This window comes from Betaproteobacteria bacterium, assembly GCA_016709965.1.
Classification (GTDB): Bacteria; Pseudomonadota; Gammaproteobacteria; order Burkholderiales; family Rhodocyclaceae; genus Azonexus; species Azonexus amarohabitans.
Map to the genome: position 1 here is coordinate 799,062 of JADJLT010000001.1, position 57,671 is coordinate 856,732.

Here is a 57,671-nt window from a genome sequence, read left to right on the forward strand (position 1 = left end):
GGCGGCGCAGATCATTCTGGATCTTGGCAATCTTGCTGCGTTGATCCGCGCTCAGGTTCAGATCAGATCTCAACCCGGAGCCGCCCATCATGCCGGGCCCCATGCCGCAGTCTGAGCGCTGGCCGCCCATTCTTTCACCATGGCCGTAGCCACCCATGCCGTGACCGGATCCGTAGCCATCCATCATGCCGCCCATGCCAGAGCCGCCCATCATGCTACCCATGCCATAGCCCGGGCCATAGGTGTCTGGCGAACGGTCGGCCAGTGCGTTGGTTGATAACAAGGCCGCGCATAGCAATGCGCTGGCGCCCAGGGTCTTGCGAAGAAAAATATTTGTCATGTAAACGTCCTTTCGGGGTTAATCAAGATCGCGTTTCCGCAACCGACGACGAGCTGAAGCGGAGCCTCCGGGTGAGTTCCAGGCGACTCCGTCCATAGCATTCAGGCGTGACTGAAACGAAAAGCTTTCACTTCTTCCTTTGCTTGACGATCCAGACGACGAGGCCAGCAACCACGATGACGAGCAGGACCGGCACCCATCCACCGTATCCATCCATTGCTCCGCCATAGCCACCCATCCAGTTGGTGCCATTGCCGTGCATCATTCCGTAGCCTTGGCCGTTTCCACCCTGCATTTGGGCGAGCGCATTTGCTGCCATGATCGCCCCGCCTAGCAATGTGGCGGCGCTAACTGTCTTGCGAAGGCTCATGCGGTTCATGGCGTGACTCCATGCGGCTATGTATCAATTCATGGTTGCGTCGGCGCTGACTTTCGACCGCCGAGGCATACCCAATCCCTTTGTTAACACCACTTGTAGACGCAATTTCGGTTGCCGACCGTGTGCCACAGCACATAACGCTTTCATGGGCTGCTGTGGCGATGGGTTCAGAAATTGGGGTAACGGAGATGCACCGTCACTGAAGGTGGGGGGTACCCCTAGGGATGGGTGAAGTTTTCGAGCATTGGCGCCGACGAGACCATTGCTGCGGTCAACCGGAAAAAACGGCCAAAATTGAAACTTTCGTGATCCGCCCTTTTCAATCAAAAAAGACAGACGAATGGATCAGTTGTGCCCATTCCAGTAGGTCAGGCTTTGGGGAAGGTCAGACTCAAAAAGGAACCCGTGTTGTGTCCCTGATGTTTCCAAGCGCTGGGTACTAGTGCTTATCGTTTCAAAACGAAATAAAAGTCTCGGATAACTAACCCGCTTGCGAGAGTGCTGTCATCGAAGTTACCCCCGAAAACTTTTCGTGCCACTTCATTCTTACCCTGCTGAAATAGCTGCGGATAAATCCGTCGCTGGGCCTGATACACAAGTTTGCAAAGATGGCCGTCACCAAGTCATCCGGGAAAGCAATTATCTGCTTGCCTATTCGGCAGATGTTTCAGCCGCCAGTGCCGCGATGGCGGCGGGGTAATGCTGCTCGGCCGAATGCTTGAGCCAGATCAGACTCTGCTCTTTATCTTTCACCTGACCTTTGCCCGTGCGGTACATCACGGCAATGGCGTATTGCGCCTCGGCGCCACCGGCCTGGGCCGCTTGCATGAACAGGCGTGCTGCTTCGTCAAGGCTACGCTCGACGCCGCGGCCAGCCTCATACATCCAGGCCAGCCGGGTAACTGCCGTGATATCGCCGGCATCAGCCAGCTTTTTGTACAACACTGCTGCCTCAGCATGCTTGCCGGCGTTGGACAGCAATTCGGCGCGCTCGAATTCCGTCGGCGGCCGGTTGGGCTGATCAAGCGAAGCAAGCCGGGCCGCCGCGTCGCGGTCACCATGCTCAGTAGCCAGACTTAGAAAATGACGGGCCTTGTCGAGATTGCGGGTTGCAGGGTCAGTACCGCTGTAGAGCATGCCGAGGCGGTATTGCGCCTTGAAACCGCCAGCATTGGCCGCTGCCACATAGAGCGATTCCGCCTTCTTCAAATCGCGACTCTCGCCCAGCCCATCCTCGGCCAGAATCCCGAGATTGAACAGCGCATCCGGATTACCCAGCCCGGCCAATGTTTCCCAGATGTGCCGGGCTGTGTCGTAATTGGCCATCTTGAACTCGGCATAAGCCTTGTAATTGCCCATTGCCGGGTTCTTGATCCAATCCTCGGACGTACTATCCTGAGCGCCGGCCTGAGCGGAAAACCCGGCGATTGCCCAAATGATCGCCCAGCAGCCAAACATTTTTCGATTCATTGTTGCCTCCTGCCGGATTGGTTGAAGTTCTATTGGGTTCTTGCCCGGCTGTTAAGCCAGACCCGGCCTGTTGGCGAAAGTTCGAAACAAAGTGGGGTTGATTGCGAATCGTAGCGCCCAAAGCTTAAACGGCCATCCGCATTGCTGACTGAAAGCGGCGGGAGACAGGTGGCCAAATCCGTGCCTGCTTTCGAATCCGGCGGTAAAAAATTTCGACCTGTTCCGTGACCTCGATTTATTGAGGCAGGGAGACCTTGTGTCATCGATCAACTCACCATAATTAAGCCATGAGCTCTGTTCCGCCGCAGGCTTGGCGGATTTTGGACGGGACGTGCTAATTGCTGATGAAGAAAGTTGATCGGTACTTTTTAATCATCACTGAATAGCACTTCTAACCAAATGGAATATATCGCTGACTGTAACGCTCCCGATTCACCGCGCAGGCGGGTGTAGAAGCAACTTTTTGGAGGGGCCGCTTTTTGCCGGCCGCCGCACTATGACATGAATCGCTCAGGATTCCTCTACCAGCTGCTGACGAATTCCCTGCAATTCCTCGCGTCGCGCTTCATCGGTCTCCGGGTAACTCATCTTGAGCGCCTTGAATGTCTTCAGGATGATTTGCGAGACGATTAGCCGGGCATTTTTCTTGTCGTCAGCAGGGACGATGTACCAGGGGGCGATTTCGCTGGTTGTAGCGCTCAGGCAGTCTTCGTAGGCGAGCATGTATTTATCCCAGTATTGCCTCTCCTCGATGTCTGCCTCACTGAATTTCCAGTTCTTGTCGGGATCATCAATACGTTTGAGGAAGCGCTTGCGCTGTTCGTCCTTCGACAAATGCAAGAAGAACTTGATGATTCGCGTGCCGTTTCGATGCAGGTGGGCTTCCAGGTCGACAATTGAGCGATAGCGTTCCTGCCAGATCGTTTCTTCGTCAAACACACCATCCGGTAGTCGCTGACCGATCAATATCTCCGGATGCACGCGAACGATCAGCACTTCCTCGTAGTAAGAGCGATTGAAGATGCCAATGCGACCACGTTCCGGTAGCGATTGCGTGCTGCGCCAGAGAAAGTCGTGCTCCAGTTCAGTGGCGCTTGGATGCTTGAAACTGAATACCTGGCAACCCTGCGGATTGATGCCGGACATGACGTGCCGGATGGCGCCATCTTTTCCGGCCGCATCCATGGCCTGAAAGATCAGCAGCACCGCATAGCGATTGGATGCATAGTGCAGCTTTTGCAATTCACTCAATTTATCGACATGTTTTTGAAGTAATTTCCGATACTTCGATTTCGATTTGTAGAAAGGCTTGACCTCAGTGGGCCATTTTTTCAAATCGACCGTTTTGCCTTCCGGCACCCGAAAGTCCTTGAGATGAATTTTCATTTGAATCCTTTCTGAATTGCATTCAACTTTGCTGCGTCCGGAACCGCCTCAATACCTGCCATCGAGCCGTTGGTGATCCGACAACTCGACCAATCGTCAAACCTTGGGCAAGGATCGAGAAAACGACCACGAAAAAGCTAAGCGTCAGGATCAGGCTGTGCGATTCGCCAGCCGGAAGCGATAGCGCCATGGCGACCAGTTTGCTGACACGGTAAAAGAAGTTCATTCAGCTTTTTCACAAGACAAGGATCAGGCCGATCAACGCCGCCAACAGTACTCCCCACAGCATGATGGAGATACGCGTGGCCTTCGCAGCTCGATCCTTCTCCAACCAGCTTGCCGGACGAATCCCCTGAACCAGAAATGTCGTCACGCCAGCCAGGTTGATGCAGATCAGGTTCATCAAAAACAGCGATAGCGCTCCGCTGGCCATCACCAGATGCCCGCTGCCCAAAAGCAGGCCGAACGTCACTAGTGGCGGCAACAAGGCTACCGCCACCATGACACCGATCAGCGTTGCCGACACCCCGGTGGTAAATGCCAGCGCCCCCGCCGCGCCAGACGCCAGGGCAACGACAACATCGCCCAGCGCCACGCCATTTCGTGACGCCACCTCCGGCAATGCCGGGTCCACCTGCAGCACCACGCCGAGGATTACCGACAGCGCCATCACTGTCCCTGTTCCGGCCACACTTGTCTTCAGCGCGCGCCACAGCAAGGGTAAGTCGCCCAAGGTCGTGGCCAAGGCCATGGCCATGTTCGGTCCCAGCAAGGGGGCGATCACCATGGCACCAATGATGATGGCTACGCTGTTGTAATACAGGCCGATGGCCGCCACGATCGTGGACAGTGCCACCATGGCCAGATAGACCCGCGAGCAGTGCGCGGCATCTTTAATATCTTCATACAATTCCTCCCGGGCGATCCGCTCGGGCGATTTTTCTTCAGGCTCGGCTTGTTCGGGCTCGGCAGTCGGCTCTGGTTCGGCACGAGGCAAGGTTGCCTCGACAGGAAGAATCACCACCCGTTTGCCATCCTTATTGGTATAGCGACTCTCCAACAAGTCCAGCACTGCCTCGAGCTGTTCCGCGTCAAGCAGTATCCGCACCAACACTTCTTCATCTATCAGCCGAATCTGTCGGTGTTCGAGCAGTTCGTGGGCCTTGAGAAGCTCGCGAAGCTCCGCGCCATCCTTTTCCGGCAAGACGATCTCTATTAATCGCAAGGCCATAGTATTGCCATTCTTTCTTTATTCGATTCCGAATCTCCGGCATGCCGCCCCTGCTGCCAAGTAGCAGCAAGGTGGATCAAAGTGCATTTACAAGGTTTTGTAGGGCAGCTCAATCACTTCGCAGGCTTCGCTGTGCTGAAGCACTTCCAGCCAAGGTAAAACTTCATCCTTTTCATCTCGCAGCAACAACAGGAAATGGCCGTCCACGATGGCCTGATGCAGGTGATCGAGCTGCTCTTGCGGGATACCCATGCGGTGCATGACCGAGGCCAGATGGGTCAGGGAAGCAGCACCAGCCATTGCGGCACCGCCAGTGGTGGCGCCAGCAATGCCACCGCCCAATGTGACAACAATCGCTTCGACAACCGGGCCGGCAGCAAATATCGGCCCCACTACCGGCAGCACGAACATGGCTGCTGCGCCGGCCAGCATTCCCCAGAGCCCGCCCCAGAGTGCGCCTTGCCTGGCCCAAGCCTGGACTCGTGAGCCAACGCCCGAATAATAGATGCCGAGCACGTCGTCACCCGATGCATGTACACGGCCGAGTACGGAAAGCATATCCAGGGCAACACCCTTGTCGCGGAGTTGCTCGATGGCATGTTGCGCCTTGGCTTCGTCATCATATATCCCGACCAGAATCACTTGACCGGAAATGCCCTTGGCGATTTGTTGATTCATTTTATTCTCCTGCTCAGGCCAAGCGCCTTGCCCAGCCTTGGTTGGCCATATTTTTGGTGAAAGCGGGCAACTAGTCGGACTCCGCTCATTGGTGCGATGCCCATTTTTTGTCGCGCCAATCCGGACACGACTTGTTGCGGCGGGGGCTTGGAGTCCGGCAGCCCCTTGCCTACCAAGGCTGGCGCCAGAGCTTCTGCGGGTTTGAAGCTATCGACCATCGAACCGGTAATCAGGATCATGGCATCGTCTCCTTGGTCAGCGCCTGTTCTGCGTTGAAGCCCATGGTCTGAATCAGCACGCCGATCACTGCCACGGCATTGTAGAAGATCGCTGGCGTCAAACAAATGTTGATCCATTGGCCCGTCGCAAGGCTTGCCAAAACAACCGGGAGCACGAGAAATGCGATGGCCGGATTCCTCTATTTATTTCGCATTCCCTCCGGAGTTTCTCCCGATTACTGGGGAACTTCACTGATGTCGTAATTCTCCGCTTTGGCACCGGCAAGTCTGTGCGATACCCCACATAACTGGAATATCCTTCTGGCCTGAATGTTGACCGAATCCTGGTGAGAGCCACTCCTGCCGCTCGAGCGTTATGCTTTGAAATTCGGGAGAGTGCCCCCTGAAATAGAGGTCGTGACGGCCATGGCGCAGAACCTGTTGAGCATGAAGCGGCGTACACCTGGCTTCAATACAGGGAAATAGACTAATGATCTCAACGACACCGATCGCGTGTTATCTCAAAGCCGGACAACAGGTGATTGCTATTCACTACACAACATTGATAAAAACAAGAAATGCCACCGCCAGATACCCCTCACGACTTGTGCACCCCACGAATACTGTATAAACTACTGTATATCGTATCACCGGGGAGACCGCCATGTGCGAATGCTACGAACTCAATGCAAAAGCCAGCGCGCTGAACAGGCGCTTCCCGCTGCTTCGGCTTGCTCAGGCAGACATGCCCCGTTCGTTTGAAATGCACCCGACTGATCCGGTATTGATGATTACTTCGACTGGTAGCGGCCATATGGGCAGCACGGCTCGCTGGGGGCTGGTTGGCAGTTTTCTCGACCATGAGCCGCGCAACCCGCTTATCACCTTGCCCGGTGTAGCTCTCTCCTGCCGGCCGTTCTACAGCAAAATTCTCAAAAGAAACCGCTGCCTGATCCCCGCCACGGCCTTTCATGCATGGCAACACTTGGCAAATGGCGCGCAGAAAATGCGGATCAGCGGACCCTGTGGTGAATTGATGATGTTCGCCGGCATTTTCGACCACCACCCACTGGCGGGAACCACTTGCGCCATTTTGACCAGCGGCGCCAATGCCGCCGTTGGTGCAATTCAAGAGCGCATGCCGATCATTCTTGAGCAGGAAGTGTGTAATTTCTGGCTGGGCGAACACGCGGATTTTCCGGACGCTGAATTCGAGGCGGTGCTGAATGCCCCTTCTCAATACAGACTGAAGATTGAGCCGGTGATCGAGGAGGCGCCCTCACCTCAGTTGGCACTGGCGTTCACCTAGCCGCTTCTTGCTGCAGTGCAAGATTCGGAGCGCCAAGGCTGAAAAAATTCAGTATGCTAAGTGTGATTTCGCTGCGCTAAGGCAGCACTCATTTCACCAAGCAACCAAGGTCACGACATGTTCGACAATCTTGCAGGGTTTTTCATCCAATGGGGCATCACCTCCTTATGCCTGTGGGTGGCGAGCCTGGTATTTACGGGTATACGTTTTTCCAGCACCTCGTCACTGATCGTCTCGGCGCTGCTCCTCGGTTTTGCCAATGCCGTGCTGCGGCCACTGCTGGTCTTTCTGACTCTGCCTTTAACACTGGTGACACTGGGCTTTTTCCTGCTTGTCATCAACGCGCTGATGCTGTTGCTGGTGGCCAAGGTGGTCAGCGGTTTTCAGATTTCCGGCTTCTGGACGGCCTTTTTTGCCAGCATGTTCATCTCGATTTTGAGCATGGCACTGGGAACACTGGCGCCGAATTCGGAGATGACGATCTACCGCCTGCCGGAGCAGCCGGGACAGAGAATCTCCATTTAGCCCCTCGCCATGAATCAACCCGCTTATTGGATTCTGCGCGCCGAGCATCGGCTGCTGACCGTCGCCGGGAGCGATACCGATGCCGTCTTCCCGTCTGGCCTGGCTGCGGAATTCGGCCACCCGGAAAGAGCCTTGAGCGTTGGCGAGCTGAATGGCCTGCCCTGCTATGCGGCCGATGTCGAGTATTTCCCCGAACTTGCCGCGGGCGTCGCCATGCCACTGCGCGCCATTTTCCAGCTGGCTGGCGCCGATATTTTTGCGCTGGCCGGGCGCGCCACGCAGTTGCTGGACTGGCAGAACAACCATCGCTTTTGCGGCCGGTGCGGCACACCGACGGCCATGAAAGCCGGTGAACTGGCGATGCAGTGCCCCGCTTGCGGCCTGCTCGCTTACCCGCGCATTTCTCCAGCCGTCATGGTTCTGGTGCGCGACGGTGACAAGCTGTTGCTCGGCCGCAGCCCGCATTTCAAGCCGGGCGTATTCAGCGCCCTGGCCGGCTTTGTCGAGCCGGGCGAAACGCTGGAGGAATGCGCCGCCCGCGAAGTCCGCGAAGAAGTCGGTGTTGAAATCTGCAACCTCCGTTATTTCAACAGCCAGCCCTGGCCTTTCCCCAATTCGCTGATGATTGCCTTCTTTGCCGACTATGCCGGCGGAGAGGTCACGCCGGATACCAGGGAGATTGAGGCCGCCGGGTGGTTCGCCATCGACGCCCTGCCCATCCTGCCGGAGCCGATCAGCATTTCGCGCCGATTGATCGAGGCTGCCTTGCAAGCGCAGGAGAAATTTTGATATTCTGCCGTTTTTTCCGGTTGACCGCAGCACAGTCTTTTTCCCTGTCGAACGTCGACATATCACTGTTTCAGCGCGTCAAAAAGACAACCGGCAACCGACTCATTCAATGATTCCGGCCCCAGCATCCCTGCAGCCTTCCTTCATGCCTCACCGCACCAACCTCTGTGCGACGGCACATGCAACCGACTCGAAAATACCAAAATGAAACAACGAAAAATCAAGCTCCACCGCCATCCCACGGCTCATCCTGAAGCGCGAGCCAACCTGCTTTTCGTGCATGGCGGCTACGTCGATTCAAGCTGTTGGCAACATTATTTCATCCCGTTTTTCCAGGAGCAGGGTTACGACTGCTATGCCGTCGACCTCGCCGGCCATGGCGCCAGCGAAGGCCGGGAGCACATCGATGATTTCGGGATAGCCGACTATGCGGCAGATGTGGCGCACGCGATGGCCCAGATCGACGGGCCGACCATCGTGATCGGGCACTCGATGGGCACCATGGTTCTGGAGCGCTATCTCGAAACCGGCGACGCCGTTGCGGCCGCATTTCTCGCGCCTGTTCCACCCACCGGCACGCTACCCAGCGCCATCAGCCTGACGACGCGTTTTCCCGGCTTTCTGCAAGCCATTGAACGCGTCCTTGACGGGCAGCGCTCCGACGAAATTGAAGAAGTGCTGACGCGTGTCTATTTCGCCAAGGACATGTCCGTACGTGAAGCCAGACGCTTCATGAATTTCGTCGTTCCTGAATCACAGAAAGCCATCGCAGAAATGGCCACGGCCTTGATGGTGCGCCCGAAATCGCGCCGCAAATTGCCGGTGGTCGTCATGGGCGGCGAGGAAGACGCCGTGTTTTCGAGTTCAATGCTGTATTTCTCCGCCGTGCCGTGGCGGGGTGAAGTGCGACGCCTGCCGAATCTGGGGCACGTGCTTATGCTGGATACCCAATGGCAGTCTGCAGCAGACAGTCTGCTCGAATGGATGGAAAAACTGGAAATCGTCAGCAGCTGCAGTGCCTGACATCGTCATCTACGGCCGGCGCAGGCCCGGCATGGCCAAAAATAGTTCGCCATGCCGGGCAGAGTCCGACCGATTCCAATTGCTAACGCGTCGCAATTGCAAAAACTTGTCCTGGATCATCTGGCCGAGGGAAAATCCGGCGTAAAGTAGCGTTTGGCTCGGCATATGCCGAGTATTGAGTAACACCTGAAGCCCTTAGAACGTGACCACTCCTTCCCCTGCCGCCAATGCCATCCTGCTCGTCGGGCACCCTAACGTCGGCAAATCAGTCCTCTTTCATCGCCTGACCGGCGCCTACGTTAATGTTTCGAATTACCCCGGGACCACTGTCGAAGTAACCCGGGCCAGCGCCCGTTTCGACCGAGAGGCGATGCTGCTCGACACACCCGGCGTGCTCGCCCTGCCTTCGCGCAGCGACGACGAACGGGCGACCATGCAAGCCCTGCTCAACGAGTCGTCGCGCTGCCTTGTGCAAGTCGGCGACGCCAAGAATCTGCGCCGCACCTTGACGCTGACGGCGCTGCTGGCTGAACTCGGCGTGCCCATGGTGCTGGCGCTCAACATGCACGACGAAGCAGCGGCCCGCGGCGTCATGGTCGACATTCCCGCACTCGCCGAAGAACTGGGTATCCCGGTCCTCGCCACCGTTGCCACCGGTGGCGAAGGCATTGGCGAACTGACTAGCGGCATGACCCACGCCCGCCGCGCCGAAGCGCTGCTGCGCTACGACCCGGAGATCGAGGCCGACATCAAGCGCGTCGCCGACGCCATTACCCGCCTGGCGCCGCATCCGTTACTGGCCGCCCGTGGACTGGCCATTCTGTACATGGGCGGCGATTCGGTCGTCGCCGACTGGCTGGCCGAGCACGCCGGCGACAATCTGGCCCAGATCGAAGCCCTGCGCCAGGCCGCGTCAGACCGCGCCGACGGTGATCTCCCCGCCCTGCTGGCACGCGAACGCACTGAAGCGGCCGATGCGTTGGCGACCAGCGTCATCCAGCGCGCGCTCAAGAGCAGCCCCTTGTTGTCACAGCGCATGGGGCAGTATGTCGTGCATCCGGTCTGGGGCATCCCCATCCTGCTCGCCGTACTGTATGCGGTCTATCAGTTCGTCGGCGTCTTTGGCGCCACGACGCTGGTCGGCCTGATGGAGAAAGACCTTTTCGAAGGGATTCTGAACCCGGCTTTTAGCGATTTCGTCACCGCCACGATCAGCCCGGTCTGGCTGCAGGAATTGCTGGTCGGCCAATACGGCTTGTGGACCATGGGCATGACCTACGCGCTGGCGCTCATCCTGCCCATTGTCAGCACGTTCTTCTTTGCCTTCGGCATCCTTGAGGATTCCGGCTATCTGCCGCGACTCACCGTGATCGCCAACCGGCTGTTTGCCATGATCGGACTGAACGGCCGTGCCGTGCTGCCAATGGTTCTCGGGCTCGGCTGCGTGACCATGGCGACGCTCACCACGCGCATTCTGCACAGCCGTCGCGAACGGCTGATCACCATTTTCCTGCTCGCACTGGCCATTCCCTGCTCGGCGCAATTGGGCGTGGTCCTTGGCATGCTCGGCGGGGTATCGTTCTCTGCCGTGCTCATCTGGGTGCTGGCCATGGTCGGCGTTCTGCTCCTGGCCGGCTTTCTTGCGGCCAAACTGATCCCCGGCCGCCGCATCCCGCTGGTCACCGAACTGCCGCCGATGCGCCTGCCGATCATCGCCAACGTGATGAAAAAGACCGGTGGCCGGCTCAAATGGTATCTAGTCGAAGTCATCCCCCTCTTCCTGCTCGGTACCTTCATCATGTACGCGATGGACAAGAGCGGCGTACTGCCGGCCATCATCGAAGCCGGTGAGCCGCTGGTATCGGGCTGGCTCGGATTGCCGAAGGAAGCCTCCGCGGCTTTCGTCATGGGCTTCCTGCGTCGTGATTTCGGCGCCACCGGCCTGTTTGCGATGGCCCATACGCTGAGCCCGATCCAGGCGGTGGTCGGCATGATCACCATCACCCTGTTCGTTCCCTGCTTTGCCAGCCTGATGATGATGGTCAAGGAACAGGGCAGCAAGGTTGCACTCGCCATGGTGGCCGTGATTGTGCCCTTCGCCTTCCTTATCGGCGGGCTGTTCAATATCGCGCTGCGCGCCCTCTGGTCATGAGCCCCGCCCACGAAGTCCGCCTGCCTCTCGCCTTCATTCCGCCCGGTACCGAGGTTCGCCTGGCCGCGCTGGGCGATGAAATCGACCCGCTCCAGCGCGAGCAGCTGACCGCCTACGGACTGGCGACCAATCGTCCGCTCCGGGTGCTGCAACAACGACCAATGACCGTGATTCTCGCCGACGAGGTTGAACTGGCCCTCGAGCATGCGGTCGCACGCTATATCTGGGTGGAAAAGCTGGCCCCGGGCGCCTAAAATAGGCGCTCAGGCAAGCCAGCCAATTTCGCCAGCCAGCCGTAACTTTCAACCATCCAGGGAGTACGCAATGAAGGGCGACAAGAAAATAATCGACATCCTCAACGAGCTGTTGGCCGGTGAGCTGACCGCTGTCGATCAATACCTGATCCACGGCGAAATGTACGCCGACATGGGTTTCCAGAGCCTTGCCGACAAGGCGATTCACGAATCCGAGCACGAGCTGACCCACGCCCGCGCGCTGATCCAGCGCATTCTGTTCCTCGAAGGCACGCCAAATCTGGCCAAGCGCGAAGCCCTCAAAGTCGGCAAGAACGTCCCGGACATGCTTAAATCCGACCTTTCCGTTGAATACAAGGTGGTCGGCGACCTCAAGAAAGCCATGGCCGCCTGCGAAAAGGCACAGGACTACGTCAGCCGCGACATGCTCGGCATCCAGCTTGAAGATACCGAGATGGACCACGCCTATTACCTCGAAAAGCAGCTCAAACTGATCGAACTGGTCGGCCTGCATAACTACCAGCAGAGCCAGATGGGCTCCGGCACCCCGGTTTAAGGAAGAGCGACCATGAAAGGCGACAAGAAAGTCATCGAAGCCCTGAACAAGGTGCTCAAGAACGAACTGACCTCGATCAACCAGTATTTCCTGCATGCCCGCATGTTCCGCAACTGGGGCCTCGAAAAGCTCAACGACTACCAGTACAAGCAGTCCATTCGCGTCATGAAGGAGGCCGACGAAATCATCGAGCGCGTACTCTTTCTGGAAGCCCTGCCCAACCTGCAAAATCTGGGCAAGCTGATGATCGGTGAAGACGTCGTCGAGTGCCTGCAGTGCGATCTGAAATACGAACGTGAAATCCAGCGCCCCCTGCTGGTCGAATCCATCGCCTTGTGCGAAACATTGCAGGATTACGTCAGCCGCGATCTGCTGGAAGAATTGCTCGAACACTGCGAAGAAGCCATCGACTGGCTGGAAACGCAGCACAGCCTGATCAAGAGCGTCACTCTGCCGAATTACCTGCAGGCCTACATGGAGCCGGGCGGAGACTGAAACCGTTCGCACTCGCAGCAGCCGCAGCACCTTGCTGCGGCTTTTTTTCGCCGTGGAGTCTCTCCCTTCACGGCAGGGCTCGTGGCCAATCGCTCAGTCATGGCCTTGTGCACCTGCAGTGCAAACTTGGTGCCCGTTCTGGCCCATTGCGGTTGGGCGCCCTGTCAATCCCGCGGTCAACACCAAAAATCGCCTGAAATCAAAATCGGGTCGCGGACACTATTGATCATTCATCGACAAGCGCGGCGCATTCTTGCATTATTGCCAAAGGAAATCGGCCGACACCGGCGATCCCGGGCGCAACACCGTATGCTCGAAAAATGACGTTGATCGGGAAATTCAATCCTTGGCATCAAACACATTGCGGCCCACTGGAAGCATTGACGCTCAGTCCCCGCTGCTTCCAGCCATCAGGAACGATGCCGTCATCGCGCCGCAGGCCGACGCGTCACACCTTCTCGCAGAAGAAGGCGAAACCAATCAGCAAGACACCAAAGGACAATAATGCTCAAGCAGACCGACCACAACGACACCAATCCACTCACGGCAGTCTTTGAACTGATTCAGAAGCGCTTGCCGGCTGACGTGGCCGACCTGGCGACCAACTTCACAAAAAATTTCTATGAAAGAGTCTCCGCCGAGGACCTGGCCGAACGTTCAACGCAGGACCTCTACGGCGCCGCGCTGTCACATTGGCATTTCGCCAGCCGCTTCACCCCTGGCGCCTCCAGGCTCCGCGTGTACAACCCGCGACCGGAAGAACATGGCTGGCAATCAACGCACACGATCATCGAAATCATCAGCCAGGACATGCCCTTCCTCGTCGATTCCATCACCATGGAAGTCAACCGTCAGGGTCTGACGGTGCACCTGATCATTCACCCGTTGATGCGGATGCGTCGGGACAGTGACGGTAATCTGCAGGCAATCGTGGAGATTCACGACGAGGCAGCCGGCACCCTGGAATCCATCATTCATGTCGAGGTGGACCGTCGCACAGACCCTGCCCACCTGGAAGCCCTGCAGCAAGGCTTGGCCCGCATCCTGGCCGACGTCCATGCTGCCGTCGCCGATTGGCCAGGCATGCGCCAAAACCTCACGGATCTGGTCACCTCGTTGGAGGCCTCGCCACCACCGATCGAAGTGACCCAGGTCGAAGAGGACATCGCCTTCCTCAAGTGGCTGGCGGCAGGCAATTTCACCATGCTTGGCTACCGGGAATACGCCCTGGTCGATGAGATCAGCGAAGAGACCGGCGACAGCGACTGCGTGCTGCGCATCGTGCCCGGCACGGGCGCCGGCATTCTGCGCGAGACAGGGGAAGAGCGTTCCATATCCTTTTCGGCCCTGCCCCCTGAAGTCAAAAAGGTGGCCATCGAACCGCGCCTGCTGGTCTTGACCAAAGCCAATGCCCGATCGACCGTTCATCGCCCGGGTTACCTCGATTATGTTGGCGTCAAGAAAATGGACAAGGACGGCAAAGTCATCGGTGAACATCGCTTTCTCGGCCTGTTTACCGCCACCGCGTACAGCGCCAGCCCGGAAGCCATTCCGATTCTTCGCCAGAAGGTCAGGAATGTGCTCGACCGTGCCGAGCTTCGACCCCACAGCCATGGTGGCCGCGCCCTGTCAATTATTCTGGAGCAATACCCGCGCGATGAACTGTTCCAGATCACCTCGGACCAGCTCTATACCGTGGCCATGGGCATTCTCGGCTTGGGAGAGCGGCAACGGACGCGCCTGTTCGTCCGCCATGACACCTTCGGTCGCTTCTATTCCTGCCTGATCTACGCCCCCCGGGAAAATTACGACACGGCACTCCGTCAGCGCATGCAGAACGTGCTGCTCGATGCCTTTCAGGGCACATCGAGCGAGTTCAATGTTCAGGTATCCGAATCCGCGCTGGCCCGCATCCTGATCCTGGTCCATACCAAACCCGGGAACGTGCCCGACTATGATGTCCCCAGCATCGAGCGACGCCTGGTTCAGGCCGCCCGTCGCTGGGAAGACGAGCTGTTCGAATCGCTGACTGAGCGTTGCGGCGAGGAGCGCGGCAATCTGCTCCACGCCCGCTACCTCAACGCTTTCCCGGCCGGCTATCGCGAAGATTACGAAGCGCGGGCCGCCGTGGGGGACATCGAATTGATGGAATCATTAAGTGACTCTGGCGGCCTGGCGATGAGCCTCTATGTGCCGCTCGAAGCACCGGCCGGCAGCCTCCGGTTCAAGGTGCTGCGTGACACGGCACCCGTCCCCCTCTCGGCATCGCTGCCCATGCTCGAACACATGGGCGTCCGGGTCATTGAAGAGCGTCCGTATGAAATCCAGCGATCTGACCGGCCAACGGTATGGCTGCATGACTTTGGCCTGATCTTCAAGGGTGCCGAAGAACTGGATATTGAGCGCGTCCGCGGCATTTTCCAGGACACGTTCCGTCATGTGCTGACCGGTGCAGCCGAGAGCGACGACTTCAACCGGCTGGTGCTGGCCGCCCAGCTCGACTGGCGCGAAGTTGCCGTCCTGCGTGCCTATGCCAAATATTTGCGGCAGGCCGGTTTTACCTTCAGCCAGCCCTATATTGAACAAACGCTGGCCGCCCATCCCGGCATTGCCCGCCAATTGCTCGAACTCTTCCTCGCTCGCTTCGACCCGCAAAGCAATCTCGACAATGCGGTGCAGGCCAGTGCCCTTGAAGCGCAAATCCTGCAGGCACTGGACGACGTGGCCAACCTCGATGACGACCGCATCCTGCGTCAATTCCTGGCTGCCATCCTCGCTACCGTACGCAGCAATTATTTCCAGCGCAAGGACAATGCCCCGAAGCCCTACCATTCATTCAAGATCAATTCGAAGGGCATACCGGGGCTGCCCGAACCGAAGCCGATGTGGGAAATCTTTGTTTATTCACCGCTGGTGGAAGGCATCCATTTGCGCGGCGGCAAAGTCGCGCGAGGCGGCTTGCGGTGGTCGGACCGCATGGAAGATTTCCGCACCGAGGTACTCGGGCTGATGAAGGCCCAGATGGTCAAGAACGCGGTGATTGTCCCGGTCGGCTCCAAGGGTGGTTTCGTGGTCAAGAACCCGCCACCAGGCGGCGACCGCGATGCCATGCTGAAAGAAGGCATCGCCTGTTATCACACCTTCCTGCGCGGATTGCTCGACCTCACGGACAACCTGGTAGGCGGCCAGATCGTACCGCCACCGAATCTCGTTCGCCATGACGACGATGACCCGTATCTGGTGGTTGCCGCCGACAAGGGCACGGCCAGTTTTTCCGATTACGCCAACGGCGTCTCCAAGGAGTACGGCTTCTGGCTCGGCGATGCCTTTGCCTCGGGTGGCTCGGTCGGCTACGACCACAAGAAGATGGGCATCACCGGCACGTGGCGCCTGGGAGTCGGTCAAGCGGCATTTCCGCGAACTGGGCGTCAACACGCAGGAGAACGATTTTACGGTGGTCGGCATCGGCGACATGTCGGGGGATGTCTTCGGCAACGGGATGCTGTTATCCCGCCACATCAAGCTGCTGGCAGCCGTCGACCATCGCCATATCTTCATAGACCCCAATCCGGATTGCGAGCAGAGCTTTGTTGAGCGCGAACGCCTGTTCAACTTGCCCCGCTCGTCGTGGGCCGATTATCAGGAGGGACTGATTTCGACGGGCGGCGGCGTTTACCCACGCAGCGCCAAATCGATCACCCTGTCCCCCCAGGCCCGGGCCAGTCTCGGCATCGAGGCCGAAACCCTGACCCCGCAGGAACTGATCCGCAACCTGCTGCTGGCCCCGGTCGATCTGCTTTATAACGGCGGCATCGGGACCTATGTGAAATCCAGCAAGGAGGCGCATGCTGCTGTCGGCGACCGGGCCAATGACGCGGTCCGGGTCGACGGTTGCGAGTTGCGCTGCAAGGTGGTCTGTGAAGGAGGCAATCTTGGCCTGACCCAGCTGGGACGCATCGAATTTGCGCGACAGGGTGGCCGCATCTGCACCGATGCCATCGATAACTCGGCTGGCGTCGATTGCTCGGATCATGAAGTCAATATCAAGATCCTGCTCAATTTCGCGATGGAAGACGGTGAATTAACCGAAAAGCAACGCAACAAGCTACTCACCGAAATGACCGACGACGTTGCCCATCTGGTGCTTCGTGACAATTATTTCCAGACGCAGGTGCTGTCGGTCACCTGTGCGCGTGGCACCGAATTGCTCGATGCACAGTCACGCTATATCCGCTATCTGTCGAACGCCGGCCGGCTTAATCGCAAGATCGAATACCTCCCGTTCGACGAAGAGATTGTCGAACGAAAGGCTGCCGGACACGGTCTGACCGCGCCTGAGCTGGCCGTTCTCCTGGCGTACAACAAGATGGAGCTATTCGAAGCCATGCTGGCTTCCGATGTGCCGGAAGATCCATATATCCGCACGGCACTGGAGCGCTATTTCCCGCTTCAGTTGCGCGAGCGCTATATCGACGCCATCCGGAACCATCCGCTGCGTCGCGAAATTATTGCCACGCATGTGGTTAACAGCATGGTCAACCGGGTTGGGCCGAGTTTCACCTTCCGTCTGCACGAGGAAACTGGCGCCACCCTGCCCGACATTGTCCGCGCCTACCTTGCCGCACGCGAAATATTCGGCCTGGTTCAGCTCTGGCAAACGATCGAAGGACTCGACAACAAAATTGCCAATGCGACCCAGATAAAAATGATTCTGGAATGTCTGCATCTCGTCCAGCGCGGCACTTTGTGGTTCCTCCGCCACCGTGGCCACCTGCAGGATCTGGCGAAAACACTGGGCCATTTTTCTGGCGGGGTCGAGCAGCTGGCCGGCAATCTTTACACCATGGTCACGCCCGAATATCGCAGGGAACTCGACAGCGTCACGGCCGAGTATCTGCAGCAAGGGGTACCGGAAGCATTGGTCCAGCGTATCGCCTGTCTCGACGAACTGTACTCGGCGCTGGACATTGTCGAAGTCGCCGGCGCACTGAATCGTCCGGTGGAATTGGTTGCCCGCGTCTATCTGACCCTCGGCGGTCTCCTCGACCTTCGCTGGATGCGACACCAGATTTCAGTATTGCCGGGCGATACTCACTGGCAAGGACTGGCCCGGACCGCACTACAGGACGATCTGTCCACCCAGGCTTACATGCTGTGCGCCGACGCCCTGCGCGAAAACCCGGACGAAACCGATGTCGCCGCACTGGTTGCCGCCTGGCAGGCCAAACGAGGGTTCCAGCTGGATCGATGCCGCCAGCTGTTTGGTGAAATTCGCGCCGCGTCAACCCCGGACATGCCAATGCTTTCTGTCGCCCTGCGCGAACTTCGCGGCTTGAGCTGAATCGCCGGCTGATGGGCACTCTCGACCAATACCGGCCTAACGGGCCGGTATTTCGTGGCGCTCAGGGGCAACTGTCCGGATCACTGGCATAGGCATCGAGTCCCATGCCGCGCAAGCGGTCAAGGTAGCAGCCGTAGTGGCGCTGCCAGGCGAATGCACGCTCATCGGCGAGGAGGCCGGGGATATTCGTCAGGTCGATTTCCGCCACCATCAGCGAGTCGCCGCGAGTCGCCTCAAGCAGCCCTTCGACCAACAGCATGTCGGACAGCAGCCAGGCAAGATGACCGGATGAACCGCCCAGTTGCAAGGCCGTTTCCTCCAGCGTCAGCCGTGAGACCTGTTCGATTGCCGCGCTCAGTTCACGTCGCTGGAAACGCATGCGGCCCGCATGTTCGCCATTCAGCTTGAGCACTGCCGGCAGCACGCCACGACTGACCGGACGGCTGATGGCGGTCATGCTGATCGGCTCCGGCACGGTGCTGCCCACATCCTTCAATTTGTTGGCCAGCAGGGCTCGGGCCGTGGCCAGTTCGTCGCCGGTCATCGGCTGCAGACGGCATGGCGCCGATTCGGAATTGCGGATTTCCTGACAGAGGTAGCGCTGCCAGACTTTCTGCCCGAGCAGATCGCCGAACGAGCTTGTCCCGCCGGCAATCTGCAGGCTACCGCCACCAATATCGAGGACATGGCTGGTTTCCAGTCCGTCGCCCAGCGCTTGGCGTGCACCGAGATAGCCGTAAGCCCCCTCTTGCGACTGCGGAATGACCAGCACTGAAACGCCTGTCGCCGCATGAAGTCGCTCAAGCAATGCTGCCAACACATGGCCGTTGGCCAGCAATGCCATTCTCCACGCCGAGAAGCCACCGCCAAGCTGTTCACAGTTCGCGTCAAAGCCAGCTTTTTCCGGCAGATCATGCAGCGCGGCGATGGTCGGCGCCAGCGTTTCTTCGAGACCGCGCCCGGCCCACTGCGGACCAAGATAATCAATATTGGCACTGGCCATCACGCTGCTGTTCGAGGCCCCGGCCCGAATGCCGGAAGAACCCATGTCGAAGGCAACACGACAGCGATCCCCGGCGATGGCCGCGGCGGCCAGGACCCAACAAAGCAGCCCGACCAGGATACGAAGGCGCATCAAAGGTGCAGGTAGCCCATCACGCCTGCCACCACACCCAGTCCGGTGGCACCAAAAACACCCACCAGCATCCAGCGTTTGCGCGTCAGCAGGGTAATCGCTGACAAGGCAATGGCGATCTGCAGCAAGGTCGTGGCCAGGGCCCAGCGCTCGTGCACATGCATTTCTGCCTCGCTGTGGCGATCGGCCGCCTTGGCCTCTGCTTCCAGTTTCTCGGCTTCGGCCTTGATGTCATCCTTTTCTTTTTTGTAGCGCTCGATGGCTTCCTTGAATTTCTCCTGCACCTCGCCGGTGGTCAGCACCACCGACAATTCGGCCAGATTCTGCTTGTTACTCTTGGCCTGGTAGTAATTCCACTGATTGGAAGCGGAGGTTTTCTGGATGGCCGCTTCATTCTTGTAGAGCAACGCCGCATTCTGCGAGTGGCCGCCCATGTAGCCAAAAATGGCACCAACGGTGGACAAAATGGCCGTCAATACCGCCAAGCGCGAGGTAAAACTGTCACCACCGTGCTGAGCTACGTGCTCAACCTCGTGATCGTGTGGGCCATGAACGTGAAATCCGTGTCCAGACATGCAATTCTCCTTAATTCTGTTGGTTGCCGCAAAAACCGGCAGCGCGAATTCTAGCGCCCGGCGGCTGATTTTTTACGAGTAAAACGCCAAAGACCCCGGCGTAAGAAATATTTCGGTTTTGGCCATAATGTCCGGTTGACCGTAGCCATCACGGGAATCACGGACCAGCGCACGACCGATCACACCCATTGTTGACAACCATTCTCATTTGTATAAAATAAGAATTATTCGCATTTGATGCAATTGCATCGGAGTCATGTCATGTACGTTTGCGTTTGCCAGGCTGTGACCGAACGCCAGATCCGCGAGGCGGCTCAGGGTGGCGCCCGCACGCTGAAGGATTTGCGTCGCGACCTCGGCGTTTCCAGCGATTGCGGACGCTGCGCCTCGTGCGCCCGCGCCTGCCTGGCCGAGGCCCAGCAATGCCAAGGCAGAGCGGCCCAGGTCAGCCGGGCCCGCTGATCGGCTGACGGCCGGGTCGCTTGCCTACCGGCTAAATTACGTCAATCCCTGGCGCGCCATCCACGATCTCGCCAATCACTGAAACGTGGTCAAACCCTTGTTGCAGGAAAAGTGACAACACTTCAGTCACCGCATCCGGCGTGCAGGACACGAGCAGGCCACCCGAGGTCTGCGGATCGGTGATCAGTGTCTTTGCCAATTCATCGAGGCCGGCCGCCAGATTCACGCTGGCGCCATAGCTGCTCCAGTTGCGCGCCGAGGCGCCCGTCATGTAGCCCGCTTCGACAAACTCGCGAGCACGGGTGAGCAGCGGCAGATCGGCATAATTCACCGTCGCCCGCACATGGCTGCCCTTGCAGACCTCCAGCAAATGTCCCGCCAGACCGAACCCGGTCACGTCTGTCACCGCATGCACCCCATCCAGGCACGCCAGCATCGGCCCCGGGGTATTCAATTGTGTCGTGGTCTCGACCATCGCCTCATAGTCACTGGCATGGAGTTGATCCTTCTTGAGCGCAGCACTGTATACCCCGACACCAAGCTGCTTGCCGAGGATGAGCTTGTCACCGGGCTTGGCACCTGAATTGCGCTTGAGATGGGCCGGATTGACGATACCAATGGCGACCAGTCCGTAGATCGGCTCCACCGAGTCGATGGTATGGCCGCCGGCAATGGGGATGCAGGCAGCACGGCAAACCGCCTCGCCGCCTTGCAGAATCTTGCCGATGGTTTCAAGCGGCAGCGTATTGACTGGCATGCCGACGATGGCCAGCGCGAACAGCGGTGTACCGCCCATGGCGTAAACATCGGAGATGGCATTGGTGGCAGCGATCCGGCCAAAATCGTAGGGATCGTCAACGATGGGCATAAAGAAATCGGTCGTCGCGACAATCGCCTGCTGCGGGTTGATCTGGTAGACCGCGGCATCATCGCTGGTTTCGGTGCCGACCAGCAGTTGGGGCGGGATGATCCCGGAAGGCGCACCGGCAAGAATTTGCTGCAATACGGCAGGTGCAATTTTGCAACCACAGCCGCCCCCATGGGAAAGCTGGGTCAATCTGATTTTTTCTTGGGACACGACTGTTCTCTCGATAATTTATTATTGACTGCTACTGATAGTTCTTTGCTGCTGATTCGCTGAATGCTTATTCGGCGTCGAAACCAGCATCTTCAATGGCAGCGATCAGCGCGTTGCGCGTCACTTGCTGCGCATCGAACTCAACCCTGGCCTCGCCGGCTTCCAGCGAGACCTCGGCAGTACTGACACCGGCCATGCCGCTGAGCACGCCGGTAATGTTCTTGACGCATCCCTGGCAGCTCATGCCGCCAACCTTGATGATGGTGTTGTCCATGCTTTACCCGTTCGTAAATGGTTGAAGGCGCAGCATATCGGCGACCCCTGCCGCCAGCAGCGGTCGGCTGAAATGGTAGCCCTGTGCCATGTCACAGCCCATTTTACGCAGTTGTGCCAATTGTTCACTCGTTTCCACGCCTTCTGCCAGCACGGTCAAGCGCAAGCTGCGCCCCATGCTGACGATGGTCGAGGCAATCGCCCAGTCGTCCGGATCGGTTTCCAAGTCATGGACAAATGAACGGTCAATCTTCAATTTACCAACCGGAAAGCGCTTCAGGTACGCCAGCGACGAATAGCCCGTACCGAAATCGTCGAGCGACAGTTCAACGCCCATGCGATGCAGGGCGGACAAGGTGCCGAGATTGATATCCGCATCGTGCATCACCGTGCGCTCGGTCAATTCAAGCTCCAGGCGAGCAGCATCCAGCCCCGAGGCGGCCAGCGCCCCGGCCACGACCTCGACGAATCCTGACTGGCGAAACTGGACCGGCGCCACATTGACCGCCATCACCAGTGGCGGCAAGCCCGACTCGCTCCAGGCCTGAGCCTGCCGACAGGCTTCGCACAACACCCAGTCGCCAATCGGGTTGATCAGGCCGGTTTCTTCGGCCACATGAATGAAACGATCAGGCATGATCAAGCCAAGTTCCGGATGCTGCCAGCGTATGAGCGCCTCGACGCCAATGATCAAGCCACTTTCCAGCGAGACCAGCGGCTGATAATGGAGAATGAATTCCTGCTGGAGCAGCGCGCGGCGCAGATTGCTTTCCATCAGCAATCGATCCAGCGTCGAGGTATTCATTTCGCTAGCGTAGAACTGAAAGGTATTACGCCCGATCTCCTTGGCCCGATACATCGCGGTATCAGCATTCTTGAGCAGCACCTCCAGATCCAGGCCATCGTGCGGATAAATGCTGATGCCCAGCGATGGGGTTACCGTGAGTTCATGCCCTGCAATTTCAAAGGGGCGACCAAAAACCTCAATCAGCCGATGCGCTACTTCTGCCGCCGCAGCCGTGTGGAAGCCAGGCATGGCAAAAATGAACTCATCGCCGCCCAGCCGCGCCAGGGTATCGATACGCCGCACGACGCTGTCCAGCCGCCGCGCCACCTCGCACAACAACTCGTCGCCGACACTGTGACCCAGCGAATCATTGACTCGCTTGAAATGATCCAGGTCGAGAAAAATGACGGCGATTTCGGTGTTCTCGCGCTCGGCAGCAGCCAGCAACTGCTCGAAACGTTCACGCAACAGGCGCCGATTCGGCAATCCGGTCAGTACATCGTAGTCGGCCAATTCCCGGATGCGCAGCTCGGCTGCCTTCTGCATCGAAATATCCGTCAACGTACCCACTGAAGCCACGCGCCCGCCAAATACAGATGGGGAACCCACCACCATGGCGGGAAAGACCGAGCCATCCTTGCGGATTATCTGCAACTCATAGCTATGGCCAGCCACGCCTGCAACACGCAGTCGCATCTGCTCGACAACATAGGCATGCTGTTCCTGGACGATGACGTCGAGCGGCCCCATGTGCTCAAGCATTTCCTCTTCGGAATACCCAAGGAGTTTGGTCAGATAGGGATTGACGTATTTGAAACGCTGATCCTGCAAGACAAAGATGCCGACCTGGGCAGCCTCCATGGTGGTCCGGAACATTGCCTCCTGTTCCGTCGACGCGGCCAAACGACCGGTGCCCCCCGCGCTACCGACATTGTTGTCGGTACGCGCCTGCTCTAGTGTCTTTTCCCCGACCCGTAAGGTCATTCAAACCCCTTGTGACTCGTCCCACCTCATTGACCTGGTCGCAAACGCTTCAGCAGCAAGGAGTTCGAGACCACCGACACCGAACTCATCGCCATCGCCGCCCCTGCCACCACCGGGTTTAGCCACCCCAAGGCAGCAAGCGGGATTCCCAATACATTGTAGATGAAAGCAAAGAAAAGATTTTGGCGGATTTTCCCCAAGGTGGCCGCCGATAGGTCGATTGCGTCGACGACACCGCACAGATCACTACGAATCAAAGTTAAATCAGCAGCCTCAACCGCGGCATCGGATCCCGCCCCAATGGCAAAGCTGACATCGGCAGCCGCCAAGGCCGGTGCATCGTTGATGCCGTCACCGACCATCGCCACCAGCCCACCGGCAGTCTTCAATTCATTGATAGCTGCCGCCTTGTCGCCGGGCAGAATACCGGCCCGATATTCATCAATCCCGGCCTCGGCGGCAATTGCCGCTGCGGTTGACACATTGTCACCCGTGAGCATGACGACACGAATGCCGCGCGCGCGCAAGCGCCTGACCGCCTCACGCGATGTTGGCCGCAAGGCATCGGCGATGGCAAACAGTGCCAGGGTCAGCCTCCCCTCGGCCAGCACCACGACCGTTTTTCCAGTCCGCTGCAGCGCGACGACGACCGGATCGGCATCCAGCCCCAACCAGCTTGGTGACCCCAGGCGCAACATCCGCCCAGCGATTTCACCTTCCACACCGTGCCCGGCAAAAGATTTGAAATTTGCCACCTTTTCCCGGTTGACCGCGGGAGTCGCCGTTGCGTCAATCGTTGCCTCCGCCGACACAGCCAGGGTCTTGGAACCAGCGGAGACGATGGCCCGCGCCAGCGGATGCTCCGAATTTTGCTCAAGCGCACCAGCCAGCCCAAGCGCCTCCTCGCGCGTTGCAGCAAGTGCCACCACATCGGTGACCTGCGGCGTACCGCAAGTCAGGGTCCCGGTTTTATCCAGCGCCAGTACCGTAATTTTTTCGGCACGTTCAAGGGCTTCTGCATTCTTGACCAGAATGCCGGCCCTCGCCCCCTGACCGGTACCAACCATGATCGCCGTCGGCGTGGCCAACCCAAGCGCGCACGGACAGGCAATGACCAGTACGGCAACCGCATTCACCAATGCCACTGAAAACTGGCCCGAATACCACCACCAGCCGGCCAATGTCAGCAGCGCAATGGCGCAAACCGTCGGCACGAAGATCGCCGAAATCCGGTCGGCCAGTCGTTGCACCGGCGCCTTGGACCCCTGCGCCTCGCCCACCATCCGGATAATGCCGGCCAGCAAGGTATGTTCGCCGACGCCAGTCGCCCGGCAGCGCATCGCACCCTGACCGTTGGCGGTGGCGGCAAATACCTTGTCGCCAATGTGCTTGCCCACGGGCATGCTCTCACCCGTCAACATGGCCTCATCGACACTCGATTCGCCGTCAACCAACTCGCCGTCAACTGGTACGCTTTCCCCGGGACGAACCAGAAAAATATCCCCCGGCATCAACGCCTCGACCGGCATATCAACCCACTCGCCGTTGCGCTCTACCAGTGCCGTCCGGGGCTGCAAACGGATCAGCGACTCGATCGCCTCCGAGGTGCGCGCCTTGGCCCTTGCCTCCAGCAACTTGCCGAGCAGGACCAGCGTGATCACCGCCGCGCCACCTTCGAAATAAACGTGCTGATCCAGCCCGAACACGGTTACCACGGCCGAAAACCCCCACGCCATGCTGGTACCGAGTGCAACCAGCACATCCATGTTGGCGCCGCCGCCCTGCAGCGATTTATAGGCACCATCATAGAAACGCCAGCCGATCCAGAACTGTACCGGCGTCGCCAGCGCCAGTTGCAGCCAGCGCGACAACTCGTTTTGATGACCGTGTTCGCCGAACATGAAGAGCATCTGGCCAACCAGCGGCAGGGTCAGCACCACGGCAATCCAGAAACGGCGGATTTCACCATGATAGACGCGCTGCTTCTCCGCTTTTTCACGCTCACGTGTCTGACTGTCGACCATGGCGGCGGTGAATCCCGCCTTGGCCACGGCAGCAACCACGGCTGACTCATCCACCTCCGCCGACAGGCGAACGCGCGCCCGTTCAGCCGCCAGATTAACGTTGGCCTGCATACCAGCCTGCCGATTCAGCACCTTTTCAAGGCGGGCCGAACAGGCGGCGCAGGTCATACCGCCAATGGCAAATTCAACGACCCGGCTTTTGTCAGGTTCGTTCATTGAGTCCTCAACAGGGTTTTCATCGCGCTTTTCGAGGCTAGAGCAGGCCTGTCAGGCGCATCAGCCCGACAAAACCGTAGAGACCAAAGCCCAGCACCAACAGCCCGGACAACATTCGTACGACCGGGCGACGCACGAATTCGTTCAGCCTGGCCAGAACAATGCCCGCCAGCAACAGATTGGGGAAAGTGCCAAGGCCGAAGGCCAGCATCATCAAGGCACCTCGGCCAGCTGAACCAGCGGTCAATGCGCTGGCCAATGCGCTGTAAACAAGACCACAGGGCAACCACCCCCACAGCAAGCCCAAAGGAAAAGCCTGGCCAACACTGCGCGCCGGAATAAACCGCCGGGTCAGTGGCTGCAAATGTCGCCACAGCGTCTGACCGGCCCGCTCGGTAAATGCCAGCGCCCTGGTGACGCCCAGCAAGTAAAGGCCCAACGCCACCAGCATCAGGTTGGCGATGAAATAGAGAATCAGGCGTGCGGGAACCTGCCCCTCCAGCCCCATACTAGCCGCGCCCAAGGCTCCCGCAATCGCCCCTGCCGTCGCGTAGGAAAGAATTCGCCCGCTGTTGTAAGCAATATGCATGGACCAGCGCGCCGGCGCTCCCATGGAGAGGGCGCCTACAATGCCACCGCACATGCCGACGCAGTGCGTACCTCCCAACAAACCAACGAGAAAAAGGGCGAGATAGCCGGAATCAGGCATCGTGCAAACCAGTAGTCACCGAAGTGGGCAGTTTACCCCGCCCACCCGGCACGACGCACGGCAATCAGATGACTTTGGAGTAAGTCGCGCGCTGACGCCCGGCCCGCAGATAGCGGTCGAAAACCATGGAAATGATGCGCACCAGCAAGCGGCCTGGTGGCAGAACGGTAATCCATTCTTGATCAATCTTGAGCAAACCGGCCTGTTCCATTTCCTTCATGTCGCCTAGTTCGGCTTCGAAATACGAACGGAAGTCGATCAGATGGGCGCTTTCGATGCTCTCGATGGAAAGCTCGAAATGGCACATCAGGGCCTGAATAATGGAGCGACGCAGAATGTCATCAGCCGTCAACTCGATACCACGGAAGACCGGCAACTCGGCACTATCAAGGCGATCGTAATACTCGTCTGCCGTCTTGACGTTCTGGTAGTAAGTCGGCCCGACCTTGCTGATCGACGAAATGCCAAAAGACAACATGTCGCAATCGGCATACGTCGAATAGCCCTGGAAATTCCGGTGCAGACGCCCCTGTCGCTGGGCAATCGCCAGTTCGTCGTCCGGCTTTGCAAAGTGATCCATGCCGATGAAGACATAACCGGCATCGGTCAGTTTCTTGATCGCCAACGCCAGAATCTGCAGCTTGGTGTCGGCCGAAGGCAGGTCGGCATCGTTGATCCGGCGCTGCGGCTTGAACATGCTGGGCATATGCGCGTAGTTGTAGATCGACAGACGATCCGGATCCATCGCCAACACACGTTCGATCGTTCGATTGAAACCCATCACCGTCTGGTGCGGCAAGCCATAGATCAGATCAACCGATACCGACTTGAAGCCGTTGGCCCGCGCGTCCCGAATCACGCTGTAGGTCTCTTCTTCACTCTGCACGCGGTTGACGGCAAGCTGCACACGCTCATCGAAATCCTGAACACCGACGCTCATACGGTTGAAACCGAGTTCGCCGAGCAAGGCAACCGTTGCTGTATCCACTTTGCGCGGATCAACTTCGATTGAATACTCGCCGCCATCCAGCAATTTGAAATGCTTGCGGGTTTCCCGCATCAACTGTCGCATTTCATCGTGCGACAGAAAGGTCGGCGTACCGCCGCCCCAATGCAACTGGATCACCTCGTGCTCGCCATCGCGACCTTCCAGCGCCGCAGCCTGAATATCCAATTCCTTGGCCAGATACTTCAGGTACTTTGCACTGCGCCCGTGATCCTTGGTAATGATCTTGTTGCAAGCGCAGTAGTAGCAAATAGTGTTGCAGAAAGGGATGTGGAAGTATAATGATAGCGGTCGACTTATCCCGCCGATGTTCCGCTTGCCAAGCCACAGCTTGGCTGCTTCAGAGTCGAAAGCTTCGACAAAGCGGTCTGCGGTGGGATAGGACGTGTAGCGAGGGCCGTTTACATCGAAACGGCGAATGATCTGAGGATCAAAGACGAGGTTTTCAGTCGCGAAATTCATTGGACATGGCATCAAAAAGTGGATTGATTATGTTCGGATGGCGCAATTTTACGGTTGACATGGATCAAGCTAACTCAGGTTGCCAATGCCTCAAACACGCACGCTAAATCAGGATATGTCGCTGTCGGAGATCAAGACAGCCTGCTCCAATTGCAATCTTCGCGAATTGTGCCTGCCTTTTGGCCTCAGCGTCGAGGAACTTGAACGACTCGACGATCTGGTCTCCACTCGTCGCCGCATCAAGCGTGGCGATCACCTGTACCGTGCCGGTGAAGAATTTGATGCCATTTATGCCATTCGCAGCGGTTTTTTCAAGACCGATGTGCTGCTCGAAGATGGCCGCGACCAGGTCACGGGTTTCCAGATGGCCGGTGAACTGCTCGGTCTTGATGGCATCAGTACCGAACACCACACCTGCAACGCCATTGCGCTGGAAGACAGCGAAATCTGCGCAATTCCGTTTTCCCGCCTCGAAGTCCTTTCACGGGAAATTCACTCGCTGCAACGTCAGTTCCACAAGGTCATGAGCCGCGAAATCGTTCGTGACCACGGGGTCATGATGCTGCTGGGCACCATGCGCGCCGAAGAACGACTCGCCGCCTTCCTGCTCAATTTGTCACAGCGCTTCACCGCTCGCGGCTTCTCGCACGCCGAATTTTAGCTGCGCATGACACGCGAGGAAATCGGCAGCTACCTCGGCCTCAAACTGGAAACTGTCTCGCGTGCTTTCTCCAAGTTTCAGGAAGAAGGCCATATCGCCGTACAGCAAAAACACATTCGAATTCTCAACGTCAACGGGCTAAAAGCCCTGATGAACCACCGGGCCTGAGCGAAACCATCAGCGTAGCTGGGCAAGTCCTGAAGCTCGCCGGACAATACGCTGCAATAGCAATTCAGCATGCCGCCGGCCGGCGCTTGAGTCACCCGGCGAGCGGTACGCCATCCTGACATTCGACGAAACATCGCCCAGCAGCGTGTAGAGGGCGATCGACAGCGGACATAGCGTCAGTTGCGCCGGATCTTCGTGAACCAGTTCACCGGCCAGTACGCTGCTGCAAAACTGGACAATTTCCGCTTCGCCATAAGGAATTGCGTCTTTATCAGCGCTCGTGCGGGCCAGCATGGCCCGAAACGGGAGAATGCTACCAACCACCAGCCCTTCGCTCTCGATGGCCTCGACCAGCCCTTCATGGGCGACCTGAAAACTGGAATTCGCAACCCGGACGACGACCGCATCGCCGGCAATTGAGCGGAGTGGCAGGCACAGCATGCCAAGGAAAACCAGAAAAAAAAGGGACGCCTGGAGGGGCGTCCCGAACAGATGCGATGACGACATCTGACGCAAGTGATCTTTTGCCGGGCGGACACGCATGCAATCATGCCGCCCCGCGAAAAAGCTCCAATCCTGACTGTCAGGGCTAAGCGCAGAAAACATGCTCACCCTCTCGTCGACATAATTCGCAATCCGATAATGCTAAAGATTCAGTTCCGGGCTGCATCAAATTTCACCTGTATTGTTCGCTACTTGACCAATACAAGCATAGCCGACAACCCGCCCGAAATTCATTCCGTCAAATCTTCAAACTGACGGACGCCGAAGCGTCCGTCGCTCTGACCTGTTGCTTAGAACGAGTGCTTGATACCCATCGCCAGGGCATTAACGCCAGCGCTGGTGCCTGCACTATTACCCATCGGGTTGATGGTGTAGGCAGCATTGTTGTCATTCTTGATGTGCGCGTAGTCGGCGTACAGTTCGGTACGCTTGGACAGGGTGTAGCGTGCACCAACACCCAGCTTCCAGGCATCAGCATCGCTCAGGGTCTTGTCCTTGACCTGACCGAACATGCCCAGCACGGAGAACTTGCCAAGCGGCACGGTGGCGCCGACGAACCAGTTGCGGCGATCGTACTTCTGGTTGGCAGCCAGGCCAAAGGCAGCGGCAGCGAATGTTGTATTGCCGCCGATGAACGAGTTCACATCACCCTTGATGACATCGTAGAGGCCGCTGACCTTGACCACGCCGAAGTTGTAGGAAGCGCCAGCCGTAGCGACGTACAGGCGATCGTTGTTATAACCAACGGCGCGGGTCGTTTCATAGTCGAGATCGATGCTCAGCGGGCCATTTGCATAGATCAGGTTGGCCGACAGCAGACGGTCGTCGCCGTTGTTGCCGCGGGTAGGTGCGGTCATCGGCGAGTGAACGCCGTTCAGGCTGCCTTCGGCGCCTTGCGTGTTGGTGGCGGTGGCCAGAACCACGGTGAAGCCAGAGAAGGACGGCGAAATATAGGCCAGCGCATTGGCTGCGCGGTCGTATTGGGTGGTCATCGAGGTCAGGGTGGCAACCGAGTAGTTACCGAACGGGTTGTACTTGCCGTAGATGCCGTAGCGGATGCCGTCCAGATAGCCGGCAACGACCGTACCGAAACGGCCGGTCAGGCCGACGTACTGGTGACCAGCAGAGGCCAGACCCGTATTGGTGTCCGGGCTGATACGGTATTGCAGATCGAACAATGCCTTCAGGCCGTTGCCCAGATCCTCGACGCCTTTGAAGCCGATGTAGCTCTGCGAAGCAGCGCTCTGCAGATCGTACTGCGACTGGCCGCTGGCGACCGCGCCGTTACTGCCCTGACGGAACATGACACCCATATCGACGTTGCCGTAGATGGTGACATTGGTTTGTGCAAATGCTGCACCGGATGTAACAGCCGCAACAGCCAGCGCGATTAGTTTTTTCTGCATTGAAATGCTCCTCGATCATTTTGTGTGATTGAACCCTCGAAGCGTGTCCCGCCCCGTGTGAATCTCCCCCTCTTCCATCCCTGAGGACAGAGTCCAGCCATATCTATTGCGAAGCCCGTGCCAGTCGTTCCACAAGCCCCCTAAAACCTTCGAAAAGCCCGCCAACTCTCCGATTTCATTGCTTTTTTCCGGTTGACCGTGGCAATCGACTAAACAGTCGACACGTTCAATTTCTGGACAAATGTTGCGCGTATGAGCCAAAACGAAACAGTGTGCATCGTTTAAAACAGGCAAAAAAAACCCGGCCAGGCCGGGTTTTTTTGCTGCTACCGGGCGGTCAAAAGGTATAGCGGGCGCTGACGCCAGCCAGCCAGGTGCGCCCCGGCGCCGCTTCGTAATTGCGGCTATTGCTGTCGCCGACGATGACCGAGCCGACGTACTGACGATCGAAAATATTGTCGAAGCGCAGGAAAGTCCGCAGATTCAGGTCGCCGTATTTTCGGTCAATACCGAAGCGAACATTGGCGATAGCATAGGCCGGCGCTGCTTTCTGGGTGTTGCTGTCCTCGACATAGACCTTGCTCCGGGCAATACCCTCGACGGCGGCATGAAAGCCGCTTGCCGGATGTTTCCAGGCCAGTTCGCCAAACAGCGTCTGCGCGGGGACACCCGGCAATTTGCTACCCGACTGGACAGGCACCAAATTACTGACGAAAGCCTCGTCGTAGCTGGCGTCGAGTCCGGTGTAGGCCACCCGAGTGCTGAGGTTGTTTGCCCAGCGACTATCGAGGGCGACCTCCAGGCCCCGACGCGTCGTCGGACCGGCGTTCTGGTAGGCGGTACGGCCACCGCTGCTGGACAGCACGACCATTTCGTTGTCGGTCTTGATCTGGAAGACGGCAACATCCAGACGGGTGTCATTGCCGACGAAGGCTTTCAAGCCAGCTTCGTAGTGGGTGCTGGTTGATGGCTTCAGGCCGAAATTGAACGTACCGCCACCGCTGGAATAGAACATTTCGTTAAAGGTCGGCGCCTCAAAACCACGGGCGGCACTGGCGTAAAGATTGACGGCCGGGGTCAGGCGGTACATGGCCGCCACGGTTGGCGTCGTCTTCTCGTAGCTAACGCTACCGCTGTCATTGCCGTTGCTCAGGAAGCGGTCATCAACATTGAAGTCGATATGGCTGTGGCGCACCCCACCGCTGAACGTCCAGCGCTCGCCCTGCCACTCGGCCTGTGCGTACTGGTCAAAGCTGGATACGCGATCCTCTTCCAGGCGACGCAGGGTTCCCTTGACGCCCAGCGTGGTGCCGATGAAATTCTCGTAGCCACGACGGTCATCCGTGGACTGTTCGTAATCAACGCCTACCGTCGTCGTCAGCTTGCCGCCGGCCAGTTGAAAGCGTCCGATCCAGCGCGCCGAACCGCCTGCGAAATCCCGGTCGAAATCGATGATGCCGCCGGACTGCTTGACCGATGAAAGCTGTAAAAACTTGGGAATCGACTGGTACTGAATGGTCGAGCGTTGCCCGGCATAGGCCGACAACTGCACCAGCTGCTCGCCGAAGCGGTGCTCGTAGGTCAGGCCGCCCTGGGTGTGTTCGATGCTCTTGCGCGTGTTGTAATCGATGGCCGGCTGGGCGACGCTACGCGGATTGGCCAGATAGCCGGCCCACGACTGGCCCTGCGGATCTTCAGCATCCTGCTTAAAGCTGTTGGCAATCAAGGTCAGCTTGCCGTCTTCGGTTGGCTTGTAGGTCAGCTTGACCATGCTCTGGTCACGATCGGCCTTGCTGTGATCGCGGTAGCCGTCGGTGGCGAAATGCGAGGTGTCGATGACGTAGCCAAGACCGGCCACTTCACCTTGGGCGCTGACATCGGCCTTCCAGGTATTGTTGCTGCCGGCGACCAGGCCGCCTTCAATGCTCGGGCGCCCCTTGCCGTCCGGCGTGAAGAGCTGGATGACGCCGCCCGCATGGTTGCCATAGACCACGGCCAAGGGACCGCGCAGCACTTCGATGCGCTCGGCGCGGTCGAGATTGAAGGTGGCCGCCTGGCCTTGGCCGTCCGGCATGGAGGCCGGAATACCGTCGGCGACGAGGCGAATACCGCGCACACCAAAGGCAGAACGGGCCCCGAAACCGCGCGAGGAAATCTGCAGATCCTGCGCGTAATTCTGACGATTCTGCACCGTGATGCCGGGCACTGCGGCGAGCGCTTCGGACGCGTTAACCTTGCCCTGATCGGCGCCAATGCGGGCAGCATCGACGACGTCGACGGAAGCCGGCAGGTCGAATGAATTGTGTTCGATCCGGCTGCCGCTGACGACGACGGAATCAAGGGTCACAGTGGCAGGTTCGGCCGCGCCGGCGATGCAGGGAAAAGTGGCGGCAAGGATCACGGCAAGGCGCGTCGGTGTATGTCTCATGATTTTTCTACTTGTAGGTGCGGGAATTTCGATTTTGGCCAAAAATTCAGGTTGACCGTAGCCAACCCTTTTTCAAGGCAGCATCGAGGAATGCGTGGGTATCGACAGCAATGGCGTCGACATGTTCGGGAAAACTGGCGCCGAGATCGGCGATGATGGCTTCAGCATCGCGCTCGCCATTGCAGCGCTTGAGAATTTCAGCGGCGGCCGGGTTGAGTTTGATCAGGCCTTCCGGGTAGAGCAGGATATGGGCGTCCTGGCTCGCCTCCCAGCGGAAGACAAATTGCGGGCTCAGTTGTGGGCGGGCGGGGGCGACGGTTTCCATGGCGACTCTCTTCAGGACAGTCGGTGGCAGCGACGAACGCCACCACCGGATGGCTTAGCGCACGTAAACGTAGGCGGTTACTTCAAAGCCGAGGCGAATTTCGCAGTATGCAGGGGTTTGCCAGTTCATGGTGTGTCTCCGTGATTGATGCGGAGCGACACCCTGCCGCCCCTGTTTTTTATTATTCGCAAGGCGCGTTCCACAGGCTACCGGGCTTTCACCAAAACCCGCTAGCGAAAATCATGAGACCTTGTTCATCTGCCGGTAGGCGCCCCAGCCATCGATGTTGACCGGGCAATGCGCGAGCAACATGGCGTCAAGCATGGACCACAGCAGATCCAGCTTGAACTGGAGAATGCTCAGCGCCTTTTCCTGCAGCTCGCGGGTGTTGAAATGCGCGAGCGTAATGCGCAGGCCATTGGCCACGTCGCGTGGCGCTTCGGTCAGGCGACGGTTGAAGTAGTTATAGCCTTCCGCTTCGATCCACGGGTAATGCGTCGGCCAGTTTTCAAGGCGTGACTTGTGGATGGTGGGCGCGAACAGCTCGGTCAGCGACGAGGCGGCAGCTTCCTGCCACGACACCCGGCGCGCGAAGTTGATATAGGCGTCGACCGCGAAGCGCACACCGGGCAATACCAGCGCCTGCGACACAATCTGCTCACGGCTCAGCCCGACGGCCTCACCGAGGCGAATCCACGCCTCGATACCGCCCTCCTCGCCACCGTAACCATCATGGTCGAGGATGCGCTGCACCCAGTGACGGCGCACCTCGCGGTCCGGGCAATTGGAGAGGATCGCAGCGTCCTTGATCGGGATGCTGACCTGATAGTAATAGCGGTTGGCGACCCAAGCCTGGATCTGCTCGCGCGTCGACAGCCCCTCGTTCATCATCATCTGATACGGGTGATGGATGTGATAGCTCTTGCTGCGCGCCCGCAACTGCGCTTCAAATGCCTCTGCGCTCCACGGCTCCAGTTCGTTCATTTTCATGCGGGCTCTCCCGACTCGATGAGCATCCCGTCGAAAGCCAGCTCGATACCGGCGGCCGTCAATGCGGCCCGCTCCGGCGAGGACTCGTCGAGGACGGGATTGGTGTTGTTGATGTGGATAAGCACCTTGCGCGGTTTCGGGTAATTTGCCAGCAAGGCCAGCATGCCGTCCGGGCCGGACTGCGGCAGGTGGCCGATCGAGCGTGCCGTCTTTGAAGAAATCCCAAGGCGGATCATTTCATCGTCGGTCCAGAAGGTGCCATCCAGCATCACGCAATCGACATCGGCCAGGAAAGGTTCGAGATGCGCTTCCATGGCACCGAAGCCCGGTGCGTAGAACACCTTGTGCCCTGTCGCAGCGTCTTCGATCAGCATGCCGATGTTGTCACCCGGATGCGGATCGTGGCGATGTGGTGAATACGGTGGCGCCTTGCTCGATAGCGGCACCGGCGTGAAGCGCAGCCCCGCCGCCCCGGGAATGGAGAAAGGCGACGGGGGAACGACTTGCACAGCCTGCCAGCGAACGGTACAAAAATGGGAGAGCACATTGAAGATCGGGTTGCCGGTCGTCAAATCTTCATGCACCTGGGCGGTGCACCAGACATCCAGCGGCTTGCCTTCGCGCAGCATGAAGAGACCCGTGGTGTGGTCGATCTGGGCATCCATCAAGAAGACACCAACAACGCCGGTATCACGCAACGTGCGCCCTGGCTGCATGACCGGATTGGCGCGGAACTGGCTCAGGATGTCAGGCGAGGCATTGAACAACACCCAATCGACACCATTGGCGCTGACCGCGATGGACGATTGCGTACGCGGCGTGGCCTGCACGCTGCCATCGCGCACCCCGGCGCAATTACGGCAGTTGCAGTTCCACTGCGGGAAGCCGCCACCGGCGGCCGAACCAAGGACCAGAATTTTCATGGCCCCAGTGTGCCGGGCCGGCCCAATGCTGCCATGCGTAAAAACGCCAAAGAAATCTCATGGTTTTCTGGAGATCGGAAAATTTCATTTTTGCCCGTTTTTTCCGGTTGACCGTGGCATCGGCCATCAAAGGGGATTTCAGCGCAAAAGTCGCTGCAAGTGCCAAGGCGGCTGTGTTCATTTGAAACACCCGTTCGTTTTTTCCACAGTCGCCACAACAGCTATCACACAGCAATAGGGCCTCGCGCATGCGCACGCTCCTTGCTGAGGTCTGAAACCAATAAAAAACTCACATCAATCCACATCAAAAGAACGAGCGACATGGAGACAAACAATGAAGCTTGAAGATCTGCTACACCACACGCTGGATATTCACGCGCCCTGGCATATCGCCCGCGTCCGCAACGATCTCGGGAAAGGCCAGATCGATATCTGGGTATCTCGCGAGACCCAGCGCAGCGGATGGTTCTTTGGCACGCGCACGAGTGCACAACATGGCAAGGAACACGTCTGGCGCCACATCAATATTGGCAATTCGCGCTGCATCGTCCATGCCGCCAGCCCCAGCACGGCGGAAAGCGCTGAATTGCTATGGCTGGGCGAAGACGAGCAGCCATTCACCCGATCCTTTGCCCGCCAGATTGCCGAGATGTTCAGGCAAGGGGTCAGCTTCGCATCAGTCTGCGCCATTCTCGATATTCCCGTCGCCGACCTCTGGAAATTCAAACATCGCCTGGATAGCGGAAAATCCAGCCTGTCGAGCCATGCGGCCACGTCTAATGCGATGTCATCCACGGTCCCGGCAGCCAGCGACCCGGTCTGGGAGCAGCTACTCGATGGCTCCCTTCAACTGGACATTCGCATCCTCAGTCTCAAGCTCCTGATGACCAAGTTACGCGAGCAGTTTTCGATGATTACGGATGACAAAGTACGCGTCCTGAAAGCGCACGAACTCCAGCGCTATTTCACCCGCCACGAAAAACTGCTCGGCCACGAACTGGCACAATTCACCCGTCGCTGACCTGTACTCCGGGAAGATTCATGAAAACACAACAAGGACTCATGTCCCTCAGTAGCGCCTCCGAGCTGATCCGCAACGGCAATTTTCTCAGCATCGCCGGTGACGAAGCCGCCTTGCGCCAATTGCCGCCAGGCAACTGGATCGGCGGCACGATCCCCTACTTCATGGCAACCGAAGGCGGCACGGTCAGTCGAGCGCAAGTTTTTGTCACGCAAGTAGACGGCTTCATCGCACCGCCGGAACTGCGTTTTTACGATGCCGCTACACTGCCGCAAATCTGTCGTAATGCACCGGAAAACGGCTACAGCATCCTGATCCTGCCGGCCTTCAGCGCCACGCATGCCAGCTTCGCGCAAAATGCGCCGAACTTCGAAGAGATGTACCTGAAACCCTTGATCGGTTGGGTCGCCGGCATCCACCTTGACGATATCGGCAAGGTGACGCCCAAGGTCGTTCTCGGCACCACCGGCGAATTTTCGGAAACGGACGCCGTCGTCATGGATGTCCCGCTCTCGCCGGAAAAGTTTGCGCAGATCGACATCGTCAATCTGTTCCGCCCCGGCGCGGGCGAAGGCATTACCTTTGCTGAAAACGGATTCAGCGCCGGCGCCTGCCAGATCGGCGGCAAGCCCGGCAATCTGGCAGATTACCTGCTGGACAACCAGATCGACAACCGTCTGCCGCTCGTCGCCGATTACAGCGGCGCCATGATCAACGTCAGCATCAAAGGCATCGACCATGAAGCCAGGCGCGTCGAATTCTATGCGCCAGTCTTCCCCGGTCTTGAATACCGAATCGCTGCACCGGTCACCGACTATGTCGCCGCCTTTCTGGCCGCCCTGCCCAGTACAGGACAGGACATTTCCTTCTCCTGCAATTGCATCCTCAACTTCCTGAACTCGGAACTCGAAGGCAAGCGGACAGGCGACGTCACCGGCCCGATGACTTTCGGCGAAATCGGCTACCAGTTGCTGAATCAGACGCTGGTTTACCTGACCATCACCGAGTGAGTACAGACTCGGTTCCCTGCGGCACAGGAATACTGCACAATTAATAACCCATCAAAGATGGCCCATATTTTTACGAAAGTTAAATCCATGAAGAAAATCTCCATCGCCAGCGCCGCCCTTCTGCTTGCCCTCTCCTTCAACGCGTCAGCCGCTGCCGAGCCGAAGGAAGCAATGACTGCGTCCGGCATCGGCATCACCATGCTCAAGGAAGGCAGCGGCGCCAGCCCGACGGCCAGCGAGACGGTCAAGGTGCACTATCGCGGCACTCTGACCAATGGCCAGGAGTTCGACAGCTCCTACCGTCGCAACGAGCCGGCCGTTTTCCCGCTCAATCGCGTGATTCCGTGCTGGACGGAAGGCGTGCAGAAGATCAAGGTCGGCGGCAAGGCCAAGCTGGTTTGCCCGCCCAACCTGGCTTACGGCAGCCGCGGCGTGCCGGGCATTCCGCCCAATTCCACGCTGATTTTCGAAGTCGAACTGCTCGACATCGCACACTAAGCGAAAAGCCTGGCCTGACGGTCAGGCTTCCATGAAATCGGTCGACACGGCGCCGGCCGATCGTTTGATCAAAGGCTTCTTGAAGCGCATCGGCTGCTCGCGCACGGCCACCGCCGCCTGCACCACGCCGTGATGCGGTGAGCGGCTACAGGCCGGGTCGGTGTTGCCGGGATCGCCGGTAAGCAGGAAGGCCTGGCAGCGGCAGCCGCCAAAATCCTTCTCCTTTTCCGAACACGAGCTGCACGGCTCGGGCAGCCAGTCGAGGCCGCGGTATTTGCGAAAGAGCGGTGAGTCGTTCCAGATCCAGGCGAGCGGCTTATCGCGGACCGATTCGAATACCAGCCCCGGGATCACCCGCGCCTCCTGACAGGGCATGGCAACGCCATCCGGCGCCAGCGTCAGGTGAATGGCGCCCCAACCGTTCATGCAGGCCTTCGGGCGACCTTCGTAATAATCCGGCACCACGAAATAAATGGTCATCAAATTACCCAGTTTGGCCCGCCAGCGGTTCACCACAGCCTCCGCCTCGCGAATCTGCGCCAGCGTCGGCATCAATTCATCGCGATTCATCAGCGCCCAGTTGTAGTACTGGATGTTGGCGAACTCGATGTACTCGATGCCCAGCGCCGAGGCCCACTCGATCATCGCATCGACCTCGCCAATGTTCTGCCGGAAGATCGGCACATTGAGCACCATCGGAAAATGGTGCGCCTTGATCAGGCGGGCCGCTTCCATCTTCAGCGCGTGGCCGCGGGCACCGACCAGCGCGTCGGTCAATTCGGCCTTGCTCGCCTGCACGGAGAGCTGGACATGCTTCAAACCTGCCGCCTTGAGCGCCAGCAGGCGCGTTTCGGTCAGGCCGATGCCCGAAGTAATCAGGTTGGTGTAAAAGCCGATACTGTCGGCGTAAGCGACCAGCGCTTCCAGGTCATCACGGAGCAAAGGCTCGCCACCGGTAAAGCCGAGTTGCAGGGCGCCCAGTTCGCGCACCTCGCGCAGCGCCTTTTTCCACTCATCTGTGCTCAGCTCCTGTGCTCCATAATCCTCGAAATCGAGCGGGTTGTTGCACCACGAACATTTCAGCGGGCAACGGTAGGTCAGTTCCAGCGCCACCCACAGTGGCTTGCCCTGTCCATCCAGGCTCAGATTCTGTACTTCGTCGGGCATCGCATTCCTTTTCTTGGCAGCAACCATTCGTTCGGCAATTGTTGGCCAGAGAGTCGCGACCTGCGTCCGGGAAAGCCTGAAAGAAAGCTAGCGAATTTTGCGAGAGGCCATCGCCTGCGCCCGTCATTTGCCGATGCGATGGCTCAATGCTGTTATTGAGGCTAGGTGGCCACAACTTGGTGATTGGCTGTTAGCGGCACGAAGCGCTCCGATGCACCATCGAGTGCATCGATCACCCCTTTCTCGATGTCGTACACCCAACCGTGCAGGTTAAGACAATGATGTGCGAGGGCTAGCGCGACCGACGGATGAGTGCGGATATTGGCGAGCTGAGCGATCACGTTCTGGCGAACCAGTGCATCAGCTTTCTCCTGCTGGGTCGCGTATGCCTGCGAGCCGACGATGGCCTTGGCGGCATCCGCATGGCGCAACCAGTGGGCAACCGCCGGCAGATGGTCGAGACATTGGCAACTGGAAATTGCCGCCATCGCCCCACAATTCGAATGACCACAAATCACGATATCGCTGACCTGCAGGACCGATACCGCATACTCGACAGTTGCCGAAACACCGCCCGGCTCGGGCCCGTAGGACGGCACGATGTTGCCCGCGTTGCGAATGACGAAAAGATCACCAGGCTCCTGCTGCGTAAACAGTTCAGGCACCACCCTGCTATCCGAGCAAGTAACAAACAGCACCTTTGGGTTCTGCTGCTGAGCCAATTGCTTGAACAGCTGCGTTCTTTCTGGAAAGACTTCCTTTTGAAACTTCAAGAAACCGTCAATGATTTTTTGCACTGCTTAACTCCGGGAGCGTATCAAATGTGGAAATGCCAGCAATAGAGCCGGAATGAGCCGAGAAGTTCCAAGTGCGATACTGACCCGTTGCTCAACCCCAGCAAAGGGCGCGCGCCAGCCATATTGATGTCGATAAAGTTGCCGTAACCACGAATGCCCGGCATTCGGCAAGCATCAGCTCTGTCGCTTTGCTCCAAGCTTCTCAGCGAAGCGCCACGCAGACCAAGGTGGTGCCATCTCCAGCATGCTGAGTCTATCGCGCAATCTGGGGCTCATCACTGGCGTGGCGCATCCGTCATGGGCGCAGTCTTCGCATTCGGATCGGCCTCGAACGACATTGCAGCAGCGCCCCCGGAGGCCGTTGCCACCGACATGCGGATTACGTTCGCCGTCGCGGCTGCCCTGCTCGTCGTTGCGCTCGCAGTCGCCACTGGAGCGAACCGTAGCTGCTCCCGGAATAAGGCACTCGCTCCGTAAGCGGCAAATCAATCTTTGTTCGCCAACCGCCTGGCCATCCTAAATTCACAAGGGTTCTGTAACTTTGCGATCAGCAAACTACCATAGCGGTGGCCCTTTCATAGGACAGTGACACAGAGCGCTCGGTGGTGACTGACCGCTTTTCGGCGATGGATTCGCGGGGAAGATAGCCGCATAACCAAACCGGCCATTCAGCCAAATCCAGACTCTGCGAACTGGAATGCCAAAACAGCCGTTGCCAGATCGTTCACTGTAGGGCGGGAATGTGGTGGTAAGCAGTCCCTCGCCGGCAATGAAATACGAGCTTCAGCTTTCTTGCTGGTGAATGCGAACAGTCGCAACGTAATGCCGACGTTCGTCGATCCTGTTTCCTAAAAGCAGATAACTGTATTGAACGGACGCATAGCGCAATTTCTTTCCGACAGCACATCAGCCTGAGCAATGCTGCCTGATACCCAAAGTCAGGCAGCATTGCAGCATTTCCTGTCGCTTATTCATGGCGAAGCGCTTGAATCGGGTCGAGTTGAGCGGCTCGCCGCGCTGGCAAATACCCGAACAATACCCCGATGATGGCGGAGAACAGGAAAGCCAGCAGATTGATGTTCGTGTTGAATATGAATGGCATGCTCAGCAGTGTCGATAAGCCAATGCAGGCAACCAGTGCAAGACTGATACCAATCAGCCCGCCACAGGCCGAAAGTACTACGGCCTCAATCAGGAACTGAAGCAGCACCTCATGCTCCAGCGCACCGATAGCTAGGCGTATACCTATTTCACGCGTCCGCTCAGTCACTGACACCAGCATAATGTTCATGATGCCGATGCCGCCAACAAGCAGGCTGACGGCAGCAACGGCACCTAGCAACCCGGTCATCGTGCTAATTGTTCCGGAGAGCGTTTCGGCAATTTGTTTGGTATCCATCACGTTGAAATTGTCCGCCTCGTTGGCAGCGAGCTTGCGTCGTTCCCGCAATAGTGAACGAATCTGCTCCATGACGGGTTTCGCATCCGTGCCGTCACGTAGCGAGACCATCAGGCTCGACACATCCTGATTGCCGATTAGGCGGCGCTGAACGGTCGCCAAGGGCATCAGGACCGTATCATCCTGGTCCATTCCCATGGCGCCCTGGCCCTTGGCGGCAAGCAGGCCAACAACCTGGCAGGCGAAGGATTTGACCCGGATTTCATCGCCCAAGGGATTACGCGTGCCAAAGAGTTCTCGGCGTACCGATGCACCAATGATGCAAACCGCCTTGCCGGCCCGCTCTTCGTCATCGAGGAAGGCGCGACCACTGGCAATCTTCCAGTTGCCAGCTTTCAGGTAGCCGTTCGTAGTGCCACTAACAGTGGTGGACCAGTTGTTGTTGCCGGCAACAACGGTCACCGAGCTCCCCGCGACGGGCACGACCTCATCGAGCCCGGTAACCTGACTCCGCAGCACATCGACGTCAGCTTTCTTGAAGGCAGGAGCCCCCGCGCTCTCCCGCCCAGGCCCCAAACGCTGTCCAGGCCGAATCATCAGCAGGTTACTGCCGAGACTGGAAATCTGGTCGGAAACCGCACGTGTCGCGCCATTACCCAGCGTGACCATGGTGACCACCGCAGCGACACCGATGACAATGCCGAGAACAGTCAGGAACGAGCGCATCAAGTTGCGTCGAATCTCTCGTAAGGCCAGTAGAAAGGTACTGAGCAAGACGCTCTTCATGCCGTTCCTCTTTGGACGAGTTCGTCACTCGACACCATACCGTCAACAAACGTGACGATACGCCGGGCGTAGGCAGCCATATCGGGCTCGTGCGTCACCATGAGCACCGTAATACCCTGGTCGCGGTTCAGTTCGACGAGCAATTCCATAATTTCGTGGCTGCGTTTGCTGTCGAGGTTGCCTGTTGGTTCATCGGCAAGCAAAACATCCGGACTCGTGACGATGGCTCGAGCAATGGCAACACGCTGTTGTTGGCCGCCTGAGAGTTCGGCGGGCGTATGCGACTCCCAACCGGATAGCCCTACGCGAGCCAGCGCCTTGCGTGCAGCCTCATGGCGTTCGGTTTCCGCTTCACCTCGGTAGAGCAGCGGGAGCTCGACATTCTCCAAGGCCGATGTGCGTGCCAGCAGATTGAAGCCTTGGAAGACAAAGCCCAAGCTGTACCGGCGTAGCAAGGCGCGCTGATTACGCTCAAGCCCCTCAACATGAACGCCGCGAAACAGGTACTCTCCACTACTCGGTGTGTCAAGGCAGCCCAGAATGTTCATCGCCGTCGATTTGCCCGAGCCGCTGGGCCCCATGATGGCAACAAAATCGCCCGCAGCCACCTCAAGGTCGATTCCTTTCAGGGCCTGATACGCAATGTCGCCGTGTCCATATATCTTGGTGACACCGACAAAGCGAATGAGCGGCTCTGCTGTGGCAAGACTCATTGACGCTTTTCCTGATACTCGGTAATGATAGCCATACCCTGTTTGAGGTCACCGCCGACGATTTCTGTCTGTCGACCATTACTCACACCGGTTTTGACAGCGACAGCTTGCGGCCCCTCATCGCTCAGTACCCAAACCTGCGTGTTGTCGGTCGGCGCTGCGGAAGAGCGTTTTGTTTCTGACGGCGGACGCGGCAGCAGACTAGAAACGAAGCTGCCGCTGTTTGCGTCATTACCCTTCGTCGGCGGTGTGAAGCGAAGTGCTGCATTTGGAACCAACAGCACGTTGTCCTGCTGCGCCGTGATGATGGAAGCGGTGGCCGTCATGCCGGGACGTAGCGCCAAGTCGTCATTCTTCACGCTCAACACCGTCTTGTAGGTAACGACGTTGTCGGTAATTGTCGAACCAATGCCGACGCGCAGGATGATCGCAGGGAAGCTACGACCTGACCAGGCAGAAACAGTGAAGCTCGCAGGCTGCCCGAGCTTAACGGTGCTGACATCGGCCTCATCAACCTTGACCTGAAGTTCCATTGAGGTCAAATCTTCGGCGATGGTGAACAACACTGGAATGCTCATCGCAGCCACGACAGTCTGCCCCGGTTCGACCTTGCGAGACAAAACCACGCCATCCACCGGGGAGCGAATCGTACCCTTGGACAGATTTGTTTCGTCGGTCTTCAGGACGGCCTGGGCTTGCAGGACCGCTGCACGGGCACTGGATTCGTTGGCGAGCGCCCGCTCAAATGTTGCTTCGGCGGTATCCAGCTCCGCCTTGGAGGGCACCTTGCCCCCAGAGAGTTCGGCAACCTGCCGCATGCGGTTCAGCGATGCCTTCGATTCGGCAACAGTAGCTTTTGTCTGTGCCACTGATGCTTCCGTTGCAGCCAGGGCGGCCCGTGATTTATTGACTGCATCTTGGAGTTTGGCGAGGTCCAGCTTGGCCAGCAATTGCCCCCGTTTGACGTGGTCGTTCTCCTGAACCAGTACCTCGGCCAAGGTGCCAGACTGTTCGCTACCCACATCGACCGACGTTGTTGGCTGCAAGGTGCCCGAGGCAGATACCGTCACGACGAGACTCCCCGTGACGGCCGTCTCGGTGACGTAATGTCCGCCGAGATCCTTGTCGCCCATCAGGATTTTTCCCAGCACAATCAGCGAGAGCACGATACCGCACAAAATGGCCCAGCGCTTAAGTTTCCCCGCGCCCAGGTTACGCGGCGCTTGATTGAGAATATTTTTTAGCGCGTCAGAAGAAGCCTTTTCGTTCATGATGTTTTGTCTTTGGCCGAAGCATCCCAGCCACCGCCGAGTGCTTTGTATAGGGTGATAAGACCGGTGCGCAGCGACGCGTCAGCCATTGCCAGAGCATCCTCTGCCGATAGCTGGGTACGCTGTGTCTCCAATACCTGCTGGAAATCTGCTAGACCGGATTGGTAAAGCTTGCGGGACAATTCGGCGGCATTGCGCGCCGCTTCCGCAGCGGCACGTCGGGCATCGAACCGTTCGCGCGATGCAGCGTAGTTTTTCAGGGCGTTTTCAACCTCTTCGAGTGCCGCCAGCACACTACTTTGATAGGTCAACAGTGCCTGTTCCTGAATGGCGCTCTGAACAGCAACCTGGCTTCTCAGCCGCCCGCCGTCAAACAGGGTGGCCGCCAGTGTTCCCCCCAGGGCGCGAGCGACTGTTCCAGCGCCACCCAGAGCGGCAAAGCTGTAGGCCTGCCAGCCGAAGGAGCCTGAAAGCTGTCGGCGCGCGTTTAATTTTGACCACCTGTGCTCGTTGAATTTTGACCAGGTGTGATAGCCACCTGACATAGGTTGGCTTGTGGATAAGTGTAGCTCAGAACAACCGATTTCCGAGCCACGATGAATGCGTTGGGAAAGCCGTGGAGGACGAAGTCCGGAACGGATTTCCCAACGCGGCCCTGATCAGAATGCGTCCTCCTCGGGTGGATTTCCCCCGCTTGCTCTGCTCCCTTGTTTTGATCCTCGACTTGGCGGTCGCCGTGCTGTGCCGGAAGCGAAATGACTCATTCCCCGTTTCTACGATGTGGCAGTGATGCGTCAGCCGGTCGAGCAGCGCCGTCGTCATCTTGGCATCGCCGAAGACGCTCGGCCATTCGGCAAAGGTCAGGTTGGTCGTGATCATCACGCTGGTGTGCTCGTAGAGCTTCGACAGCAAGTGAAACAGCAAGGCACCACCAGCCTGGCTGAACGGCAGATAGCCCAGCTCATCGAGAATCACCAGATCCATGCGCAGCAGTCCCAAGGCAATCCGGCCAGCTTTGCCGGCCGCCTTCTCTTGTTCCAGGGCATTGGCCAGATCCACCGTCGAGAAGAACCGAACCCGCTTGTTATGGTGCCCAATCCCCGAAACACCCAGTGCCGTGGCCAGGTGCGTCTTGCCGGTTCCCGTGCCACCGATGAACACCACGTTCTGCGCTTCCTCGGTAAAGGACAGGTCGGCCAGTTGCCGAATCAGTTTCTGATCTACCTTCGATTGATCGAAGTCGAATCCCGCTAGATCCCGATGTACAGGGGAAGCGGGCCGCATGCATCTGGTAGCCAATCGAGCGCATGACCCGGTCAGTATGTTCGGCCTGCAGCAGATGCTCGATCAACCAGCGAGAAGTGTCGATGCCGGCGCCACCGTTGGCCGATAGCTCTTCCCAGGCACCAGCCATGCCGTGCAGGCGCAGCTCCTTGAACTCACTCATCAGCTCACGCATGGTCGCTCACCTCCACGCGCAGCTGGTCGTAGCGACCCGTATCGGCGATCGGTGCTTCGCTGATCGTCAGCGGGGTCTCCACCGGTGGTGGCATGGGTCCAGACTTCAGTCGATTGAGCATGTTCTCGACGTGCTCGGCACTGGGCAAGCCTGATTCCAGAACCAGATCGACCGCCACCAGCACAGACTCCAGACCGAACTGCGCAATCGCTGACAGGACCTTGGCCATGACCCGATCACCACCTTCTCGACGCAGCAACAAACTGCGCAGGCGCTGCAAAGCTTCCGGCATGTCGGCAAATGGCGCGCCATTTCTCAAGGCACCCGGCTTGCGTTCAATCAGCGGAATGTAGTGCTGCCAGTCGTAGAGCGTTTGTTGCCGGGTGAAACTACGTGGATGGCTGGCCATGCGCAGATCGTGCGCCACCATATCAATCCGCTCCGGATAGAGACGCAGGCTAACGACCTGGCCGACCAACTCGCACGGCACCGAATAGCGATTACGATCCAGCGTGACCAAGCAGGTGCTGGACACCTTGCCCAAGGTTTCAACATAACCATCGAAGGGCGCGACCATCGGCATCAGGCTCGGTTGCTCGTGCTCAAGCATCTCGGCCACCGTCAGATCCGCGTACTCAGGATGGCGCAATTCCTGCCACAGACTACGACAGCGTTCGAGCAGCCAGACGTTCAGTTCGGTGAAAGAGCTGAAGCGTTCCTTGCCGGCATCCTGCCAGAGCCGCAGCCGGCTATCCTGGACATTCTTCTCGACAACGCCTTTCTCCCAGCCGCTGGCGACATTGCAGAAATCCGGGTCGAACAGGTAGTGGGAGGCCATGGCCGAGAAGCGGGCATTGACGATACGGGACTTGCCCTTCTGCACCTTATCCACGGCCGTCTTCATATTGTCGTAGATGCCGCGCCGAGGAATGCCGCCCAAGGCCGCAAACGAACGGGTATGGGCATCAAACAGCATTTCGTGGCCTTGCGTCGGGTAGGCCTGAACCACAAAGGCCCGACTGGCACAGAACTTCAGATGCGAGGCGAGAATCTTGCGCCAGACACCACCGATCACCAAATGCTCTTCGCTCCAGTCGAACTGGAAGGCTTCGCCTAATTCAAAGTGGAGCGGAACGAAGGCTTTGCTGACCGCCGCGCCACCATCGGAACGCCAGCGCCGGATGAACTCAGTGACCCGGCAGTAGGTGCCCGTAAATCCGGCCGCCTGCAATTCACCAAAGAGTTTCAGCGCCGTACGCCGATCCCGTTTCGGGCGCCGAGCATCCGTTTCCAGCGCCTTGATGAGTCGCGCCGCATAGGGCGCAATCTTGACGTTCGGGTTCTCCCGTTCGTACTTCGGCTCCGTGCCTTCCGGCGTCCGTAACCAACGCTTGACGGTGTTCCGGCTATACCCCGTCTTCCTCGAAATCTCGGATAGCGACACGCCATCCCGGTAAAACAACCGCCGAATCCTTCCCAGATCCTTCATGGTGATCATCTCCTAAAATCCTGCTCAAAAAATGAGCGGACTAGTTAATCACCCTGGTCAATTTTCAGCGCGCACAACCTCGCTTTTCTGGTCAGTTTTCAACGAGCGTCAACACTCTAACCTAATGCTCGAGAATCGCGGCGAAAGCCCCTCCTTGTGGCACGAGATCGGAGCGGCGGCTATTTCTCCAGCGACGGGTTTCAATCGTCTTGTCTTTCGCAACCGAATGAACTCGATATTCGCCAGCCGAAATCCTGACTATTACAGCAAGTTGGATCTCGGTTTCAGCGGTACAGCGAGTGCCAATTCTGGCACCTCAACGACACACCTCAAGCAAAACGAAGCGCTTGCCAATTTTTATATCGACTATGGGCTGCCAGGGAAACCCGGATATTCATATACCCGACCGTTTGATTATTTCAATCTGCAGGCTACAGTCTCAAACGCAAACGGCTTCGAAAGCCTCATGACGCGCGGTCTGCTTCTCGGCAAAGACTATGAGGCTGGCGATAAATACCGGGGAATATTTGGGCTATACGGCAGTTACGACTACATGGCGCCACAAATCTTTCGTGTCTCGAGTACGGCACTTTCGATAGGCACCACGGCGCAATTTCAGCTATCAGAATCGGTGGCCCTTCAAGGCACCGGTTTGCTGGGCGTCGGCTACGCCGCGGTTGGAAGCACCCATGCGAACGCATCCGAGCTTGAGTACCACTATGGCTTGGCACCACAAGCTCTCATTTCCTTGCGTACAATTTTCGGGGATAAAGCATCGCTTGATTTGACTGCGCGCGAATACTTCGTAAGCAGGGTCGCTGCAGACGGTCAGGGTGGCCGAGACAATATTATTCGCCTGGATGCGTCATTTACAATGCGCGCCAATCGGCGACATGCGGTCAGCATCAAGTACCTTGGTAATCGCCGCGATGCGAGCTTTCCCGAGCGGGGGAGCATGACCCAAAGTCGAGGCGCGATTGGTATTTTCTACACCTATCTCGGCCAGGACGGTTTCGGCAAAGTTGATTGGCAGTGACGTAAATTGTGATGAGTTTTGGTCGTAGTCAATCTTCGTGTCGTGACGTTTACAGTTCCTAACTTATACCTGCTCATCTCTGGTACACGGCACATTGCAGTCATTGAAAATTTCAGGATAGAGCGAACGGCTGCTTACTGGCTGAGGCTCCTATTACCTGCATTACTAAAAGAGATGACGCGCCCTAATCAGAAGCGGCCACCGACCCAGCATTATTAATTGGTGGGTCGATTCAAGAGCTTGAGATATTGGGCTCTATGCGGGGTTACGAACTTGACCAGGCAAGTTCGATATGAGTGGCAGCGCACCGATTGCCGGCTTCGCCTTACCTATTCTCTCCATCACGGATACCAGATCGCAACTCAGGGACCCGTCACCATTTATTTAGGCTATGTAATCTTTGCATGTTGGTCTATAACAAAGTTATCTGAATCAATCGGATAGGTGTTGCGATGAAGCCCAATGATTTCCGGAAACTGTCGAGTGCGTTGAAGGAATTGACGCCGCACCAGCGGCAAGTCTTGATGGATCGGCTGCAACCGGCGGCGCAGGAGTCGGCGTCCTACCAAGTGGTTGAGACCCGGATGACCGAGAAGCCGCACTGTCCGCATTGCGCACACGAGCAGGTTTCCCGCTGGGGTTCGCCAATGGCTTGCAACGTTATCGCTGCAACGCCTGTCGAGCGACTTTCAACGCCCTGACTGGACACACCGCTAGCAGGACTTCGGCACAAAGCGAAATGGATGGACTATGCGAAACAGCTGGCTGAGGGGACGAGCATCCGCAAAAGTGCCGCTGCGGTGGGGATTCATCCCAACACGGCATTCCGCTGGCGCCACCGCTTCCTGAACTTGCCCAATGGTCAGCAGGCGATCAGCCTGGCGGGCATTGCTGAAGCCGATGAGACGTATTTCCTTGAGTCACAGAAGGGCAGAAGACAAGGTTTGAGTCGTGCTCCCCGCAAGCGGGGCGGCAAAGCCAGTAAGCGCGGCCTGTCGGAAGAACAGACCGCTGTCCTGATTTGCCGGGATCGTACCGGCAACACCGCAGACTTCATCCTGGAGAAGGCCGATAAGGCACACCTCGGGGCGGTGCCGCCGCTTTTGGCGACCGATGTCATTCTGTCACCGACGGAGAAAAGGCGCTGGCGGCTGTTGCCAAAGAAATGGGTATCACCCACCGGCCGGTCAATCTGGCTGCTGGTCAGCGTGTTGTGGCGGGGTCTATCATGTGCAGAACGTCAATGCCTACGATAGCCGACTCAAGGAATGGATACGCCGCTTCACGGCGTCGCCACCCGCTACTTGGGTAACTATCTGGGCTGGCGACGATTGATTGAGCGACACGACCCGATATTTCCTCTGACGATTTCCTCCGTGCCGCTTTGGGGATCGATGGAGTTCAACATGCTATGGGTACATAGCCTTTATTTAACATTCAGGAGTTCACCATGAACAAAGATCAAGCCAAGGGTCACATCGAAGAAGCCAAAGGCAAAGTCAAGGAAGTCGCCGGCAATCTCGTCGGCAACCACGATCTGGAGTTGAAAGGAAAGATACAAAAGAGCAATGGCAAAGTCCAGGCAGCCTACGGCGACCTGAAAGAAAACATCAAGGATGCCAGCAAGGGTAAGTAAATACTTAAGCCGTTGGCCTGAATTTTTGCCACCGCTCTTCCCCATTCAGCCATTCCCCAAGCAATCTCAGGAGAACTAAATGAACGATATTATCAATGCCAATGTAATCAATACAGGCCGCCTTGCCTCAAGAGTACTCAGCGCCAGTACGCTCAATGGCGACGACGTGTACAACCCGAAAGGCGAAAAGCTAGGCAGCATCAAGGAACTCATGCTGGACATCGAAAACGGCAAGGTTTGCTATGCGGTACTGTCCTTCGGGGGCTTCCTCAGCCTCGGCGAAAAGCTTTTCGCCGTTCCATGGAGCGCCCTGACCGTCGATACTAATAACAAGCGCTTTGTCATGGATGCCGACGAAGAGCGCCTCAAAAAAGCACCGGGGTTCGACGCCGACAAATGGCCCAACATGGCAGATAGCACTTGGGAAAAGAGTGTCCACGCTTTTTACGGCACGACCTACTGAACCTGAGCCTATCTGCTACGACTAATCAACCACGATCAGTTACCCGTATGGGTGATGACCACATCATGGTTTGCATTTCGAATGCAGCGGGCTCACCGTAATCGAGAACCATCAGTGCCGCTCTGGCGAGTTGCACTGATATTCCATGCAGAAACTCTATATTTGGCCATAGAGCACGGCAGCGTCAGAATTATTGTTTTTCTGAATGACTGCTTTGGCGCAGTCCATTGCGCTGAACTTGGTTTAGGCTGACTGACCGCTCTGGAGAAAGCTGGATGGCTGGATTGGGCACCCAAGAGAGCGTCCTCTCTTCAGATTCATTACCGAAAAACGGTCATTGAAATTCCACTTTCCGGAAGCAGCCAGACGTTGCTGAGCGTTCGCTGCCCAATCTGGTCCGTAAGATTCCGGTTGGCTTATGGCTTCAAGCTGTTGCATCGCCGACGCTCGAATGCACGATTCACTGGTGATCGGCGGATAAGCGCAGTGATGGTTGATCAGGTCACGGAGCAAGCGATGCCAGATAGGCCGTTATGGCAACGATATCGCTATCGGTCAGATTTTCGACGACAGGTTTCATCAGCGCAGCATTTGTGCCGGCGCGAGCCCCGGTACGAACGTCATGAATCTGCCGCGCCAGATAACTTGGCGAGCGACCCACGATTGGCGGAATGGTATCTGTCCCTTTCAACTCGGGGCCGTGGCAGGTGGCACATGGGAGGCTGCGCCCTTCGGCGCCGGTCTGAACCAGTTTCATGCCGCGACTGACCGAACCGGGGGGCGCGTAGACGATGTAACGGGCACGTGAATCCCTGCTCTCGTAATCCTCTGACTGCTCTGGCACTTCGAGGATGCGCTGGCCGATTGGCTCCGTTTCGGCGCTTTCCTTTACGACATTGACCCAGCCAAGAACAGTTGATTTTGGAACGACAGCAGCTTCGACGACCCGATAATTTGCTCTCGGTTTGAGAGACGAAAAATAGCGGGCAACGTCTTCGATATCGGTATCACTAACTGCTTTTGACCCAGCGATCATCAAGGTGGTGGGTGCTCGCTTGGCAATCGAAGTCTTTCGATCTCCGCTTCGAAAATCCTTCATCTGCTGAACGATGTAGACGTAGGGCAATCCCATAAGGTTAGCGTTCTCGGGAGCACCCGGTCCGTCTGCGCGATGGCACCAGCCACATGCAAAGACATCGGGTTTCCGCCCCTTCGCAACGACCTCCGGCATCGGCGGGTGGTCCTCCGGATGCCAGTCGGTTGCGGCAAATCGATCTCGGGTTTGCGTGAGCGTGTATCCCGCAGTGCTGTCGGGCACCCGGCGGATCGAACCATCGTCATTTGCGAGTTTAAAACCCGGTGGATTCATCGGGTAAGCCCACGCTGGGTGAGCCTCTTGGGCATTGCCCGGCGCGCTGACGAAATTCATCGCGACCGCTGCGAATAACGGAACCAGTCGAAGTGTCTTCATGGCACGCTTCCTTTTCGATGTCGGATTACGGCTGGTTAGACATGACTTACCTTCGGTAGGCACTTCGGCAGGTTTCAGACTAGACCGGTCCCCTAGTGGGAAGTTCAAGAGGAACGGCGAAGGTCGGCAGCTGGCCGTTAGGGTGAGGACGACAACGTCCACTTCGAACGACTCCCGTTCGAAAAATCCGGGTCTGGATGATTGGCCGCAATCGGGCAAGCGCTATGCTCGTTTTGAGCACTGAGGTTCGATCACGGAAATGCTTCCGGCTGGTTAACGCCGAGGCAAACGAGCAATCAGCTTAGCGCGATGCCGCAACTTGGCGGATGGCTGCGGCGAGGATGGCCGGATCTTCGGCCCCTACTACGACCTGCCGGCCACCAACGATGAAGGTCGGCACCATCGAAATGCCCATTGCGCGAAACTTTCGCTCTTCGGCACGCACTGCTTTGATGTCTTCATCGGAAGCGAGATAGGACTCAACTTCGGCGGCGGGATAATCGCATTCCACGGCTGCTTGCAACAGTATCGCCGGATCACCGACCGCTTCGCCCCGCTGAAACTGGGCGGCGAAAAGCCGCTCGACCAACGCTTCGGCATTGCCCCGCTGCTGAGCCCAGTGGATCAGGCGATGGGCCTGCAGGGTGTTGGCGCGGCGCTCGATTTTCTCGAAGGCATAGTCGATGCCATAGGGCCGGCCGGCCGCGCGAACGCGTTCGAACAAGGCTTCGACCGGGGCGCGACCGCCAAATTTCTTTTCCAGAAAAGGCAGGTAAGGCTCGCCTTCCGGTGGTGTATCGGGATTCAGGAAGAACGGTCGCCAGCGCTTTTCGCAGGTGAAGTCAGGCGAATCACGTTGTACTTTGGCGATGGCCACATCAAGTCGGCGCAGTCCGATAAAGCACCACGGGCAGACGATGTCGGAAACGATTTCGATGGTCAGCAGGCGACTCATGATAGCTGTCCGCTGCTTCCCGGGCCACGAAACACATGGCCACGGTCAACCGGAAATTTTGCCCGAATTTGAAATTTTCGGATGGGCACTAGTCAACGTATCCGTGCATGGATTCCGCCATCCAGCCCAGCGCCTTGATGCAGGCGCGGGCGATGGGCGGCGACAGGGCACCATGGCCGGCACCGGCCACCGGTACCCAGGTGGCTTCCGGCCAGGCATGGCGAACCTTTTCGGCGGCCTGAGGCGGGCAGATGGAATCGGCCATTCCTTGAACAATGACCGCCGGAATGTGGCGAATCCGTTCGATACCTGCCACCAATTGGCCGGGTGCCAAAAAGCAGTGTCGCGTCAGGTAATGCATCTGGATGCGCGCCTTGGCCAGTTGACTGGCATCGGGCAAGGCGGTCAAGGGCGCTTCGCCCATCAGGGCACGCTCGTAATTCAGCCAGGCCCGGGTCGCCCGCAAGGCCACGTCCGGGTTATCGCCCAGAATGCGCCGGGCAAAACTGGCAAGCGGATCCGTCAGGTCGGCGGTGGGCACGGAGGCGACCAGATTTTGCCAGGCCTCCTGCGGGACGCCATTGTGCCCGCGCACGTAGGCATCAATTTCTTCCTGTGAGCCGAGGAATATCCCGCGCAGGACGAGGCCATGCACGCTGTTGGGAAAAAGCTGGGCATAAGCCAGCGCCAGCAGGCTACCCCATGATCCGCCAAAGACGATCCACTGTGAGATGCCCAGCGCCTCACGGACATAGTCCAGATCGGCGACCAGATCGGGAGTGGTATTGGCTTCCAGCTCACCAATAGGCAGGCTGCGCCCGGCGCCGCGTTGGTCGATCATGATCACCCGGAAGCGCTCGGGATCGAACAGCCGGCGCTGGCCAGCCGTACAGCCGCTACCCGGTCCGCCGTGCAGAAAAAGGACCGGCAGGCCGTCGACCGCCCCGCACTCTTCGACGTGCAGGATATGGCCGTCGCCAACGGCCATCTGCCGAATGCAGTTCGGATGAGACTCGGGAAATAACGGATCGGCGAGCAATCAGGCCTCGATCAGTCCGTTGCGCACGGCAACCAGTGTCAATTCGGCAGCGTTCTGGACATTGAGCTTCTGCTTGATGTGATAGAGATGGGTGCCGACGGTACTCGGGCTGAGACAGAAATCCGCCGCTACGTCATTGACCGAGCGACCTTCGGCCAGCTTGAGGAAGACCGCCAGTTCCTTTTCTGTCAGCGCATCAACCGGGCTGGCCGAGCCTGAAAGCTGAGCCAGCGCCACCGACTGGGCCAGTGCTGGGTCGAGGTAACGGCGATCATTGGCCACCTGCCCCACCGCCTGCAGGAATTCGTCCGGCTCGGCGCGCTTGCACAGATACCCACGGGCGCCGAGGCGCAGGGCGCGCACCGGCACGATGTCGTCGTTGTGCGCCGAGAGCATCAGCACCCTCGCTTTCGGCTCCCAGACAAGGAGCCGTTCGAGCGCAGCCAGACCGCCGATGCCTGGCATCGAAACGTCCATCACCACAACATCCGGATTGCACTCGGCGTACATGCGGACAGCGCTTTCACCGTTGTCGGCTTCGGCCACCACACTGGCCCCAGCGCCTTCGAGCAGCATGCGAAAGCCGAGGCGAACCATGGCATGGTCGTCGGCAAGCAGGATGCGCTTGCCTTGCAGGGTATTGTTCATGCGTGTGCCTCCACAGAAGCTTGATGTGCTTGGTCCGGCAGGCGGGCGACGATGCGGAATCCGCCACCGGCCGGGGTTTCAAACTGGAGATGGCCGCCCAGAGCGGCAATGCGCTCGCCCATGCCGGCCAGGCCCAGGCCGCAACCGGGTTGCGCTGAGGCTAGTCCGGACCGGCCGCAACCGTCGTCGGACAACGTCAGTTGCAAGCAGCCGGCAGCGCGGGTTATGAGCAGTTCAACCTGGCTGGCATGGGCGTGGCGCACGACATTGGTCAGGCCTTCCTGAACGATGCGGATAACGGCCATGGCGACTTCGTCAGCGAGCGTTTGTTCGCCGATATCCAGGTGGTGTTTGAGCACGATGTCCTGATGTTGCTCGCGCCAGTTGGCAAGCTGGCGCTCCAGCGTCACGGCCAGGCCGTCACCGGCCGCCGGGCGCAGGCGATGCAGGATGTTGCGGACACCATCCTGCATTTCGCCGGTCACCGCCACGATGCTCCGGGCCGGAATATGTAGCGAAGGCGCATCCGGCGTACGCTGGACAATGGCGCCAGCCAGCGCGCGCACTGCGGTAATGCCCTGCGCCAGTTCGTCATGCAGTTCGCGGGCGATGATCCGGCGTTCCTCTTCCAGCCCGGTCTGCAGGCGGCGGGAAATTTCGCGGTCGCTTTCGAGCCGCACATTTTCATCAACCGCTTCGCCCAGCCGGTCGGCCATGCCGTTGAAGGCACGCGAGATGCGGCCGAGTTCCGGCGTCGCGAAAACCGGCAAACGGGTATCGAAACGGCCGCGGCCGGTACGGTCAAGGGCGCGCATGATCTGGGCCAGGGGGTGCAGCGCGCGGCCAAGCGCGAGGCGCGTGGCAACGAAGAGCAGGCCCAGGCAGGCCAGCGCCCAGCCGGCCATGGCGGCGAGATCGTCCCAGGCGTCAACTATGGCGCGCGACGCGTCGGGGTGCAGGGTCAGCGTGTAGCCATCGACAGCCAATGTGCGTTCCGGCTGATCACTGGCCAGCACGCCGGCGAACCACGCGGGCGCTGCACGCCCTGCCTTGTAACTCGGGGCCGGCGAGCGGTAGATGGTTTCGCCGGCAGCCGTACGGATTTCCAGTTCATTGGCCCGCACGCGGCCAATGGCGCGCGCTACGACAAGCAGCCGCTCGCCGCGCGTCGCCGCCGGCACATCGTGCATTTCGCCCAGCACAGCACGCAGCCATTGTTCCGAAACGCGGGTGGCCGCCTCGACTTCTTCATGGATGGCGTTGCGCGTGGCGTGCAGCCAGAAACCGGCCATGACGACAAGCAGACTGGCGGCCAGCGCGGTAAAAACGAGGCCGACGCGGGTGTGCAGGCTCAACCGCAGCGTGCTGCGGTCAACCGGAAAAATCGGCCAAAAATGAAATGTCATTTGCCGCCAAACACGTAGCGCACGCCAAGCCAGGCGGAACGCGGAGCGCCCGGCGCGACGAAGGTTTCACGGCGCCAGTCGTCGGGATTGCTTTGCAGGCTGCCGCCGACGAAGGGGTTTTCGGCCAGTGCGCCGGCCGTGGCGTAGTGCTTGTCGAAGACGTTGTTGACCTTGGCGAAGAGCTGCCAGCCGCCGCCCAGTTTGGCCTCGGCATTGACGTTGAGGATGGCATAGCCGGGAACCTTGCCGGGACCGTCGAAAGTGCGCGTGCTGCCCAGGGCATCGGTGGCGGTGCCGCTCTGGTGCTGGTTATTTTCGTTGCCACGGACGTACTGGCCGGAGAAAGCCTGCACATCGCCGCCGATGCGCAGCCAGTCGGTGGCGCGCCAGGCGAGGCCAAGCTTGAGGCTGTGCTGCGGCAGGCCGGGAATGCGGTTGCCCTTTTTGACGAGAATTTCATCGTCCTGCCCGGCGCCGGTACATTCCGCCGTCGTGCCGCGCGTGCTGTTATTGGCGCCGAGCAGACAAGCGTCGGAACGGAAAGTGGCCTGCAGCCAGGTGTAGTTGGCATACCAGTCGACACGATGCAGGTTGCCGTTGAGGCCGAGTTCGAGGCCCTGGCGCAGCGTCTTGCCATAGTTGGTGAAATAACCGGCGCTGGTCGAGGTGCCGACGAACAGGATGTCGTCGCTGCTCATGGTGCGGAAAAGGCCGGCATTCCAGTTGGTTTCACCGGCCAGCTTGCCGCGCAGCCCGGCTTCGAGGGTGCGGGCGACGACCTGTTTGAGGTAGGGGTCGGCGGCCATCGAATTGGGCAGCGTGCACGGGTTGGCCGGGTCGGCGCAGCCGAGTTCGATCGGCGTCGGCACGCGGTTGCCCTGGCTGAAGCCGGCATAGGCATTGAGCGCCGGGACGATCTGCCAGCTCAGGCCGATGGCCGGGTTGAGCTTGTGGTATTTGTGGTCGCCATCGAGGTTGGGCACCGTGCGGTTGAGTTCGTCGAAGGTCGTGACGTGGCTCATGTTGTAGCGCGCCGAGCCGGTCAGGTGCAGGTTCGGCAGCAGGGAGTAGGTATCGGTGACGAACAGGCTGGCCGTGCTGGTCTTGCCGTTGATCTGGTTTTCGACGGCGACCGGCGACAGATTGGTCACGCCGCGCGTGGCATCGAGCTCGCCCAGTTCCTGCGTTTGCTGGAAGTTGATGCGGGCCTGGTCGTAGGAGGCGCCGACGGCGAGCTGGTGTTGCTTGCCGCTGAAATTCCATTGGGCAGCGATGCCCGTGCCGCGCTGTGAGGTTTTCGTCCGGTTGTTGGCCCCGGTTTCATCGGGCGCCGGGCCGACACTGCCGCCGGTTACCCAGTCCTCGTACTCGGTCTCGTAATCGTCGTTCATGTCGCCGTTCAGCGTGCGCGTCTTGCTGCGGCGGTGATAGACGCTACCGGAGAGGCTTTGCGTATCGCTGAGCCACAGTTTGCCGTTGAGGGCGACCTGGGTCATGTCGTTGCGTGTCTCGTCGGGGTGCGTGAAGATCGCTTCGCGGCGCTCGGCGAGCATCGATTGCGGCAGCAGGCCATTGCCGACTAGCCGGCTGCGCGCCTTGGTCAGCGTCAGATCGGCCTCGCCGGCGGCGTTGCGGAAGGACAGCTTGCCGAAGAACTGCTTGACGTCGGAGGGCGAATGATCGCGCCAGCCGTCTTCGCGGAACCAATCGCCAGCGCCGTACCAGCCGAAGGTGCCGTTGTTGCCGCCGTACTCGAGTTCGGTGTTGGTGCGGTTGAAACTGCCGCCGGAAAACTCGATCTTGCCGCCGGGGTGCGAGAAACCGCTCTTGGTCCGCATGGACAGCGCGCCACCCAGCGTGTTGAGGCCGAAAGCCGGGTTGGAGCCGGGAATCAGGTCGATGCCGGCAATCGCCGAATTGGGGATCAGATCCCAGTTGACCGTGTCGCCGAAAGGCTCATTGACGCGCACGCCATCGACGTAGACCGACAAGCCCTGCGCCGTGCCGAGCAGCGGCGAGGCAGTGAAGCCACGGTAATTGAGGTCGACCTGGTAGGGATTGCCCTGAACTTCATTGACGGTCACGGCTGGCACCTGGCGCACCAGTTGTTCGGCGATGTTCTGGCTCTCGATTTCATCCAGCCGG

The 57,671-nt window shown here is 58.5% G+C and carries 53 protein-coding genes and 4 pseudogenes (2 of these 57 cut by a window edge); 18 read left to right on the top strand and 39 right to left on the bottom strand.

All coding sequences use genetic code 11. From position 1 onward, the window contains the following. The 9 genes from IPJ12_04025 to IPJ12_04065 all read right to left on the bottom strand — a co-directional run. Positions 1–340, bottom strand: the 5' portion of a protein-coding gene (locus tag IPJ12_04025) for a Spy/CpxP family protein refolding chaperone (protein MBK7646337.1). The gene continues 212 nt to the left of window position 1, outside the view; only the first 340 of its 552 coding nucleotides appear in the window; it begins with the start codon at positions 338–340; its stop codon lies off the left edge, out of view. Between the two features lie 127 nt (positions 341–467). After that, a complete protein-coding gene (locus IPJ12_04030) occupies positions 468–719 on the bottom strand; it encodes a hypothetical protein (GenBank protein ID MBK7646338.1) in 252 nt (83 codons plus the stop codon). Positions 720–1,370: 651 nt separating this feature from the next. Further along, on the bottom strand, positions 1,371–2,177 hold the full coding sequence (locus IPJ12_04035; GenBank protein ID MBK7646339.1) for a sel1 repeat family protein: 807 nt from the start codon (positions 2,175–2,177) through the stop codon (positions 1,371–1,373). 522 nt (positions 2,178–2,699) lie between these two features. Beyond that, complete coding sequence (locus tag IPJ12_04040) at positions 2,700–3,575, bottom strand: polyphosphate kinase 2 family protein (GenBank protein ID MBK7646340.1); 876 nt, start codon at positions 3,573–3,575, stop codon at positions 2,700–2,702. A 22-nt stretch (positions 3,576–3,597) separates the two neighbouring features. Continuing rightward, the gene (locus IPJ12_04045; protein MBK7646341.1) at positions 3,598–3,801 is read right to left on the bottom strand and encodes a hypothetical protein; all 204 of its coding nucleotides are present in this window, start codon (positions 3,799–3,801) and stop codon (positions 3,598–3,600) included. 9 nt (positions 3,802–3,810) lie between these two features. Further along, positions 3,811–4,806 (bottom strand): TIGR00341 family protein, encoded by a 996-nt coding sequence (locus tag IPJ12_04050; GenBank protein MBK7646342.1) that lies wholly within the window; start codon positions 4,804–4,806, stop codon positions 3,811–3,813. A gap of 87 nt (positions 4,807–4,893) precedes the next feature. Next, positions 4,894–5,484: a hypothetical protein gene (locus tag IPJ12_04055; protein ID MBK7646343.1), complete on the bottom strand. Its 591-nt coding sequence runs from the start codon at positions 5,482–5,484 to the stop codon at positions 4,894–4,896. After that, positions 5,481–5,723, bottom strand: a complete 243-nt coding sequence (locus IPJ12_04060; GenBank protein MBK7646344.1) for a hypothetical protein — start codon at positions 5,721–5,723, stop codon at positions 5,481–5,483. Before IPJ12_04060 ends, IPJ12_04055 begins: the two co-directional genes overlap by 4 nt. Further along, complete coding sequence (locus IPJ12_04065) at positions 5,720–5,878, bottom strand: hypothetical protein (protein ID MBK7646345.1); 159 nt, start codon at positions 5,876–5,878, stop codon at positions 5,720–5,722. Before IPJ12_04065 ends, IPJ12_04060 begins: the two co-directional genes overlap by 4 nt. 488 nt (positions 5,879–6,366) lie before the next feature. Between IPJ12_04065 and IPJ12_04070 the strand changes: the two genes are divergently transcribed. From IPJ12_04070 to IPJ12_04110, 9 genes and pseudogenes are all read left to right on the top strand, one after another. Beyond that, complete coding sequence (locus IPJ12_04070) at positions 6,367–7,011, top strand: SOS response-associated peptidase family protein (GenBank protein ID MBK7646346.1); 645 nt, start codon at positions 6,367–6,369, stop codon at positions 7,009–7,011. A gap of 117 nt (positions 7,012–7,128) precedes the next feature. Further along, positions 7,129–7,536: a phage holin family protein gene (locus tag IPJ12_04075; GenBank protein ID MBK7646347.1), complete on the top strand. Its 408-nt coding sequence runs from the start codon at positions 7,129–7,131 to the stop codon at positions 7,534–7,536. 9 nt (positions 7,537–7,545) lie between these two features. Next, positions 7,546–8,325 (top strand): NAD(+) diphosphatase, encoded by a 780-nt coding sequence (gene nudC / locus IPJ12_04080; GenBank protein MBK7646348.1) that lies wholly within the window; start codon positions 7,546–7,548, stop codon positions 8,323–8,325. A 204-nt stretch (positions 8,326–8,529) separates the two neighbouring features. Then, positions 8,530–9,348 carry an alpha/beta fold hydrolase gene (locus tag IPJ12_04085; protein MBK7646349.1) on the top strand — a complete coding sequence of 273 codons (819 nt, stop codon included), beginning with the start codon at positions 8,530–8,532 and terminating at the stop codon, positions 9,346–9,348. Positions 9,349–9,550: 202 nt separating this feature from the next. Then, positions 9,551–11,500 (top strand): ferrous iron transport protein B, encoded by a 1,950-nt coding sequence (feoB, locus tag IPJ12_04090; protein ID MBK7646350.1) that lies wholly within the window; start codon positions 9,551–9,553, stop codon positions 11,498–11,500. Next, complete coding sequence (locus tag IPJ12_04095; GenBank protein ID MBK7646351.1) at positions 11,497–11,754, top strand: ferrous iron transport protein A; 258 nt, start codon at positions 11,497–11,499, stop codon at positions 11,752–11,754. The genes feoB and IPJ12_04095 overlap by 4 nt, the downstream gene beginning before the upstream one ends. 70 nt (positions 11,755–11,824) lie before the next feature. Continuing rightward, complete coding sequence (gene bfr / locus IPJ12_04100; protein MBK7646352.1) at positions 11,825–12,310, top strand: bacterioferritin; 486 nt, start codon at positions 11,825–11,827, stop codon at positions 12,308–12,310. Positions 12,311–12,322: 12 nt separating this feature from the next. Next, positions 12,323–12,805, top strand: a complete 483-nt coding sequence (bfr, locus tag IPJ12_04105) for a bacterioferritin (protein ID MBK7646353.1) — start codon at positions 12,323–12,325, stop codon at positions 12,803–12,805. A gap of 504 nt (positions 12,806–13,309) precedes the next feature. Then, positions 13,310–18,146: pseudogene (locus tag IPJ12_04110) on the top strand (NAD-glutamate dehydrogenase). A 61-nt stretch (positions 18,147–18,207) separates the two neighbouring features. On the opposite strand, the gene IPJ12_04115 reads toward IPJ12_04110, so the two are convergent. Together IPJ12_04115 and IPJ12_04120 are read right to left on the bottom strand one after the other, a co-directional pair. Continuing rightward, on the bottom strand, positions 18,208–19,281 hold the full coding sequence (locus IPJ12_04115) for a hypothetical protein (protein ID MBK7646354.1): 1,074 nt from the start codon (positions 19,279–19,281) through the stop codon (positions 18,208–18,210). Then, positions 19,281–19,856 carry a DUF4337 domain-containing protein gene (locus tag IPJ12_04120; protein ID MBK7646355.1) on the bottom strand — a complete coding sequence of 192 codons (576 nt, stop codon included), beginning with the start codon at positions 19,854–19,856 and terminating at the stop codon, positions 19,281–19,283. Before IPJ12_04120 ends, IPJ12_04115 begins: the two co-directional genes overlap by 1 nt. A 261-nt stretch (positions 19,857–20,117) precedes the next feature. Here IPJ12_04120 and IPJ12_04125 point away from each other — a divergent pair, with 261 nt between their 5' ends. Next, positions 20,118–20,318, top strand: a complete 201-nt coding sequence (locus IPJ12_04125; protein ID MBK7646356.1) for a (2Fe-2S)-binding protein — start codon at positions 20,118–20,120, stop codon at positions 20,316–20,318. Positions 20,319–20,349: 31 nt separating this feature from the next. Here the strand turns inward: IPJ12_04125 and selD are convergent, their stop codons facing one another. The 6 genes from selD to hemN all read right to left on the bottom strand — a co-directional run bounded on the left by selD (position 20,350) and on the right by hemN (position 27,869). Then, complete coding sequence (gene selD / locus IPJ12_04130; GenBank protein MBK7646357.1) at positions 20,350–21,396, bottom strand: selenide, water dikinase SelD; 1,047 nt, start codon at positions 21,394–21,396, stop codon at positions 20,350–20,352. A 67-nt stretch (positions 21,397–21,463) separates the two neighbouring features. Next, positions 21,464–21,670, bottom strand: coding sequence for a heavy-metal-associated domain-containing protein (locus IPJ12_04135; GenBank protein ID MBK7646358.1), 207 nt, complete (start codon positions 21,668–21,670; stop codon positions 21,464–21,466). A 3-nt stretch (positions 21,671–21,673) separates the two neighbouring features. Then, positions 21,674–23,440 (bottom strand): EAL domain-containing protein, encoded by a 1,767-nt coding sequence (locus IPJ12_04140; protein ID MBK7646359.1) that lies wholly within the window; start codon positions 23,438–23,440, stop codon positions 21,674–21,676. A gap of 26 nt (positions 23,441–23,466) precedes the next feature. After that, complete coding sequence (locus IPJ12_04145) at positions 23,467–25,680, bottom strand: copper-translocating P-type ATPase (protein ID MBK7646360.1); 2,214 nt, start codon at positions 25,678–25,680, stop codon at positions 23,467–23,469. Positions 25,681–25,717: 37 nt separating this feature from the next. Continuing rightward, positions 25,718–26,389 carry a sulfite exporter TauE/SafE family protein gene (locus tag IPJ12_04150; GenBank protein MBK7646361.1) on the bottom strand — a complete coding sequence of 224 codons (672 nt, stop codon included), beginning with the start codon at positions 26,387–26,389 and terminating at the stop codon, positions 25,718–25,720. Between the two features lie 64 nt (positions 26,390–26,453). Further along, positions 26,454–27,869: an oxygen-independent coproporphyrinogen III oxidase gene (hemN, locus tag IPJ12_04155; GenBank protein MBK7646362.1), complete on the bottom strand. Its 1,416-nt coding sequence runs from the start codon at positions 27,867–27,869 to the stop codon at positions 26,454–26,456. Between the two features lie 73 nt (positions 27,870–27,942). On the opposite strand from hemN, the pseudogene fnr reads away from it, so the two are divergent. After that, positions 27,943–28,686 (top strand): annotated as a pseudogene (fnr, locus tag IPJ12_04160) (fumarate/nitrate reduction transcriptional regulator Fnr). 9 nt (positions 28,687–28,695) lie between these two features. Here fnr and IPJ12_04165 read toward each other — a convergent pair. The 8 genes from IPJ12_04165 to IPJ12_04200 all read right to left on the bottom strand — a co-directional run bounded on the left by IPJ12_04165 (position 28,696) and on the right by IPJ12_04200 (position 35,512). Beyond that, entirely contained in the window at positions 28,696–29,229 is a 534-nt protein-coding gene (locus tag IPJ12_04165) for a DUF302 domain-containing protein (protein MBK7646363.1), read from the bottom strand. Between the two features lie 251 nt (positions 29,230–29,480). After that, positions 29,481–30,596, bottom strand: coding sequence for a porin (locus tag IPJ12_04170; GenBank protein ID MBK7646364.1), 1,116 nt, complete (start codon positions 30,594–30,596; stop codon positions 29,481–29,483). A 337-nt stretch (positions 30,597–30,933) separates the two neighbouring features. Further along, positions 30,934–33,024, bottom strand: coding sequence for a TonB-dependent receptor (locus tag IPJ12_04175; GenBank protein ID MBK7646365.1), 2,091 nt, complete (start codon positions 33,022–33,024; stop codon positions 30,934–30,936). A 46-nt stretch (positions 33,025–33,070) separates the two neighbouring features. After that, the gene (gene pqqD, locus IPJ12_04180) at positions 33,071–33,349 is read right to left on the bottom strand and encodes a pyrroloquinoline quinone biosynthesis peptide chaperone PqqD (GenBank protein ID MBK7646366.1); all 279 of its coding nucleotides are present in this window, start codon (positions 33,347–33,349) and stop codon (positions 33,071–33,073) included. 54 nt (positions 33,350–33,403) lie between these two features. After that, on the bottom strand, positions 33,404–33,478 hold the full coding sequence (gene pqqA, locus IPJ12_04185; protein MBK7646367.1) for a pyrroloquinoline quinone precursor peptide PqqA: 75 nt from the start codon (positions 33,476–33,478) through the stop codon (positions 33,404–33,406). 111 nt (positions 33,479–33,589) lie between these two features. Further along, positions 33,590–34,333, bottom strand: coding sequence for a pyrroloquinoline-quinone synthase PqqC (gene pqqC / locus IPJ12_04190; GenBank protein ID MBK7646368.1), 744 nt, complete (start codon positions 34,331–34,333; stop codon positions 33,590–33,592). A 2-nt stretch (positions 34,334–34,335) separates the two neighbouring features. Further along, the gene (gene pqqB, locus IPJ12_04195) at positions 34,336–35,262 is read right to left on the bottom strand and encodes a pyrroloquinoline quinone biosynthesis protein PqqB (GenBank protein ID MBK7646369.1); all 927 of its coding nucleotides are present in this window, start codon (positions 35,260–35,262) and stop codon (positions 34,336–34,338) included. After that, the gene (locus IPJ12_04200) at positions 35,195–35,512 is read right to left on the bottom strand and encodes a hypothetical protein (GenBank protein MBK7646370.1); all 318 of its coding nucleotides are present in this window, start codon (positions 35,510–35,512) and stop codon (positions 35,195–35,197) included. Before IPJ12_04200 ends, pqqB begins: the two co-directional genes overlap by 68 nt. A gap of 84 nt (positions 35,513–35,596) precedes the next feature. Here IPJ12_04200 and IPJ12_04205 point away from each other — a divergent pair, with 84 nt between their 5' ends. From IPJ12_04205 to IPJ12_04215, 3 genes are all read left to right on the top strand, one after another. Further along, entirely contained in the window at positions 35,597–36,283 is a 687-nt protein-coding gene (locus tag IPJ12_04205) for a hypothetical protein (GenBank protein ID MBK7646371.1), read from the top strand. 20 nt (positions 36,284–36,303) lie between these two features. Then, a complete protein-coding gene (locus IPJ12_04210; protein ID MBK7646372.1) occupies positions 36,304–37,293 on the top strand; it encodes a hypothetical protein in 990 nt (329 codons plus the stop codon). Positions 37,294–37,380: 87 nt separating this feature from the next. Then, positions 37,381–37,791 carry an FKBP-type peptidyl-prolyl cis-trans isomerase gene (locus tag IPJ12_04215; protein MBK7646373.1) on the top strand — a complete coding sequence of 137 codons (411 nt, stop codon included), beginning with the start codon at positions 37,381–37,383 and terminating at the stop codon, positions 37,789–37,791. A 21-nt stretch (positions 37,792–37,812) separates the two neighbouring features. On the opposite strand, the gene pqqE is transcribed toward IPJ12_04215, so the two are convergent. From pqqE to IPJ12_04255, 8 genes and pseudogenes are all read right to left on the bottom strand, one after another. Then, positions 37,813–38,958: a pyrroloquinoline quinone biosynthesis protein PqqE gene (gene pqqE / locus IPJ12_04220; protein ID MBK7646374.1), complete on the bottom strand. Its 1,146-nt coding sequence runs from the start codon at positions 38,956–38,958 to the stop codon at positions 37,813–37,815. Between the two features lie 161 nt (positions 38,959–39,119). Further along, positions 39,120–39,755 carry a carbonic anhydrase gene (locus IPJ12_04225; protein MBK7646375.1) on the bottom strand — a complete coding sequence of 212 codons (636 nt, stop codon included), beginning with the start codon at positions 39,753–39,755 and terminating at the stop codon, positions 39,120–39,122. Between the two features lie 967 nt (positions 39,756–40,722). Then, positions 40,723–41,940, bottom strand: coding sequence for an ABC transporter permease (locus IPJ12_04230; protein MBK7646376.1), 1,218 nt, complete (start codon positions 41,938–41,940; stop codon positions 40,723–40,725). Further along, positions 41,937–42,653, bottom strand: coding sequence for an ABC transporter ATP-binding protein (locus tag IPJ12_04235; GenBank protein ID MBK7646377.1), 717 nt, complete (start codon positions 42,651–42,653; stop codon positions 41,937–41,939). Before IPJ12_04235 ends, IPJ12_04230 begins: the two co-directional genes overlap by 4 nt. Next, entirely contained in the window at positions 42,650–43,924 is a 1,275-nt protein-coding gene (locus IPJ12_04240) for an efflux RND transporter periplasmic adaptor subunit (protein ID MBK7646378.1), read from the bottom strand. Before IPJ12_04240 ends, IPJ12_04235 begins: the two co-directional genes overlap by 4 nt. Then, positions 43,921–44,469: a TolC family protein gene (locus tag IPJ12_04245; protein MBK7646379.1), complete on the bottom strand. Its 549-nt coding sequence runs from the start codon at positions 44,467–44,469 to the stop codon at positions 43,921–43,923. The genes IPJ12_04240 and IPJ12_04245 overlap by 4 nt, the downstream gene beginning before the upstream one ends. Before the next feature lie 25 nt (positions 44,470–44,494). Then, positions 44,495–45,383 (bottom strand): annotated as a pseudogene (locus tag IPJ12_04250) (ATP-binding protein). Continuing rightward, positions 45,376–46,872, bottom strand: coding sequence for an IS21 family transposase (locus IPJ12_04255; GenBank protein MBK7646380.1), 1,497 nt, complete (start codon positions 46,870–46,872; stop codon positions 45,376–45,378). The pseudogene IPJ12_04250 and the gene IPJ12_04255 overlap by 8 nt, the downstream one beginning before the upstream one ends. Before the next feature lie 124 nt (positions 46,873–46,996). On the opposite strand from IPJ12_04255, the gene IPJ12_04260 reads away from it, so the two are divergent. The 4 genes and pseudogenes from IPJ12_04260 (at position 46,997) to IPJ12_04275 (ending at position 50,007) form a co-directional block, all read left to right on the top strand. Continuing rightward, positions 46,997–47,908 carry a hypothetical protein gene (locus tag IPJ12_04260; protein ID MBK7646381.1) on the top strand — a complete coding sequence of 304 codons (912 nt, stop codon included), beginning with the start codon at positions 46,997–46,999 and terminating at the stop codon, positions 47,906–47,908. Positions 47,909–48,360: 452 nt separating this feature from the next. After that, positions 48,361–49,331 (top strand): annotated as a pseudogene (locus IPJ12_04265) (IS1595 family transposase). Positions 49,332–49,358: 27 nt separating this feature from the next. Beyond that, entirely contained in the window at positions 49,359–49,544 is a 186-nt protein-coding gene (locus IPJ12_04270; protein MBK7646382.1) for a CsbD family protein, read from the top strand. A 79-nt stretch (positions 49,545–49,623) separates the two neighbouring features. Beyond that, positions 49,624–50,007: a PRC-barrel domain-containing protein gene (locus tag IPJ12_04275; GenBank protein ID MBK7646383.1), complete on the top strand. Its 384-nt coding sequence runs from the start codon at positions 49,624–49,626 to the stop codon at positions 50,005–50,007. Positions 50,008–50,509: 502 nt separating this feature from the next. Here IPJ12_04275 and IPJ12_04280 read toward each other — a convergent pair. From IPJ12_04280 to IPJ12_04305, 6 genes are all read right to left on the bottom strand, one after another. After that, on the bottom strand, positions 50,510–51,478 hold the full coding sequence (locus tag IPJ12_04280) for a c-type cytochrome (GenBank protein ID MBK7646384.1): 969 nt from the start codon (positions 51,476–51,478) through the stop codon (positions 50,510–50,512). Between the two features lie 301 nt (positions 51,479–51,779). Continuing rightward, positions 51,780–52,424, bottom strand: a complete 645-nt coding sequence (locus IPJ12_04285; protein MBK7646385.1) for a DsbA family oxidoreductase — start codon at positions 52,422–52,424, stop codon at positions 51,780–51,782. A 97-nt stretch (positions 52,425–52,521) separates the two neighbouring features. Continuing rightward, complete coding sequence (locus tag IPJ12_04290) at positions 52,522–53,421, bottom strand: alpha/beta fold hydrolase (GenBank protein ID MBK7646386.1); 900 nt, start codon at positions 53,419–53,421, stop codon at positions 52,522–52,524. Between the two features lie 51 nt (positions 53,422–53,472). Further along, entirely contained in the window at positions 53,473–54,120 is a 648-nt protein-coding gene (locus IPJ12_04295) for a response regulator transcription factor (GenBank protein MBK7646387.1), read from the bottom strand. Next, positions 54,117–55,526 (bottom strand): HAMP domain-containing protein, encoded by a 1,410-nt coding sequence (locus IPJ12_04300; GenBank protein MBK7646388.1) that lies wholly within the window; start codon positions 55,524–55,526, stop codon positions 54,117–54,119. The genes IPJ12_04295 and IPJ12_04300 overlap by 4 nt, the downstream gene beginning before the upstream one ends. Then, positions 55,523–57,671 carry the 3' portion of a TonB-dependent receptor gene (locus IPJ12_04305; protein MBK7646389.1) on the bottom strand. 185 nt of this gene lie beyond the right edge of the window, so only the last 2,149 of its 2,334 coding nucleotides appear in the window; its start codon lies off the right edge, out of view — the gene reads right to left on this strand; the stop codon is at positions 55,523–55,525. Before IPJ12_04305 ends, IPJ12_04300 begins: the two co-directional genes overlap by 4 nt.

Coding starts and splice junctions, on each gene's coding strand:
- IPJ12_04030 (MBK7646338.1), bottom strand. CDS start 719: ATGAACCGCATGAGCCTTCGCAAGACAGTTAGCGCCGCCACATTGCTA.
- IPJ12_04035 (MBK7646339.1), bottom strand. CDS start 2,177: ATGTTTGGCTGCTGGGCGATCATTTGGGCAATCGCCGGGTTTTCCGCT.
- IPJ12_04040 (MBK7646340.1), bottom strand. CDS start 3,575: ATGAAAATTCATCTCAAGGACTTTCGGGTGCCGGAAGGCAAAACGGTC.
- IPJ12_04045 (MBK7646341.1), bottom strand. CDS start 3,801: ATGAACTTCTTTTACCGTGTCAGCAAACTGGTCGCCATGGCGCTATCG.
- IPJ12_04050 (MBK7646342.1), bottom strand. CDS start 4,806: ATGGCCTTGCGATTAATAGAGATCGTCTTGCCGGAAAAGGATGGCGCG.
- IPJ12_04055 (MBK7646343.1), bottom strand. CDS start 5,484: ATGAATCAACAAATCGCCAAGGGCATTTCCGGTCAAGTGATTCTGGTC.
- IPJ12_04060 (MBK7646344.1), bottom strand. CDS start 5,723: ATGATCCTGATTACCGGTTCGATGGTCGATAGCTTCAAACCCGCAGAA.
- IPJ12_04070 (MBK7646346.1), top strand. CDS start 6,367: ATGTGCGAATGCTACGAACTCAATGCAAAAGCCAGCGCGCTGAACAGG.
- IPJ12_04075 (MBK7646347.1), top strand. CDS start 7,129: ATGTTCGACAATCTTGCAGGGTTTTTCATCCAATGGGGCATCACCTCC.
- nudC (MBK7646348.1), top strand. CDS start 7,546: ATGAATCAACCCGCTTATTGGATTCTGCGCGCCGAGCATCGGCTGCTG.
- IPJ12_04085 (MBK7646349.1), top strand. CDS start 8,530: ATGAAACAACGAAAAATCAAGCTCCACCGCCATCCCACGGCTCATCCT.
- IPJ12_04095 (MBK7646351.1), top strand. CDS start 11,497: ATGAGCCCCGCCCACGAAGTCCGCCTGCCTCTCGCCTTCATTCCGCCC.
- bfr (MBK7646352.1), top strand. CDS start 11,825: ATGAAGGGCGACAAGAAAATAATCGACATCCTCAACGAGCTGTTGGCC.
- bfr (MBK7646353.1), top strand. CDS start 12,323: ATGAAAGGCGACAAGAAAGTCATCGAAGCCCTGAACAAGGTGCTCAAG.
- IPJ12_04115 (MBK7646354.1), bottom strand. CDS start 19,281: ATGCGCCTTCGTATCCTGGTCGGGCTGCTTTGTTGGGTCCTGGCCGCC.
- IPJ12_04120 (MBK7646355.1), bottom strand. CDS start 19,856: ATGTCTGGACACGGATTTCACGTTCATGGCCCACACGATCACGAGGTT.
- IPJ12_04125 (MBK7646356.1), top strand. CDS start 20,118: ATGTACGTTTGCGTTTGCCAGGCTGTGACCGAACGCCAGATCCGCGAG.
- IPJ12_04135 (MBK7646358.1), bottom strand. CDS start 21,670: ATGGACAACACCATCATCAAGGTTGGCGGCATGAGCTGCCAGGGATGC.
- IPJ12_04140 (MBK7646359.1), bottom strand. CDS start 23,440: ATGACCTTACGGGTCGGGGAAAAGACACTAGAGCAGGCGCGTACCGAC.
- IPJ12_04145 (MBK7646360.1), bottom strand. CDS start 25,680: ATGAACGAACCTGACAAAAGCCGGGTCGTTGAATTTGCCATTGGCGGT.
- IPJ12_04150 (MBK7646361.1), bottom strand. CDS start 26,389: ATGCCTGATTCCGGCTATCTCGCCCTTTTTCTCGTTGGTTTGTTGGGA.
- hemN (MBK7646362.1), bottom strand. CDS start 27,869: ATGCCATGTCCAATGAATTTCGCGACTGAAAACCTCGTCTTTGATCCT.
- IPJ12_04165 (MBK7646363.1), bottom strand. CDS start 29,229: ATGCGTGTCCGCCCGGCAAAAGATCACTTGCGTCAGATGTCGTCATCG.
- IPJ12_04170 (MBK7646364.1), bottom strand. CDS start 30,596: ATGCAGAAAAAACTAATCGCGCTGGCTGTTGCGGCTGTTACATCCGGT.
- IPJ12_04175 (MBK7646365.1), bottom strand. CDS start 33,024: ATGAGACATACACCGACGCGCCTTGCCGTGATCCTTGCCGCCACTTTT.
- pqqD (MBK7646366.1), bottom strand. CDS start 33,349: ATGGAAACCGTCGCCCCCGCCCGCCCACAACTGAGCCCGCAATTTGTC.
- pqqC (MBK7646368.1), bottom strand. CDS start 34,333: ATGAACGAACTGGAGCCGTGGAGCGCAGAGGCATTTGAAGCGCAGTTG.
- pqqB (MBK7646369.1), bottom strand. CDS start 35,262: ATGAAAATTCTGGTCCTTGGTTCGGCCGCCGGTGGCGGCTTCCCGCAG.
- IPJ12_04200 (MBK7646370.1), bottom strand. CDS start 35,512: ATGCGCGAGGCCCTATTGCTGTGTGATAGCTGTTGTGGCGACTGTGGA.
- IPJ12_04205 (MBK7646371.1), top strand. CDS start 35,597: ATGAAGCTTGAAGATCTGCTACACCACACGCTGGATATTCACGCGCCC.
- IPJ12_04210 (MBK7646372.1), top strand. CDS start 36,304: ATGAAAACACAACAAGGACTCATGTCCCTCAGTAGCGCCTCCGAGCTG.
- IPJ12_04215 (MBK7646373.1), top strand. CDS start 37,381: ATGAAGAAAATCTCCATCGCCAGCGCCGCCCTTCTGCTTGCCCTCTCC.
- pqqE (MBK7646374.1), bottom strand. CDS start 38,958: ATGCCCGACGAAGTACAGAATCTGAGCCTGGATGGACAGGGCAAGCCA.
- IPJ12_04230 (MBK7646376.1), bottom strand. CDS start 41,940: ATGAAGAGCGTCTTGCTCAGTACCTTTCTACTGGCCTTACGAGAGATT.
- IPJ12_04235 (MBK7646377.1), bottom strand. CDS start 42,653: ATGAGTCTTGCCACAGCAGAGCCGCTCATTCGCTTTGTCGGTGTCACC.
- IPJ12_04240 (MBK7646378.1), bottom strand. CDS start 43,924: ATGAACGAAAAGGCTTCTTCTGACGCGCTAAAAAATATTCTCAATCAA.
- IPJ12_04245 (MBK7646379.1), bottom strand. CDS start 44,469: ATGTCAGGTGGCTATCACACCTGGTCAAAATTCAACGAGCACAGGTGG.
- IPJ12_04255 (MBK7646380.1), bottom strand. CDS start 46,872: ATGAAGGATCTGGGAAGGATTCGGCGGTTGTTTTACCGGGATGGCGTG.
- IPJ12_04260 (MBK7646381.1), top strand. CDS start 46,997: ATGCTCGAGAATCGCGGCGAAAGCCCCTCCTTGTGGCACGAGATCGGA.
- IPJ12_04270 (MBK7646382.1), top strand. CDS start 49,359: ATGAACAAAGATCAAGCCAAGGGTCACATCGAAGAAGCCAAAGGCAAA.
- IPJ12_04275 (MBK7646383.1), top strand. CDS start 49,624: ATGAACGATATTATCAATGCCAATGTAATCAATACAGGCCGCCTTGCC.
- IPJ12_04280 (MBK7646384.1), bottom strand. CDS start 51,478: ATGAAGACACTTCGACTGGTTCCGTTATTCGCAGCGGTCGCGATGAAT.
- IPJ12_04290 (MBK7646386.1), bottom strand. CDS start 53,421: ATGGCCGTTGGCGACGGCCATATCCTGCACGTCGAAGAGTGCGGGGCG.
- IPJ12_04295 (MBK7646387.1), bottom strand. CDS start 54,120: ATGAACAATACCCTGCAAGGCAAGCGCATCCTGCTTGCCGACGACCAT.
- IPJ12_04300 (MBK7646388.1), bottom strand. CDS start 55,526: ATGACATTTCATTTTTGGCCGATTTTTCCGGTTGACCGCAGCACGCTG.